Below are 57,671 nucleotides of genomic sequence, written 5' to 3' on the forward strand. Positions count from 1 at the left end.
GAAAAGTAAGTGCGTAGTTTTCCTGTCGCGTCATAGTCAAAAATCTGACGTCGGTATTTGGTGACAAAGACCAAGTGAACATGCATGGGAAAAACACAGTGCCTTCCGCGTCGGATATCGGTTTCTTTTTTCATAGACCAAAATATAATTTGACCGGTGAAACGACTACAGGCATTTAAATTCCAGTGAAGACCCGGTGGTCAACAGGAGCGTGAAATGAGGCGCTTCGCAGGCGCATGTCGTTTCGTTTTCAATCGTGCTCTGGCACGTCAGAATGAGAATCATGAGGCCGGTAATAAATACATCCCTTACGGGAAAATGGCTTCCTGGCTGGTTGAGTGGAAAAATGCCACTGAAACACAATGGATTAAAGATGCCCCATCACAGCCATTGCAACAGTCACTGAAAGACCTTGAGCGGGCTTACAAAAACTTCTTCCAGAATCGGGCTGCTTTTCCCCGATTCAAAAAGCGGGGACAGAATGATGCATTCCGCTACCCGCAGGGCGTTAAGCTCGATCAGGAAAACAGCCGTATTTTTCTGCCGAAACTTGGCTGGATGCGCTACCGGAACAGTCGTCAGGTCACGGGGGTTGTAAAAAATGTCACAGTCAGCCAGTCCTGCGGTAAGTGGTACATCAGTATTCAGACTGAAAGTGAAGTATCCACTCCTGTTCACCCTTCAGTATCAATGGTCGGACTGGATGCTGGCGTGGCTAAACTTGCCACGCTGTCAGATGGCACAGTCTTTGAGCCTGTAAACAGTTTCCAGAAAAACCAGAAGAAGCTGGCGAGACTTCAGCGACAGTTAAGCCGCTAGGTCAAACTCAGCAACAACTGGCAGAAGCAGAAACGCAAAATACAGTGTCTGCATTCCCGTATCACAAATATCCGCAGGGACTACCTTCACAAAGTCACAACGACAATCAGCAAAAACCACGCAATGATAGTCATTGAGGATTTGAAGGTCAGCAACATGTCAAAGTCAGCCGCGGGTACGGTCAGCCAGCCGGGGCGCAATGTCCGGGCAAAATCAGGTTTAAACCGTTCGATACTGGACCAGGGCTGGTATGAAATGCGCCGCCAGCTTGAGTACAAAGAGCTCTGGCGTGGCGGTCAGGTGCTTGCGGTTCCGCCAGCGTACACAAGCCAGCGTTGCGCGTGCTGTGGTCATACAGCGAAAGAAAATCGCCTGTCACAAAGTAAATTCAGATGCCAGGTATGTGGATATACAGCGAACGCCGATGTAAACGGCGCTCGTAACATTTTAGCGGCGGGGCACGCCGTTCTTGCCTGTGGAGGGATGGTGCAGTCAGGCCGCCCGTTGAAGCAGGAACCCACCGAAATGATTCAGGCGACAGGCTGAACGTAGCAGGGATCCTCGTCATTCAGGGCGTGGAGGATGTCAAGGCGAGGAATTATTGATCAGTGCACTGACCGGGCTGTCGAAGTGTGATTTCATGGCTTGAGTCGCCGTTTCGACATCTCTGGCACACACCGCGTCGCAGATTTTCTGGTGTAGTGTGATGATGTGATTGCCATACTCTTTTTGATCGCTTTGGGCGTTTAACCCCTCCTGGATGGATTGCCGCAACTGCTGATGTAATGCCTGCAATAACATCATAAAAAGCGGATTTTTTGAGGCAACGGCGAGTAACTGATGGAAGCGGATATCATGGGTGATAAAGCTTTCGACATCATCGAACTGTTCGCGGATTTTTGCCATTTCAGCCCGTAGGTTAGCAAAATCTTCCTCTTCGCCATTACGGGCAGCCGCTTCCACAACGCCCAACTCCAGCCAGCGGCGTACTTGAAGAATTTGCTCTGTTGTCACTTGTTCGGTCGCCAGGGCAAATCCAAACACCACGCGCAGCACTTCATCATCAAATTTTTTGATTCGTGGCACTTTACCGCTGTGCGTTTCCAGAATCCCCAGGGCGGCAAGTGAACGATAGGCCTCACGCACAATACCCCGACTGACGCCCAATTTCTGAATCAACTGAACTTCACTGGGAACTGGCATCCCCGGTGTCAATTTTTGTTCGGCGATCAGATTAAGAATATGATTTTTGACCTGTGACGATAACGTTACGCTGGTCAATAACGCACTCTCACTCATTTTTACTCCTGTTGTACTTTTTCCTGGTCGGTAAAATCCAGAATACCGGGACTGTATCCTTCATATTTTCCTCCAGAACCCTTGATTATCAATAGACTACTGCGCCTGTGCGCCCGCCATGCAGTGCGAATCAAAGACATATTGCGTCAAAGCGTGGCGAAGAAATAGTAAATCCCCAATTTTTTCGTGACGCCCATCGCAGTATTGTGCGCTTTTTCTCCTTACCCTGTAAACCTGTTAAACAGGCTTATAGGTAAACATGATGTGGAAGAGTGATAACGAACTTTTTGCGTTGATGAAAACCCGGCTATTTACCGCCGTGGTTGGCGATATTCTCGACACGCTGGGCTATATGCACCAGTTTGTTTCTCCGGCAATCAAGCCGCTGGAGGTGAATATGGTGGTGGCAGGCCGGGCAATGCCGGTGCTGGAGTCCGACGTTTACGAAACCAAATCGACGTCGGGTAAGACGGCGATCGGCGAAAAACCGTTTGGCATCATGTTTGAAGCGCTGGATGCCCTCAAAGAGAACGATGTTTACATCACTACGGGCAGCTCTCTGCGCTATGCGTTGTGGGGCGGGTTGATGTCGACCCGTGCCATGCATCTGAAAGCAGCAGGTGCGGTACTTGATGGTTACGCCCGTGACTCTGCTGAAATTCTTGAACTTAAATTTCCCACCTTTTGTCATGGCACTTACGCACAGGATCAAGGTCCGCGCGGCAAAGTTATCGATTTCGGCGTACCCATCGAATTTCACGGTGTGCGGGTGAATCCGGGCGATATCGTGTTTGGCGATCGTGACGGATTACTGATTATTCCTCAGACCGTTGAGAAAGAAGTTATTAGCCAGGCCCTGGAAAAAGTGGCAACTGAAAGTGAAGTGCGCAAAGCCATCAGTGATGGCATGAGCACGGTACAGGCCTTTGAAACCTTCGGCGTAATGTAAGGAGAGCAACGAATGAAGGCATTAACCATTGAGCAGGGAAGTCAGGCGCGATTTGTTGATATCCCCGAACCGGTCTGCGGGAAAGGAGAAGTGCTTATCAATGTTGAGCGTGTTGGGCTGTGTGGCTCTGACCTCAATACCTGGCGGGGGCTGAATCCGCTGGTTAATTATCCCTGTATTCCGGGGCATGAAATTGGCGGCACGGTGCTGGCAACTGGCGATATGGCGGGGGCGATCAAGCCTGGTGACCGGGTGGTCGTACTGCCGTGCACTGAGTGTGGCGTGTGCAGCTCCTGTCTGAGCGGTCGTCCTAACGCCTGTAAGAACAACCAGACTCTCGGTGTACAGCGTCAGGGTGGGATGGCGCAACAACTGACGATGCCTGCACATAAAGTCATTGTCTGTAATGCCTTAAGTGTTGATGAGTTAGCGCTGGTAGAACCGCTGGCGGTGGGACTACATGCAGCCAGACGTGCGCAAATTAATGTCGGTGAATGGGTCGCAGTTATCGGTTGTGGGGTAATTGGCCTTGGCGCTATCGCTGCGGCATCCGCGATGGGCGCGCGCGTAATTGCTATCGATATTGATGATCGCAAGCAGAACATTGCCCAGGAGTGCGGCGCGCAACGTTTTCTTAATTCGCAGCAATGTGACGTGGCGGCAGAACTAGCGCTGTTAAATGACGGTCGCGGCCCGGAAGTGGTGATTGAAGCGGTGGGTAATCAACAAACCATTGAACAGGCTACGGGGCTGGTGGCGTTTAGCGGTCGTGTGGTTTATGTCGGTTACGCCAAACAGCCTGTGAGTTATCAGAGTGCGCAGTTCCTGATGAAAGAACTGGATATCCGTGGTTCGCGCAATGCCACCGTGGCGGATTTTCGTGCCGTGCTGGCGTTGATGGAGTCCGGGCGTTATCCGGTCAGCAATCTGGTGAGTGCTCACTATCCGCTGGAACAGGCTGATCACGCTTTTAGCGACTGGGCAAGTGATCCCGGCGCGTATACCAAAATCCTCATTGACCTTTAAGGAGCGACACCATGAATGCTTTTTCTTTACATAACAAAACAGCGCTGATTACAGGGGCGGCCAGTGGACTGGGGCTGGCAATGGCCAAATGCATGATAGTCAGCGGGGCGAAGGTCATTATTGCTGACCTGAACAGCGAGCTGGCACAAGCTACCGCTGGAACATTAGGTTCGCAGGCCAGTTGGATACAAATGGATGTCGGCGATACCGCAGCCGCGCAGGAAAAAGTTGATGCGCTTATTAGCGAACACGGGGCTATCGATATCCTGGTCAATAACGCAGGCAATCACTGTAAAAAACCGATTGAAGAGATGAGCGTCAGTGATTTTGAGTCAGTGCTCGACGTTCACGTGGTCGGTGCATTTGCGTTAACCAAAGCCCTTGTGCCGCATATGAAACAACGCGGTCAAGGTTGTGTTCTGTTTACCGCCTCTATGACCTCATTTCTTGGGCAGCCTCTGGTTACTGGCTACAGCGCTGCGAAGTCAGCCTATCTCGGCATGATTCGCGGTATGACCACGGAGCTTGCCGGACACGGGATTCGCGTCAATGGCATTGCGCCTGGTTGGATCGATACACCAATGTTGCGTAAGGCCATTGAAGGCGATGACGAACGCCGTAACAAAATCCTTGGTCGTACACCGATGAAAAAATTCGGTAAGCCGGAAGATATCGGTTGGGCAGCGGTTTACCTGGCTTCAGACGCAGCGGCATTTGTCAGTGGTCAGGTGCTGGTGGTCGATGGCGGCGCATTGATCGGCTTCTGATGTACGGAGGAATTATGCGCAAACGTGCGTTAAAGCTACATGCCAAAGATAACTGTGTAGTCGCGCTGAATGACATCGCCAGTGGCGATATTGTCTGGTGGGATGAGGGGGAAATGGTGGCCTGTAGTTCCGTTACCCTGGGTCACAAACTGGCCTGCGAAGCGCTGAACAATGGTGATTCGATTCTGAAATATGGCGCCATTATCGGACATGCCACTCGTGATATTGCCATGGGTGAACATGTGCATTCCCATAATCTTGCCAGCAATGCCATCGCCATTTTTCATCATGATGATGCCGGCTATCAGCCAGAGGAAAAAGCATAATGGAAGGTTATGTACGGCAAAATGGCCGACCGGGTATTCGTAATACTGTGCAGGTAATCTTTATGGTGGAGTGTGCCAGCCACGTCGCTAAAAAGATTGCCGAGGGATTTCCTTGTCACGATGTGCAGTATTTTGGTTTTTCAGGTTGTTATCCCAGCGATTACGGCTATCGGCTGGTGAAAAATCTGGCGACGCATAGCAACGTTGGCGGCGTACTGATTATTTCGCTGGGATGCGAGAATTTCGATCGCCGTCGGCTGGAGCAAGAAGTTCGCGAAAGCGGGCGACCGTGTCATACGCTGGTGATTCAGGAAAATAAAGGTACGACCAACACCATTACTCAGGGTAAGCAGTTGGTCGCTGAAATGCTGGAACAGCTTGCGGATACACCGCGTTGTACTCTGAACTGGAGCGACCTGGTGGTTGGCACTATCTGCGGTGGTTCCGATGGCACCAGTGGTATCACGGGCAATCCGGCAGTAGGGCGTGCCTTTGACCAGTTGCTGGAGAAAGGGGCTACCTGCATTTTTGAAGAAAGCGGTGAGTTGCTTGGTTGTGAGCAACATATGATGTCGCGAGCGGGCAGTCCGCAGGCACGTGATGCCATCGAAGCGGCAATGACAAAAGCAGAGCGTTATTACAGTTTGATGGGGCTGGGGAGTTTTTCCAATGGTAATGCCGAAGGTGGCTTAACCACGCAGGAAGAAAAATCCCTCGGGGCATATACCAAATCGGGTGATGCGCATATTGCTGGCGTTATTTTACCGACACAACAAACACCTTTTCCCGGACTTTGGTTGATGGACGTTGTGCCTGATGGTGAGCCACGTTTTGGTTATCCGAATATTAATGACTCATCAGAAGCGCTGGAACTTATCGCCTCTGGCTGTCATATGGTGTTATTTACCACGGGGCGCGGTTCGGTTATTGGTTCTGTGATCGCACCGATTATTAAAGTGTGTAATAACCCGCAGACGTGGGAGCATTTATCTGACGATATGGACGTAAATGCCGGACGAGTTATTAGCGAAGGCGCAACGCTCGACGACATTGCGGACGATATTATGCAGGTGATTGAAAATGTCGCCAACGGTCAACATTGTGCCGCAGAACGACTGGAACATCAGGAGTTTGTTTTAACGTATAAAGCATTTGATTACAACAAAAACGCAGTCTGTCGGGCAGATCCCCGTTAATCAATAAAGCTCTCACAGGTAATAATAATGAAGAAATTTCTGACGTCATTTTTATTTCTTTTCGCTATATTAAGTCCGATGCTGAATGCCGCACCGGTAACTATCAAAATCGCCTATGAAAGTAACCCTGGCGAACCCGCGGATACAGTAGTGAAGTACTGGGCAGATCTTGTGAAGAAAAAAAGCAATGGAGATATTGTTTTCGAGTTTTACCCAAGTTCACAGTTAGGTTCTAAACAAGATATTACAGAGCAAGCGTTGATGGGGATGAATATTATCACCATCAGTGATGTTGGTTTTTTAACTGACTATGATGCAGACCTGGGAATATTATTTGGGCCTTATTTAACCGACGATCCGCAGAAACTGTTTGCGATTTATGCCAGTGACTGGTTTAAACAGAAAGAACAAAAGCTGCGGGAAAAAGGTGTGCATATTGTCATGAGCAACTATCTGTACGGTACCCGGCAGATCATTGCTAAAAAACCAATTCGTACACCAGAAGACCTGAAAGGGATGAAGATCCGCGTACCGAATAACGTCATGCAGATTAAGGCCATTGAAGCGATGGGCGCAACGCCAACACCGATGCCGCTGGGAGACGTTTATCCGGCGCTGACTCAGGGAATGATCGACGGCGTGGAAAACCCGGTTTCTGTTCTGTATGGGCAAAAACTGCATGAGCAGGCGAAATATCTGTCAATGGTGAACTATCTGACCAATACATCATTATGGTTGGGTGGAGAAGCGTTTTTCAGTACCCTGACACCTGCGCAGTTAGATATTATTCACCAGACAGCGTATGAAGCTGGTTTATATAGCCAGAAAATTACCACTGAGCAGGATGCAGCAATGTTGAAAACCATGCAGGAGCAGGGCGTAGAAATTATCTATCCTGACGTGGCTCCTTTCAAAGAAAAAGCCTTAAAAGTGTACCAACAATTCCCGGAATGGACCCCGGGGTTATATGACACTATTCAGCAACAGCTGAAATAACTTCATGGCACAAGAACAGGTCGGTGTTTCGGCACCGACCGTTAAGAGCAGAGGTGTGTATGCGTCTTTTAGGGAAAGTAATTGAAGTTGCCGCAGTATTAACGCTCTTTTTATTAGTGATAATAACCATTGGCGCGGTAATCATGCGCTACGTATTTAATATGCCATTACAATGGACAGAAGAAATCTCCGGGTTATTAATGGTTTGGGTGGTGATGTTCGGTGCCGTTGTTGCTGAAAGAGATAATACTCATTTGTCTATTCCATTTTTAGCTGATGCACTTACACCTCGCTGGCAACGCGTATTAACCTTATTTGTCTCTCTGATATCTATTATTTTGCTGGTTGTTATGGCCTGGTCTGCATGGAAATTAGCTGCCGGGACAGCGTTTAAAACAACACAAATATTAAAAATATCCTGGTTCTGGATCGATATTGCCGTCACGGTTGGCGCTATCGGCATTGCCTGTTTTACCGCCTTACACCTGATAAAGAAAACACCCAACAAGGAAGGTGAATAATGACCGCATTGAGTGAATTACTGGCGGGAAGTTGGCTGGATAACTGGCTGATGATCATTCCGCTGATGTTCATCTGTTTATTTATTAATATGCCGGTATGGCTGGCGATGTTTTGCGGCATTCTGACCTACTTCCTTTGCTATTCAAACGTACCGTTAATGGTGGCAATTCAGCGTTTGATTGCCACGACGCAAACTCCTTCGCTGTTAGCTATTCCGTTTTTTATCTTATTAGGTACGCTAATGAGCTATACCGGTATTGCCGCGCGTATTTTGCAAATTGCCAACGTGTTGGTTGGTAGAATGCGCGGTGGCCTGGGCGGGGCTAACATTCTGGTGAGTACCATGATGGGCGGCGTCAGTGCTTCTAACCTGGCGGATGCTGCGATGTTGTCGCGCATGATGGTGCCGGAAATGGAACAGAAAGGTTATTCCCGTGGCTTTGCCGCTGCGATAACTGCCAGCGGCTCGCTGATCACGCCTATTATCCCACCGGGTATTGCACTGATCCTTTACGGACTGGTGGCGGATGTCTCCATCGGTTCCATGTTTATGGCCGGGATCCTTCCGGGACTGCTGTGCGCCGCGATGTTGATTGTCACCGTCTGGCTGGTGGCTATTCGTCGCGATTTAAAGCCTTCCAGCGAACACTGGCCAAAACCGAAAGAAGTGTCGGTGGCTCTGGTGCAGGCCTGGCCAGCACTGTTTTTAATCGTTGCGGTTATCGGCGGCATTCGGGCAAATATCTTCACGCCAACGGAAGCCGGAGCCGTAGCAGTATTATTGGTGATGTTTATTGGTTTTGTCATTTATCGCGAACTGAAAATCAGCCATGTATTTACTGCGCTCTCTGAGACGGCGCGTTCCACGGCGTCAGTCATGTTAATCATTATGGCGAGTGCCGCGCTGGGCTGGATATTTTCCCTTGAGCGGGCCGGTATTACGGTTGCGGAGTTTGTGACCTCTCTGACCGATAATAAATACGTCTTTTTATTGATTATTAATCTATTGCTGCTGGTGCTTGGCATGTTCCTTGAAGGCAGCGCCATCCTGCTGATATTAGTGCCGTTGCTCAAACCTGTGGTGGCGCATTTTGGCATTGATCCGGTGCATTTTGGCATCATCATGATCCTCAACTTATCGTTAGGAACGTTATCACCGCCTGTCGGAACGGTGATGCTGCTGGTGTGTAATACCGTACAGGTTTCAGTCGGACAATTTATGCGAGAAGCGGTGCCACTACTGATAAGTCTGATTTTACTTCTGTTGGTCATTACCTATATTCCGATAATATCTTTGCTGCTGGTTTAAACAATAAATGTAATACCCTTTGATTGAGTATGACCCCCGTGATTTTTTCGGGGGTATTTTACCAGGAGGCTTTTGCATTATTTTTTCTATGGTCAACCGATGGGGTGTTTTTTAAAATAATTTAGAGTATATGCTGGTTAGAAAACGTTCTGACCAGAAGGTCAGAACGTTGATAACAATATAACGACAGTGATACACACAACGTTCTATCCGCGTGAATAGAATTTAGTTGTAGTTAATTTTGAACAGCACCACGGTATCAAAGGGGCCGGGCTCAATGGGGGTGCCGCTTATAGATGACAGTTCTGCCGTATAGGTTTTTTCATAGACCAGCATGTCGCTGGTAAAGTCGGCGTATTCAGAATATTTATTGAATGTATAGGGTGAAGAATTTTCATCCAGCACACGTAGCCGCAATCCATTCCCCACGAGCAGCGCCTGATCGCCTTCCACCAATGTTTCTTCGGTATAAAACGAAGAACTGACTTTGAAGCCATCGGTGCATTCACCATTTTGGGTTTTGGTCGTTTTGATGGAAAACGTTTTTGTTATATTGTGACGGCGAATATCCAGCACGTTAAATTTGCCAAAATCGATGACCTGATTATCAGGGGTAATGGCGAAGTCGACACTGCAGTCAAGAACGCGAATATTTTCCAGCCCATAGATGTGATATTTCAGGTTTTTGGCCGAGGGATCTTCGTTGACGCCGCCAGCGCCATCAAATTGTACGATAGTGTAATCGCTAAGGGTGCTTTGGTAATCGTGCGGCGGCATTTCGCGTAGTTTGACGTACAGTCGCATACGTGCCATAAATGTTCGCGATTTACGGATATTTGCAGGATCACCAGAGCAAATTTTATTTTGCCATCCCATAGCGATAATTTGCTCTGGCGTATACATGTCAATTTTTTTACTGTCGATGCATTGGTTAGTATCGATACGGCTTTTTCCGAGGCTGGCGTCATAATCAGCGCCGTTATAGGTTACACCGAGTTGATAGTAGCGATCCTGCATACCGGGGTAGGGGTTTACCCATGCATAAACGTGCTCACTTTCGAAATCACCGTTAGTATTGTTATCACAATAGACGGGGATTTTAATATCATCGGATTCCCAGATTTTATCTCCCGTTTTGGCGTTAGCCGGGACGGCGAATGGCATAATCGTTTCTGCTTTTTCCACCGAGCCGCCTGAGGCGCCAAAATAACAGTCCAGCGCCAACGCGTTTTTTAAGGGCAGAAATAACAAACAGGCAATGAGTAACAGTCCTTTGCTTATACTCATTGTTTATCCTCCACCACGCGCTGCATTTTGCATGGCCCCTGACAGTTGAGCGTCGTCATACGCAACGCGCCATAGTCATCCATATAACCAAGATAAAACTGGTTGCCGTTATAGTTACCCGTACTGGCGATTGCCGAAGTAAAAGGCGCTATGAGCGTACTTTTAAAGCCGGGCAGAATGCCTTTTTTATCGCGGCCAAGATAGGCGATGGTCAGGTAATAAGGGGTCGGGTTTTTCAGGGTAAGTTGATTATTCTGCTGACTGACCTGTAACTGTAATTCCACATGCTCGCCCGATTTTTTGCGTAATCCGGCGGGCCGCCAGAACAACTTTATACGGCTCTGGATAGCAACTTGAAGAATGGCATGACCGGTTGCTTTTTCCGGAGCGGGGGGGATCTCGCGCAGATTATAGTAAAACAGCGACTCACGATCGGTCGGCAATTGGCTGGTTGAAGATTGCTTGACGATACGCGCCTGCGAGGTCGCTTTCGCTTCCAGACGTTGGATTGGCGGCAAGGCTACGAGGAAATCATCGCTTTTATCCCCTTTGTCATTTTCTATCCATGAGTATGCGAGATAGGGAAGTTTATCGCTGCGATTTTCTATCCGCAGGCTGGTCGCTTTATCTTTGGCGTTAAACACGATGCGAGTGCGATCGGGCTGTAACGCAGCATGGCTGCATAAGCTCACGATCAGCAGAATAAGGGGCATTCCTTTAAAAATTGTCATTGTCTTTTCCTTAATTAATGACAGGGGAGAATCAGACGTTTACTCATATCTTCCAGGTGCTGGGGAAGCTGAATTAAACAACGCTGTTTATCACCCCAAAGTATTGTGAATCGCTGACTTTCACCCACACCACTTAACCAGGCGTGGCCATCTTCCCCCACCATTCCGACGCTGATTCCGCTTCCTTCTTGCCGGATATCGACGCCGAGTGGTGGGAAATGACCGCTGGAGTCGCGGATGATGACGTTGACATCTTTTCCAGAACGTGAAGCCAGCGCTTTATAGCCGATCGCACCTTCCGTCCAGGTTTCTTTGACCACGTTTTCGGATACCGTGACGCCGTCGGGCAAGTCGTTCATATTGACCGCGACAGTCGAGGGTTGGTAACTGGAGACAAACGGTACGACCGCAATGCCAAAACGGTTGGTGTAGTCGAGATTACCCTGAATCGGAATGTCGGCTACACCGTCTGTACTAACCATAAGACGAGGTTCGTTGGTGGAGCTACGGCGATGAAACGCAGCGCCATAGCGTGTAGCAGTAAAGGAGCCACTCCAGCTGGTGCTGGCAGAGCTGTAATCATTAGCGGCGTACGTGCCAGACAGATCCCACTCGCCCGCAGAACTAAGATGCTGATAATTGCCGCTAACCTGCGCGCCATTGTCAGGGCGGTCAGATTGCAGGCCGGTCGATATTCCCCAACTGTTACGGTCATCCAGGGTATCGTTCCACGACATGCGGTGCGAGGTACTATTTTTACTGTCCTGCATGTCATAACCAATGCGGCCACCGTCACCAATAGGCAATGAAATGGACAGGTAAATCTGGTTATCACGAGCTTTGTCTTCGTAATGTGTGGTGTTAAATGAGGTTGAGACGGAAATATCTTTCCAGTCACCGATATCAACGTTAAAGCCAGCGGTAATATTGGCGGTTGTGGAGGACTCCGCATTCCACCAGGTTTGACGCAACACGTTGACGTACAGGTTGAGATTCAGCGGCGTAATGGGTTGCCCGGCGGAAAGGCTGATTGTCCTTTTTTCATCCTGAGCATCAGCGTCATTGTATTTATGATCGATATAATTGGCGTAGCTATGGAAATGGCGGTCGGAGAAACGATATGCCGCTATCGAAAGAAGACTGTCGGTGGCATCTATCCGTTTACTGTAGTTGAAGCGATAACTGTAACCTTTCTCGTCCGGTTGATTATCAAAACGACTTTTAGCCCAGGTGACGTCGAAGGAGAGCGCCCCCAGCCACAGCATATTTTGCCCTATACCCAGCGCGCCAGAATGATAATCGTCCCCGGCGAGAATCAACCCGCCATACAGTGAAGTATTGGAGAGCACCCCCCAGGAAGCTTCATTACTTAAAAACGTTTCGTTTTCAGTATGATGAGACAACGAAGGACGCGGACGACCCGCTGCAAGTTTATAACGCACCTGCCCCTGGCGGGTCAGAAAAGGCGTTGATGCTGCGGATACCTGGAAATTATTAACCCGACCATCTTCCTCCGTCACTTTGACATCCAGTGTGCCTTGAACTGACTGATTCAGGTCATCAATGATAAACGGGCCAGGCGGGACTTTTTTCTGATAAATGACGCGTCCGGTATGGCTTATGGTGACGGTAGCGTTAGTTTGCGCCACACCGCTAATTTGCGGTGCGTATCCGCGTAATTCCCAGGGAAGCATTCGGTCATCGCTGGTCAGGGAGGCACCGGTATACGAAAAACCGTCAAAAATATTGGAGCTGAGATCGGTTTCGCCAAGCGTTAATCTGGAGCCTTGTTGTGGTAGCGGGCGAAACAGATAGGTTCGGGAAATGGCCCCGGATTGATTATGCACATCACCATTGTCGGACTGGTTGAGCTGGTAATCGCTACGCAAACGCCATGCTCCGGCGTTAATACCCGTTGTACCGTAAGCATTCAGATTGGTATTACTGCTCCCTTCCTGCGGACGATAAGTGCTGGCAAACAGGTTGTAGTCCAGCAAGATACCCGAAACTCCGGCATCCCATGTTTCAGGCGGCGCCCAGTTGTCTGAATGCCATGCCAGCCAGGCTTGTGGAATCGTGATATTAAGTTGTTGGTTGGTCTGATCAAACGTAAAGACGATTTCCGGCAGGCCGCTAAAATCAAAACACTGATTAACCTGCGGCAATGTCTGGCGGATTTTTTCTTTAAGGCCAAATTTACTCAACAGGGAATCATTGATACAGGGAATTGTTTTGTCGTTGGCTTTTTGCCAGTGAATAGATTGCCCACTGCTGATTTGAATATTATTAACAACGACGCTAACAAAATAATCACCGGGGACGATAGCGCCTTTTTCATTGAGCAGAGAAATATCAACGCTATCGCGCATCGATTTATCAAGGACGTTAAGGTTAAACTCCACTGCCAATGCAGAGGGGATAGCCATTGTCAGGCAGGATAAAACAGAAACTCGGTAAATATTCACGGCATCCATACCTGATAAATATTTGAAGAAAGGCGGCTAACTTGCCGCCGTAATACGTCGCTGTCATATGTATAGATTAATCAATGACGACGCGGTGATTATTTATAATCCAGCACATAGGTCGCGTTGGCAGTGACTTCACCCGCCGTCACGGGAGTGCCGTTATCAATCTGCTCCATCCAGGCGAAGAAGTTTAGTGTTTGTTCTGTGGCTGTTGGTTCCAGCCCAATATCTGGACTTTCTGAACCCAGAGTGATGTTGGACTGGTCTTTGTTCATTAAGCGCACGCCAACACCAGTGGCTTCACCAGCACTGGTGTTACTGAGCATTGGTGAGGCTCCCGTGGTTTTCGCCGAACTGTCAAAGGTTACCGAGACTTTTGATACTACGGAACCAGAACCGTTATCGGAATTTGGCAGGTCACAGTTAACTAAATGAATATCGACAGGCGTTAATGCACTGTGATGATCCTGGTTGATGCGGGTCTTGGTCACCTCACCAAGATTTACTTGTTTATCAATGTCTTCTTGCTTAATTTCACAAGGCGCTTCAATAACTTCACCTTTAAAGTGAATTTCACCAGAGCCTTCATTTGCAGCATAAACAGGGGCTGAAATTAACAGAGATACGGCCAGCGCCGCCAGTGTTTTTTGTCCTTTAAACATAACGGAGTCCTTTAAGGAAATAGAAAAAGTATAGCGGTACCAGAATAACTTACTTGAATATCAAATGTTTTTAGTTTTACTTAAAAACATTGTTAACTGTATTAAACATAAGGCCAATTAATTGATGCGGTGAATTAATTGCTTAATGAAAAGGATGCAGGTTTATTAGAGATTCCCCTCATTTTCATGAGGTTAAAAATGTTGCTATCTGGAGGGTGTAATAAAAAATCATCAGGCTGATCACAAAATGAGCAGTGTTATTTTTTTACAATATCTATGTTGGTCCGATAATGGATTTTATCTTTACAATTTTTTGTGTTTAGGCAAATAAAAATAACCCGCCATAGAAAAGACGGGTTAGAAGGATTTACTGTCATGCAATCAATGGTTAACGCTTGATGTCGCTTTTAAAGTCGCGTTTTTCGTAACCAGTGTAAAGCTGACGCGGACGGGCAATCTTCATGCCGTCACTATGCATTTCGCTCCAGTGAGCGATCCAGCCAACGGTACGGGCCATGGCGAAGATGACGGTGAACATGGAAGACGGAATGCCCATCGCTTTCAGGATGATACCAGAGTAGAAATCGACGTTCGGGTACAGTTTCTTCTCGATAAAGTACGGGTCGTTCAGCGCGATGTTTTCCAGCTCCATGGCCACTTCCAGCAGGTCATCTTTGGTACCCAGCTCTTTCAGCACTTCATGGCAGGTTTCACGCATTACAGTCGCGCGCGGGTCGTAGTTTTTGTACACACGGTGACCGAAGCCCATCAGACGGAAAGAGTCATTTTTGTCTTTCGCACGACGAACAAATTCCGGAATGTGTTTAACCGAGCTGATTTCTTCCAGCATTTTCAGTGCAGCTTCGTTGGCGCCGCCGTGTGCTGGTCCCCACAGAGAAGCAATACCTGCCGCGATACAGGCAAACGGGTTTGCGCCCGAAGAACCTGCGGTACGTACGGTAGAAGTAGAGGCGTTCTGTTCGTGGTCAGCGTGCAGGATCAGAATGCGGTCCATAGCACGTTCCAGAATCGGATTGACTTCATACGGTTCGCACGGCGTGGAGAACATCATGTGCAGGAAGTTTCCAGCGTAGGAGAGGTCATTACGCGGGTAAACAAACGGCTGCCCGATGGAATATTTGTAGCACATTGCTGCCATGGTCGGCATTTTCGACAACAGGCGGAACGCGGCGATTTCACGATGGCGCGGGTTATTGACGTCCAGAGAGTCATGATAAAACGCCGCCAGCGCACCAGTAATACCGCACATTACCGCCATCGGATGCGAGTCGCGACGGAAAGCGTGGAAGAGACGGGTGATCTGTTCGTGGATCATGGTATGACGAGTCACTGTAGTTTTGAATTCGTCATACTGTTCCTGGGTTGGTTTTTCACCATTCAACAGGATGTAGCAAACTTCCAGGTAGTTAGAATCGGTTGCCAGCTGATCGATCGGGAAGCCACGATGCAGCAAAATACCTTCATCACCATCAATAAAAGTAATTTTAGATTCGCAGGATGCTGTTGAAGTGAAACCAGGGTCAAAGGTGAATACGCCTTTTGAACCAAGCGTACGGATATCGATAACATCTTGACCTAGCGTGCCTTTCAGCACATCCAGTTCAACAGCTGTGTTCCCATTGAGGGTGAGTTTTGCTTTTGTATCAGCCATTTAAGGTCTCCTTAGCGCCTTATTGCATAAGACTGCCGGAACTTAAATTTGCCTTCGCACATCAACCTGGCTTTACCCGTTTGTTATTTGGCTCGCCGCTCTGTGGAAGAGAGGAAACCTGGGTACAGAGCTCTGGGCGCTTGCAGGTAAAGAATTCATTGATGACGAATAAACGGCGAATCAAGCACTTAGCAATCCGAATTATTAAACCTGTCTATCACTAATAACTGTCTCGAATGGATTGGTCAATACTTCTACACTGTTACATAAGTTAATCTTCGGTGAAATAGTGACCCCATAACTTTTACGCATTATATGCTTTTCCTGGTAATGTTTGTAACAACTTTGTTGAATGATTGTCAAATGTGATGGTTAAAAATTAAATAAATGTTGTTATCGTGACCCAGATCACTGTTCCGGATAAAACCAGACAAACTATATGTAGGTTAATTGTAATGATTTTGTGAACAGCCTATACTGCCGCCAGGTCTCCGGAACACCCTGCAATCCCGAGCCACCCAGCGTTGTAACGTGTCGTTTTCGCATCTGGAAGCAGTGTTTTGCATGACGCGCAGTTATAGAAAGGACGCTGTCTGACCCGCAAGCAGACCGGAGGAAGGAAATCCCGACGTCTCCAGGTAACAGAAAGTTATCCTCTGTACCCGTAGTCCCCAGGGAATAATAAGAACAGCATGTGGGCGTTATTCATGATAAGAAATGTGAAAAAACAAAGACCTGTTAATCTGGACCTACAGACCATCCGGTTCCCCATCACGGCGATAGCGTCCATTCTTCATCGCGTTTCCGGTGTGATTACGTTTGTTGCAGTGGGCATCCTGCTGTGGCTTCTGGGTACCAGCCTCTCTTCCCCTGAAGGTTTCGAGCAAGCTTCCGCCATTATGGGCAGCTTCTTCGTGAAATTTATCATGTGGGGCATCCTTACCGCTCTGGCATATCACGTCGTCGTAGGTATTCGCCACATGATGATGGATTTTGGCTATCTGGAAGAAACATTCGAAGCGGGTAAACGCTCTGCCAAAATCTCCTTTGTCATTACTGTCGTGCTTTCAATTCTTGCAGGAGTCCTCGTATGGTAAGCAACGCCTCCGCATTAGGACGCAATGGCGTACATGATTTCATCCTCGTTCGCGCTACTGCTATCGTCCTGACGCTTTACATCATTTATATGGTCGGTTTTTTTGCTATCAGTGGCGAACTGACATATGACGTCTGGATTGGTTTCTTTGCCTCTGCGTTCACTAAAGTCTTCACTCTGCTGGCACTGTTTTCCATTTTGATCCATGCCTGGATCGGCATGTGGCAGGTGTTGACCGACTACGTTAAACCGCTGGCCTTGCGCCTGATTCTGCAACTGGTGATTGTCGTTGCACTGGTGGTTTACGTGATTTATGGATTCGTTGTGGTGTGGGGTGTGTGATGAAATTGCCAGTCAGAGAATTTGATGCAGTTGTGATTGGTGCCGGAGGCGCAGGTATGCGCGCGGCGCTACAAATTTCCCAGAGCGGCCAGACCTGTGCGCTGCTCTCTAAAGTTTTCCCGACCCGTTCCCATACCGTGTCTGCGCAGGGCGGCATTACCGTTGCGCTGGGTAATACCCATGAAGATAACTGGGAATGGCATATGTACGACACCGTAAAAGGGTCGGACTATATCGGTGACCAGGACGCGATTGAATATATGTGTAAAACTGGGCCGGAAGCGATTCTGGAACTGGAACATATGGGCCTACCGTTCTCGCGCCTTGATGATGGTCGTATCTATCAACGTCCGTTTGGCGGTCAGTCGAAAAACTTCGGCGGCGAGCAGGCGGCACGTACTGCGGCGGCTGCCGACCGTACTGGTCACGCATTGCTGCACACGCTTTATCAGCAGAACCTGAAAAACCACACCACTATTTTCTCCGAATGGTATGCGCTGGATCTGGTGAAAAACGCCGATGGCGCGGTGGTTGGTTGTACCGCACTGTGTATCGAAACTGGTGAAGTGGTTTACTTTAAAGCTCGCGCTACCGTGCTGGCGACTGGCGGGGCAGGGCGTATTTATCAGTCCACCACTAACGCCCACATTAACACTGGCGACGGTGTCGGCATGGCTATCCGTGCAGGCGTACCGGTGCAGGATATGGAAATGTGGCAGTTCCACCCGACAGGTATTGCAGGTGCGGGCGTACTGGTAACCGAAGGTTGCCGTGGTGAAGGCGGTTATCTGCTGAACAAACATGGCGAACGCTTTATGGAGCGTTATGCGCCGAACGCCAAAGACCTGGCGGGCCGTGACGTGGTGGCGCGTTCCATCATGATCGAAATTCGTGAAGGTCGCGGCTGTGATGGTCCGTGGGGACCACACGCAAAACTGAAGCTTGACCATCTGGGTAAAGAAGTTCTTGAATCCCGTCTGCCGGGTATCCTGGAACTCTCCCGTACCTTCGCTCACGTCGATCCGGTGAAAGAGCCGATTCCGGTAATCCCAACCTGTCACTACATGATGGGCGGTATTCCGACTAAAGTGACCGGTCAGGCGCTGACCGTGAACGAGAAAGGCGAAGATGTGGTGATCCCTGGGCTGTTCGCGGTAGGTGAAATTGCCTGCGTATCCGTACACGGCGCCAACCGTCTGGGCGGCAACTCGCTGCTGGACCTGGTGGTATTTGGTCGTGCGGCAGGTCTGCATCTGCAAGAGTCTATTGCCGAGCAGGGCGTACTGCGCGATGCCAGGGAGTCTGATGTTGAAGCGTCTCTCAATCGCCTGAACCGCTGGAACAACAATCGTAACGGTGAAGATCCGGTGGCGATTCGTAAAGCGCTGCAAGAATGTATGCAGCATAACTTCTCGGTCTTCCGTGAAGGTGATGCGATGGCGAAAGGTCTTGAGCAGTTGAAAGTGATCCGCGAGCGTTTGAAAAATGCCCGCCTGGATGACACTTCCAGCGAGTTCAACACCCAGCGCGTTGAGTGCCTGGAACTGGATAACCTGATGGAAACGGCGTATGCAACGGCTGTTTCTGCCAACTTCCGTACCGAAAGCCGTGGCGCGCATAGCCGCTTCGACTTCCCGGATCGCGATGATGAAAACTGGCTGTGCCACTCCCTGTATCTGCCAGAGTCGGAATCCATGACGCGCCGAAGCGTCAACATGGAACCGAAACTGCGCCCGGCATTCCCGCCGAAGATTCGTACTTACTAATGCGGAGACAGGAAAATGAGACTCGAGTTTTCAATTTATCGCTATAACCCGGATGTTGATGATGCTCCGCGTATGCAGGATTACATCCTGGAAGCGGATGAAGGTCGCGACATGATGCTGCTGGATGCGCTTATCCAGTTGAAAGAGAAAGATCCCAGTCTGTCGTTCCGCCGCTCCTGCCGTGAAGGGGTATGTGGTTCCGACGGTCTGAACATGAACGGTAAGAATGGTCTGGCCTGTATTACCCCAATTTCGGCACTCAACCAGCCGGGTAAGAAAATTGTAATTCGCCCGTTACCTGGTTTACCGGTTGTCCGCGATTTGGTGGTAGACATGGGACAATTCTATGCGCAATATGAGAAAATCAAACCTTACCTGTTGAATAATGGGCAAAATCCGCCAGCTCGCGAGCATTTACAGATGCCAGAGCAGCGCGAAAAACTCGACGGGCTGTATGAATGTATTCTCTGCGCATGTTGTTCAACCTCTTGTCCGTCTTTCTGGTGGAATCCCGATAAGTTTATCGGCCCGGCAGGCTTGTTAGCGGCATATCGTTTCCTGATCGATAGCCGTGATACCGAGACTGACGAGCGCCTCGACGGTTTGAGTGATGCATTCAGTGTATTCCGCTGTCACAGCATCATGAACTGCGTCAGTGTATGTCCGAAAGGGCTGAACCCGACGCGCGCCATCGGCCATATCAAGTCGATGTTATTGCAGCGTAATGCATAAACCGTAGGCCTGATAAGACGCGTAAGCGTCGCATCAGGCAACCAGAGCCGGATGCGGCGTGAACGCCTTATCCGGCCTACAAGTCATTACTCGTAGGCCTGATAAGCGCAGCGCATCAGGCGTAACAAAGAAATGCAGGAAATCTTTAAAAACTGCCCCTGACACTAAGACAGTTTTTAAAGGTTCCTTAGCGGACGCAGAAAACACGACAAGTCCGCAACAAGTGAACCCCGGCACGCACATCTGATGTGAAATGTGCGTGGTAGTATCCACGGCGAAGTAAGCATAAAAAAGATGCTTAAGGGATCACGATGCAGAACAGCGCTTTGAAAGCCTGGTTGGACTCTTCTTACCTCTCTGGCGCAAACCAGAGCTGGATAGAACAGCTCTATGAAGACTTCTTAACCGATCCTGACTCGGTTGACGCTAACTGGCGTTCGACGTTCCAGCAGTTACCTGGTACGGGAGTCAAACCGGATCAATTCCACTCTCAAACGCGTGAATATTTCCGCCGCCTGGCGAAAGACGCTTCACGTTACTCTTCAACGATCTCCGACCCTGACACCAATGTGAAGCAGGTTAAAGTCCTGCAGCTCATTAACGCATACCGCTTCCGTGGTCACCAGCATGCGAATCTCGATCCGCTGGGACTGTGGCAGCAAGATAAAGTGGCCGATCTGGATCCTTCTTTCCACGATCTGACCGAAGCAGACTTCCAGGAGACCTTCAACGTCGGTTCATTTGCCAGCGGCAAAGAAACCATGAAACTTGGCGAACTACTGGAAGCCCTCAAGCAAACCTACTGCGGCCCGATTGGCGCCGAGTATATGCACATTACCAGCACCGAAGAAAAACGCTGGATCCAACAGCGTATCGAGTCTGGTCGCGCGACTTTCAATAGCGAAGAGAAAAAACGCTTCTTAAGTGAACTGACCGCCGCTGAAGGTCTTGAACGTTACCTCGGCGCAAAATTCCCTGGCGCAAAACGCTTCTCGCTGGAAGGCGGTGACGCGTTAATCCCGATGCTTAAAGAGATGATCCGCCACGCTGGCAACAGCGGCACCCGCGAAGTGGTTCTCGGGATGGCGCACCGTGGTCGTCTGAACGTGCTGGTGAACGTGCTGGGTAAAAAACCGCAAGACTTGTTCGACGAGTTTGCCGGTAAACATAAAGAACACCTTGGCACGGGTGACGTGAAATACCACATGGGCTTCTCGTCTGACTTCCAGACCGATGGCGGCCTGGTGCACCTGGCGCTGGCGTTTAACCCGTCTCACCTTGAGATTGTAAGCCCGGTCGTTATCGGTTCTGTTCGTGCCCGTCTGGACAGGTTGGATGAGCCGAGCAGCAACAAAGTCCTGCCAATTACCATCCACGGTGACGCCGCAGTGACCGGACAGGGCGTGGTTCAGGAAACCCTGAACATGTCGAAAGCGCGTGGTTATGAAGTTGGCGGTACGGTACGTATCGTTATCAACAACCAGGTTGGTTTCACCACCTCTAATCCGCTGGATGCCCGTTCTACGCCGTACTGTACTGATATCGGCAAGATGGTTCAGGCACCGATTTTCCACGTTAACGCGGACGATCCGGAAGCCGTTGCCTTTGTGACCCGTCTGGCGCTCGATTTCCGTAACACCTTTAAACGTGATGTCTTCATCGACCTGGTGTGCTACCGCCGTCACGGCCACAACGAAGCCGACGAGCCGAGCGCAACCCAGCCGCTGATGTATCAGAAAATCAAAAAACATCCGACACCGCGCAAAATCTACGCTGACAAGCTGGAGCAGGAAAAAGTCGCGACGCTGGAAGATGCCACCGAGATGGTTAACCTGTACCGCGATGCGCTGGATGCTGGCGATTGCGTGGTAGCAGAGTGGCGTCCGATGAACATGCACTCTTTCACCTGGTCGCCGTACCTCAACCACGAATGGGACGAAGAGTACCCGAACAAAGTTGAGATGAAGCGCCTGCAGGAACTGGCTAAACGCATCAGCACGGTGCCGGAAGCGGTTGAAATGCAGTCTCGCGTTGCCAAGATTTATGGCGATCGCCAGGCGATGGCAGCCGGTGAGAAACTGTTCGACTGGGGCGGCGCGGAAAACCTCGCTTACGCCACGCTGGTTGACGAAGGCATTCCGGTTCGCCTGTCGGGTGAAGACTCCGGTCGCGGTACCTTCTTCCACCGCCACGCGGTGATCCACAATCAGTCTAATGGTTCCACTTACACGCCGCTGCAACATATCCATAACGGCCAGGGCGCATTTCGTGTCTGGGACTCCGTACTGTCTGAAGAAGCCGTGCTGGCGTTTGAATACGGTTATGCCACCGCAGAACCACGCACCCTGACCATCTGGGAAGCGCAGTTCGGTGACTTCGCCAACGGCGCACAGGTGGTTATCGACCAGTTCATCTCCTCTGGCGAACAGAAATGGGGCCGGATGTGTGGCCTGGTGATGTTGCTGCCGCACGGTTACGAAGGGCAGGGGCCGGAGCACTCCTCCGCGCGTCTGGAACGTTATCTGCAACTTTGCGCTGAGCAAAACATGCAGGTGTGCGTACCGTCTACCCCAGCACAGGTTTACCACATGCTGCGTCGTCAGGCGCTACGCGGGATGCGTCGTCCGCTGGTCGTGATGTCGCCGAAATCCCTGCTGCGTCATCCGCTGGCGGTTTCCAGCCTCGAAGAACTGGCGAACGGCACCTTCCTGCCAGCCATCGGTGAAATCGACGAGCTTGATCCGAAGGGCGTGAAGCGCGTAGTGATGTGTTCTGGTAAGGTTTATTACGACCTGCTGGAACAACGTCGTAAGAACAATCAACACGATGTCGCCATTGTGCGTATCGAGCAACTCTACCCGTTCCCGCATAAAGCGATGCAGGAAGTGTTGCAGCAGTTTGCTCACGTCAAGGATTTTGTCTGGTGCCAGGAAGAGCCGCTCAACCAGGGCGCATGGTACTGCAGCCAGCATCATTTCCGTGAAGTGATTCCGTTTGGGGCTTCTCTGCGTTATGCAGGCCGCCCGGCCTCCGCCTCTCCGGCGGTAGGGTATATGTCCGTTCACCAGAAACAGCAACAAGATCTGGTTAATGACGCGCTGAACGTCGAATAAATAAAGGATACACAATGAGTAGCGTAGATATTCTGGTCCCTGACCTGCCTGAATCCGTAGCCGATGCCACCGTCGCAACCTGGCATAAAAAACCCGGCGACGCAGTCGTACGTGATGAAGTGCTGGTAGAAATCGAAACTGACAAAGTGGTACTGGAAGTACCGGCATCAGCAGACGGCATTCTGGATGCGGTTCTGGAAGATGAAGGTACAACCGTAACGTCTCGTCAGATCCTTGGTCGCCTGCGTGAAGGCAACAGTGCTGGTAAAGAAACCAGCGCCAAATCTGAAGAGAAAGCGTCCACTCCGGCACAACGCCAACAGGCGTCTCTGGAAGAGCAAAACAACGATGCGTTAAGCCCGGCGATCCGTCGCCTGCTGGCTGAACACAATCTTGACGCCAGCGCCATTAAAGGCACCGGTGTGGGTGGTCGTCTGACCCGTGAAGATGTGGAAAAACATCTGGCGAAAGCCCCAGCGAAAGAGTCTGCTCCGGCAGCGGCTGCTCCGGCGGCGCAACCGGCCCTGGCTGCACGTAGCGAAAAACGTGTGCCGATGACTCGCCTGCGTAAGCGTGTGGCAGAGCGTCTGCTGGAAGCGAAAAACTCCACCGCCATGCTGACCACGTTCAACGAAGTCAACATGAAGCCGATTATGGATCTGCGTAAGCAGTACGGTGAAGCGTTTGAAAAACGCCACGGCATCCGTCTGGGCTTTATGTCCTTCTACGTGAAAGCGGTGGTTGAAGCCCTAAAACGTTATCCGGAAGTGAACGCGTCTATCGACGGCGATGATGTGGTTTACCACAACTATTTCGACGTCAGCATGGCGGTTTCTACGCCGCGCGGCCTGGTGACGCCGGTACTGCGTGATGTCGATACCCTCGGCATGGCAGACATCGAGAAGAAAATCAAAGAACTGGCCATTAAAGGCCGTGACGGCAAGCTGACGGTTGAAGATCTGACTGGTGGTAACTTCACCATCACCAACGGTGGTGTGTTCGGTTCCCTGATGTCTACGCCGATCATCAACCCGCCGCAGAGCGCAATTCTGGGTATGCACGCTATCAAAGATCGTCCGATGGCGGTGAATGGTCAGGTTGAGATCCTGCCGATGATGTACCTAGCGCTGTCCTACGATCACCGTCTGATCGATGGTCGCGAATCCGTGGGCTTCCTGGTAACGATCAAAGAGTTGCTGGAAGATCCGACGCGTCTGCTGCTGGACGTGTAGTAGTTTAAGTTTCACCTGCACTGTAGACCGGATAAGACATTATCGCCTTCTCCGGCAATTGAAGCCTGATGCGACGCTGACGCGTCTTATCAGGCCTACGGGACCACCAATGTAGGTCGGATAAGGCGCAAGCGCCGCATCCGACAATGCCCGGAAGCGATACGAAATATTCGGTCTACGGTTTAAAAGATAACGATTACTGAAGGATGGACAGAACACATGAACTTACATGAATATCAGGCAAAACAACTGTTTGCCCGCTATGGCTTACCAGCACCGGTGGGTTATGCCTGTACTACTCCGCGCGAAGCAGAAGAAGCCGCTTCAAAAATCGGTGCCGGTCCGTGGGTAGTGAAATGTCAGGTTCACGCTGGTGGCCGCGGTAAAGCGGGCGGTGTGAAAGTTGTAAACAGCAAAGAAGACATCCGTGCTTTTGCAGAAAACTGGCTGGGCAAGCGTCTGGTAACGTATCAAACAGATGCCAATGGCCAACCGGTTAACCAGATTCTGGTTGAAGCGGCGACCGATATCGCTAAAGAGCTGTATCTTGGTGCTGTTGTAGACCGTAGTTCCCGTCGCGTGGTCTTTATGGCCTCTACCGAAGGCGGCGTGGAAATCGAAAAAGTGGCGGAAGAAACTCCGCACCTGATCCACAAAGTTGCGCTTGATCCGCTGACTGGCCCGATGCCGTATCAGGGACGCGAGCTGGCGTTCAAACTGGGTCTGGAAGGTAAACTGGTTCAGCAGTTCACCAAAATCTTCATGGGTCTGGCGACCATTTTCCTGGAGCGCGATCTGGCGCTGATCGAAATCAACCCGCTGGTCATCACTAAACAGGGCGATCTGATTTGCCTCGACGGCAAACTGGGCGCTGACGGTAACGCACTGTTCCGCCAACCTGATCTGCGCGAAATGTGTGACCAGTCGCAGGAAGATCCGCGTGAAGCACAAGCTGCACAGTGGGAACTGAACTACGTTGCGCTGGACGGCAACATCGGTTGTATGGTTAACGGCGCAGGTCTGGCGATGGGCACCATGGACATCGTTAAACTGCACGGCGGCGAACCAGCTAACTTCCTGGACGTTGGCGGCGGCGCAACCAAAGAACGTGTAACCGAAGCATTCAAAATCATCCTCTCTGACGACAAAGTGAAAGCCGTTCTGGTTAACATCTTCGGCGGTATCGTTCGTTGCGACCTGATCGCTGACGGTATCATCGGCGCGGTAGCGGAAGTGGGTGTTAACGTACCGGTCGTGGTACGTCTGGAAGGTAACAACGCCGAACTCGGCGCGAAGAAACTGGCTGACAGCGGCCTGAATATTATTGCAGCAAAAGGTCTGACGGATGCAGCTCAGCAGGTTGTTGCCGCAGTGGAGGGGAAATAATGTCCATTTTAATTGATAAAAACACCAAGGTTATCTGCCAGGGCTTTACTGGTAGCCAGGGGACTTTCCACTCTGAACAAGCCATTGCATACGGTACCAAAATGGTTGGCGGCGTAACTCCAGGTAAAGGCGGCACAACCCACCTTGGCCTGCCTGTGTTCAACACCGTGCGTGAAGCTGTTGCTGCTACTGGCGCTACCGCTTCTGTTATCTACGTACCGGCTCCGTTCTGCAAAGACTCCATTCTGGAAGCTATTGATGCAGGCATCAAACTGATTATCACCATCACTGAAGGCATCCCGACGCTGGATATGCTGACCGTGAAAGTGAAGCTGGATGAAGCAGGCGTACGCATGATCGGCCCGAACTGCCCGGGCGTAATCACTCCGGGTGAATGCAAAATCGGTATCCAGCCGGGCCACATTCACAAACCAGGTAAAGTGGGTATCGTTTCCCGTTCCGGTACGCTGACCTATGAAGCGGTTAAACAGACCACGGATTACGGTTTCGGTCAGTCGACCTGTGTCGGTATCGGCGGCGACCCGATCCCTGGCTCTAACTTTATCGACATCCTCGAAATGTTCGAAAAAGATCCGCAGACCGAAGCGATCGTGATGATCGGTGAGATTGGCGGTAGCGCTGAAGAAGAAGCGGCTGCGTACATCAAAGAGCACGTCACCAAGCCCGTTGTGGGTTACATTGCTGGTGTGACTGCGCCGAAAGGCAAACGTATGGGTCACGCAGGCGCCATCATCGCTGGTGGTAAAGGGACTGCGGATGAGAAATTCGCCGCTCTGGAAGCCGCAGGCGTGAAAACCGTTCGCAGCCTGGCGGATATCGGTGAAGCACTGAAAACTGTTCTGAAATAAATACCTGTAATAAGAAATAGCCCTCGCCGCGTCCCTCTACAGGAATGGCGAAGGGCTGTCGGTTTCGACATGGTTGGCCATCGTATGATGGCCTTTTTTATGCCTTAAACGTTAACCACGGTCGAAATCTGACCGCTGGCTGAATTAATCCGGCTTCTTGTTGGGCTTCGATAACCGGACCAATATCTTTATAAGCAGCAGGCGCTTCTTCAAGACGTCGTTCTTCGCGCAATGTGACGCATTGCCACGGCAACGTTGACTCTTCAGTCGCGCGCGAGCGCATGGCCTGCCGACGCTGGCTGCGTCCAGCTCCGTGACTGCAAGACCACAGCCACTCCGGGTTGCCACAACCTACCGCAAGCCACGAATAATCGCCCATTGAACCGGGGATTAACGCCAGATCGCCCGTGCGTGCCGGTGTTGCACCTTTGCGATGAATATTCATTTCATGCTCGCGAAGGATGATGTTATGCGGCACATCCACCACCAGATGTGAATCATCCTGATGGAATAAATCGGCAAAACATACGCGAACCATTTCCGCAATGGTCACGCGATTTAACCACGCGTAACGCGCCGCCATTCCCATAGCCTGCAGGTATTCCTCCGCCAGCTCACCGCCCAGAGCATATAATCCGCTTTGTGGATGTTTATGCCCGGCGGGCCAGGCTGCACGGGCGCGATCCATCCAGCGTCGTCCGACGTAAAATCCGACATCTCGCGATCCGCTATGGATCATCACCACGATATCGCCCATTTTCAGCCCTTGTTGCCAGGCCACATGGCGATCGACCACGCTATCAACCACCTGAAGTTCAATAAAATGATTACCTGAACCCGGCGTACCAAGACAAGGATCGCGGAGTAATGCGCGGTCCGTTGCCAGCAGGGCGGGTGGGGCATAACGCGAATGACTGTCATGCTCGTTCAGCCCAATGCAGCGGTCAATTTCTTGCGCCATCCGGGGGATATTCGTGCGTGTCCAGAGACCCGCTGATGGCAAGGCCGACACACAATTTGCCGGTCCGCCATCAAAAAGCGCGGTGAACGCTCGTGCAGATAACGGAACATCGCGCTCATTTTGCAGTAACACTTGCGTTAACCGCTGAGTGATGACGTCTTTATGCGCTTCGGCTTGCGCAAGTGTTAATCCAGTCGTCAGCAGTCGCATGCCACAAGAAATATCGGTGCCGATGGCGGCGGGAATGATTAAATCCGGCGTTGAGGCCACCACTGCGCCAACGGGGACGCCATTGCCGGGGTGAAAATCTGGCGTCGCGCACGTCTGGCGTACATAACCTGGATGATCTGGTAGCTTCACTTCTGCAAAATCAAGCAGTTGTGTCACTGCTTTTTCTTCTAGCGGCAGTTCGTCCGGCAGCAGTACGCGGGCACTGGCACCTGATTGACGAGATAATGAAACAATATTGTTGGCGCGGGAAAGTTGGATCCCTTTGCGCAGAAAGGCTTTATCAAGCCTCGAAAGATGATGCATAACGCTGTCCTGAAATATAGACGTTAATCAACCCCCTGTATTGCGAGGGTAATTTTGTCTTTCCGGTCAGCAGCCAGCAAAAAGGAAAGAAAACGCGCGTAGTGTATTCAGCAATGACGATGAATACAAGATAAAAATGCCGAGTGCCAAAGAGGGTTGTTGTTATAAAGGAGGTGAATTATCGACACCGGATTGTAAAATATGAAAAATGATAATTCCCAGAATATATATTTTAAGAGTTATTTTTACGCCTGTTCTTACGGCGGTAACTATCCATTGCTTGCCGTTTTTTAATTATCAAAGTGGGAGTAAAATAAATGAATTATTGATGATAATACAACATGTTTTTATGACAAATAATGAAGATCTTATTTTAAATATCATCGAGTTATGCGCACTGCGTGGTGTCGGGTTACCTGGTGTTATGTTAATGTCTGGTTGTTATTAACGCATTTCTCAGATAATTAAATTATAGACATCTTGCAATCTCATCATATTCATATGTTCAAATGAGAAAATATTTTGCCAACAATATCACTTTTTCCAAAAGTTAAATTAAGCATATTGAAATCGCATACAAAGCGTTGGCAGTTTTTTTGAATTTACATTCAGGGTGAATATTCCAGAACAAATGAAATTCACCAAATGAATTGATAATACGAAATTATAAACGGAGATTATATAAACCGTTTCTGTATTCCTTCGCTCATTTTTTTCTGGGCGATGACAGCATTTAATTTTATCCAGTAACAGGAGAAGATTCATGAGTAAGCCTTCAGACCCTCGTATTGACACCAGCCGCGTTATCCATGCGCCACAAGGAACTCAACTGCATTGTAAAAACTGGCAGATCGAAGCTGCCTATCGGATGTTGCAGAACAACCTTGATCCCGACGTAGCCGAAAATCCACAGCATCTGGTGGTATACGGTGGCATTGGCCGCGCGGCGCGTAACTGGGAATGTTTCGACCAGATCCTCGAATCACTAAAAAATCTCGAGCCTGATGAGTCGCTGTTGGTACAGTCCGGTAAACCCGTGGGCGTGTTTAAAACTCATACTGACGCGCCACGCGTGCTGATTGCCAACTCTAACCTGGTGCCGCAATGGGCCAACTGGGATCACTTCAATGAACTGGATCGCAAAGGTCTGTTCATGTACGGCCAGATGACCGCTGGCTCGTGGATCTACATTGGTAGTCAGGGCATTGTGCAGGGGACGTTCGAAACTTTTGTCGAAGCAGGTCGCCAGCACTACAACAATTCGCTAAGTGGAAAATGGATCCTGACCGCGGGGCTCGGTGGTATGGGCGGTGCACAACCGCTGGCGGCGACTCTGGCGGGGGCTTGTTCATTAAATATCGAGTGCCAACAAAGTAGCATCGACTTCCGTCTGCGTACCCGTTATGTCGATAAACAAGCGAAAGATCTTGATGATGCACTGGCGCTGATTAAATACCACACCGAACGCAAAGAAGCCGTTTCTATCGCGCTGCTGGGCAATGCGGCGGAAATTGTTCCTGAGTTGGTGAAACGTGCGTATCAGGGAGCGATCAAACCGGATCTGGTGACCGACCAGACCTCCGCTCACGATCTGGTCTATGGTTACCTGCCAATGGGCTGGAGCGTAGAACAATGGCGTGCTGCACAGCAGGATCCACAACAGCACGCCAGACTGCAAAAAGAAGCGGCACAGAGTTGCGTGGCGCATGTTCAGGGGATGCTGGACTTCCAGGCGATGGGGATCCCGGTTGTCGATTATGGTAACAACATCCGCCAGGTGGCTTTCAACGAAGGTCTGCAAAATGCCTTCGATTTCCCGGGCTTCGTTCCTGCTTACATTCGTCCCATGTTTTGTGAAGGCAAAGGCCCGTTCCGTTGGGTGGCGCTGTCTGGTGACCCGGAAGATATCTATAAAACCGATGCCAAAATTAAAGAACTATTCCCCAATAACGTACTGACCCATCGCTGGCTGGATATGGCGCGTGAGCGTATCGCCTTCCAGGGGCTTCCATCACGTATTTGCTGGCTGGGGCTTGGTGAGCGTCACCTGGCGGGGCTGGCATTCAACGAAATGGTGCGCAACGGTGAACTAAAAGCACCGATTGTGATTGGTCGCGATCATCTTGATACCGGTTCTGTCGCCAGCCCGAACCGCGAAACTGAAAGCATGCTCGATGGCAGTGACGCGGTTTCTGACTGGCCGTTGCTCAATGGTCTGCTCAATACCGCAGGTGGCGCAACGTGGGTGTCTCTGCATCATGGCGGCGGCGTCGGGATGGGGTATTCACAACACGCCGGGATGGTTATTGTTGCCGACGGTAGCGAAGAAGCCGAAAAACGTCTGGCGCGTGTGCTGGTGAATGACTGCGCTTCCGGGGTTATGCGTCATGCGGATGCGGGTTATGAGGCGGCAATTGAATGTGCCAAAAATTATGGTCTGAAATTGCCGATGATTCGCTAAATATTAACGCTGTTATTTAATATTTGCGCTAATACAGGCGGGAAGTTATCCGCCTGTATAACAATAATTATCAAAAATATTTATTACATCGTCGAGAGAAATATCTCTCGACCCTCTATTGCTGTTTCAAAAAATGACCTCTCATTTTGCAGGAGACTTTTTCATGGAATCAAGCAGCCCTATCCGCAGTAAAAAACCAGTATTAGAATCAAATACGATTAACGCCGTTCCTGAGTCCGCTCGCCACGGCGCGCCCTCCAGCCAGTTTACTTTATGGCTAAGTGCTAACTTACAAATTACCGCCGTGGTGGACGGCGCGTTAGCGATTATTTTTGGCTCTGAAGCCATGTCAGCAATTATTGGTTTATTAATCGGTAATATTATCGGCGGCGCGGTTATGGCATTGCACTCGTCACAGGGGGCAAAGCTGGGATTACCACAGATGATCTCCAGTCGTATCCGCTTTGGCGTCAAAGGAGCGGCGCTACCGTTACTGATGGTGATTATTATGTATCTCGGATTTGCCGCGACGGGTACGGTATTATCCGGTCAGGCGATTAACCGGATATTTGGTTTTGAGTCAGCATCGACCGGAATTATTATTTTCGGCATGCTTACCGCGATGATCGCATTGGTCGGTTATAAACTTATTCACGTCGTTGGCCGTGTTGCAGGGATATTAAGTATTCTGGGGTTTATTTACCTGGCCACTCAACTTAGCGGTCACTACGACGTGGCTGCGGCATTTGGTCAAAAGCCATTTAGCTTATCGGTGTTCTTATTAACGATTGCACTCTCAGCCGGATGGCAATTAACGTTTGCACCATACGCCTCTGATTATTCCCGCTATTTACCCTCTGATACACCAGCAAAATCAATCTTCTTTGCCACCTTTCTGGGAACCACGCTTGGTGCGCAATGTGCCATGACTTTTGGCGTTCTTGTTGCTGCTTGCGGTGCTAACTTCCTGAAAGATCAGGTTGGTTTTATGGGCGATTTAGCCGGGCCAACGTTTGCCATTCTGATTTATACGGTGATTGTTTGCGGCAAACTGACGGTTAACTGTTTGAATGCCTACGGCGGCTTTATGTCGATTCTGGCGACCGTCAGCGCCTTTAACAATCGCAGCCAGGTTTCACAGCGTGTTCGTGCTGCCTACGTTGTGGGCTTCGTGCTGTTGTCGATGGTCGTCGCGCTGGCGGCAAGCGCAGACTTTTTGAATAATTTCAAAAACTTCGTTCTGCTGCTGTTGACGGTATTTGTGCCGTGGAGCGCTATCAATCTCATCGACTACTACTTCATCTCACAAGGTAAAACCGATATTCCAGCACTTTATACCCCGGAGGGACGCTATGGCGCGTATAACAAAACCGCGTTGGTTTGCTACGGAATTGGTGTGCTGGTGCAGATCCCCTTCCTGAATCAAAAACTGTATCAGGGACCCATTTCTGTACTGATGGGCGGGGCGGATATTTCCTGGATTATCGGCTTGTTAATTACTGCCGTTATTTATTACCCGTGGGCAAAACGTACTACCAGCGTTCCTGCCCAGACTATTTATCCCGAGTCGTAATATGGAACCAATGCTGATATCTGCAATGGATAAGCCCTTGCAACCGTGGCGCAACGGCGGGGGTTTTACGCGACAACTGCATGCCTGGCCTGATGATGAAAACTGGCTGTTACGCATCAGTATGGCCAATGTCAGCCAGGACGGTCCTTTTTCGGCGTGGCCTGGTGTGGTACGTGGCCTCGCCATTCTCGATGGGGAAGGGGTGAGGCTGACGTTTGCCGATTCGATAATCAACCTGCAACGTCACGATCCCGCCTTAATTTTTCCCGGAGAAGCCAGGCCAGATTGCCAGCTGATGGGCGGTGCAGTTCGCGATCTCAATGTCATGGCGCGGGAAGGCGATACGGGGATGTTGCGGGTGCAAAGTGCCGTTGACTGGCTTCCGCCATCACTTGCGCAAGCGGGCCTGTTCACGCTGTGTGAAGGGGAGTGGGTAAGCGGCGAGAAAAGGGTGTTTGTTGCGGCAAATATGTTGTTATGGCTGGTTGCGACTGATGGCAAGCCCTGGCGTTTCGTACCACGGAAAAAAGTCTCCGTCGGTGAGCTGGCGGGCTGGTGGCTTTATTATCTACGAGGGGAAAAATCCTTATGAGTGCATTAACGCTCTGGCGAAATACCACGCTGGCGACGCTTTCCGCTAACGATTGGGGAGTGATTGAAAATGGTGCATTAATCAGCCGTGGCGACACTATTGTCTGGCTTGGCAAGGCCACGCAGATCCCTCGCGAACTGATGGCTGACATTACAGAGGAACACGACCTGCAGGGTAAGTTGCTGACCCCCGGTCTGGTGGATTGCCATACGCATCTGGTGTATGGCGGCCAGCGGGCGAATGAGTTTGAGATGCGGCTGCAAGGCGTGGCTTATGAAGATATCGCCAGAGCGGGCGGCGGGATCTTATCTACCGTCAATGCCACGCGGGCGGCCAGCGAAACACAACTGTTTGAACTGGCGGCGCAGCGACTACAAAACTGGTTGCGTGAAGGCGTCAGTACGCTGGAAATAAAATCTGGTTATGGCTTGACGCTGGAAGATGAAGCGCGCTGTTTGCGCGTTATCCGCCGCTTGCAGGAATCTACAGGATTACGTATTCAGTCTACGTTTCTTGGGGCGCACAGCTTGCCGTCAGAGTTTGCCGGGCGCAGTGATGATTACATTACGGCGCTTTGCGATTGGATGGGCGTGTTGCATGAACAGGGGCTGATTGATGCAGTTGACGCTTTTTGTGAAAACATCGCCTTTAGCCCAGACCAGGTACGGCGCGTCTTCAGTAAAGCGCAACACTATGGATTGCCTGTAAAACTGCATGCCGAACAGCTTTCTGACCAGCAAGGCGCTGCGCTGGCGGCGGCGTTTTCTGCACTCTCCTGCGATCATCTGGAATACCTTAGCGAGTCGGGGATCGCCGCCATGAAAATGGCTGGAACGGTGGCGGTACTGCTCCCCGGTGCTTATTACTTCCTGCGCGAAACCCATCTGCCGCCGATTGCTGCTTTGCGGGCAGCGGGCGTGCCGATTGCTATCTCCACGGACCATAACCCCGGAACGTCTCCCAATATGTCATTGCCATTGATGATCAATATGGCCTGTACGCTGTTTCGCATGACGCCGCTGGAAGCCGTTCAGGGCGTTACGCGTCATGCGGCAAAGGCACTTGGACTTATTGACCGGGGTGAACTTGCACCGGGATTACGGGCGGATATGGCGGTCTGGGATCTTAACCATCCACGTGAACTGGCTTACTGGTTTGGGCATCAGCCTTGCCAGGGGCTTATTGTCGGCGGAAAAAGGAGTTGGTAATGAAGCAAACATTATTGCCGTGGAGTGGGCGTGTTGACTCGCAGGAAATCGGCATCAGCACTCGCTGGCATCAGCATGTGCAACCGTTTAGTGAACAAAGCCACGGCGGTTGTACGCTGATTGGTTTTGCCGTTGATGACGGGGTGCAACGTAATGGTGGGCGAGCGGGTGCAGCAGGCGGACCGGGCGCGTTGCGCAGCATGTTGGGCAATATGCCGGTGCTCTGTGAAGGCGCTATTTTCGATATGGGCGATGTACAAAGCGAGGACCACGCGCTGGAGTCCGCACAAAATCTTCTGGCGGCCAACGTATCTACAGCCATTGCGCGCGGCAGTTTACCGGTGGTTCTGGGCGGTGGTCATGAAGTGGCGTGGGGAACGTTTCAGGGGATTATGCAGTCGCGTCCTGATATTCAGCGGTTACTGATTGTGAACCTTGACGCGCATTTTGATTTACGGATGGCGGAAAAAGCCAATTCAGGTACGCCGTTTCGTCAGATGCAAGAGTGGAATGCGCAGCATGGCAAACCGTTTAATTATCGCGTTCTGGGAATAAGTCGTTTTGCAAATACCCAGGCGTTATTTGATCGGGCTGATGAATTTGGTGTGCGTTATTGGCTGGATGAATCTCTGCAATTTGAACGTGGTTTGCATGAGGTCGCTAATGCGCTCTCGGCAGATATTCAGGCGTGTGACGCCATTTATTTAACGATTTGTCTCGATGTTTTACCTGGTTTTCAGGCGCCCGGCGTTTCTGCGCCATCACCGTTAGGCGTGCCGTTAAATATTACTGAAGCCATTGTGAATTTAATCGGCGGTAGCGAGAAGTTGATTGCGGCGGATATTGCCGAACTTAACCCGGACCTGGATCGCGATAATTTAACCGCGAAAGTTGCCGCTCGCCTGGTGACCAGTATTGTCCGGCGGGGGAAAACAGATAGAACAAATTAAAACGTTGTCGCAGTAACCCGTTGTTAAACTCATCATGATAAGGAAACACAATGAAAGGATTGATACGAAGAGTCACTGTCACCGTTGTGCTCTGGAGCGTTTGCTCCATCGCGATGGCGAAATCAACCATTACTCTGGATGGCGAACATCTTTCAATTGACCAGGCCTGGTCAATTGCGTTAGGTGATAACGACGTCAAAATCGCGCCGAAAGCTCTGGACAGAATGGAAAAAAGTTATGATCTGGTGATGACCGCCGCGCATTCTGGAACACCCGTTTATGGTTTAACCGTAGGCGTGGGGCTAAATAAAGACCAGCCGATATTTGATGCCAAAGGAAATTTAACGCCTGAGGTGATTGATGCGTCGAAAAAATTTAATGCTGCCGCGCTGCGCGCCCATTCTGCGGGCGTTGGTCCGATGTTACCGGATTATCTGGCACGCCTTTCAATGGTATTACGTTTAAATACCATGCTGCATGGGCAAACCGGCGCGCAGCCTTATATTGCCGAGTTGTATGCTGAATTTATTAATCGCGGCGTTACACCGTTAATTCCGGCGCGGGGAAGCATCGGCGCAGCGGATATTATGCTCGCTTCGCACGTTGGTCTGGTGATGATGGGGGAATGGAAAGCCCGAGTCAATGGCGTGCAAATGAGCGGTGGTGACGCGCTGGCGAAAGTGGGACTTAAGCCACTGGTGCCGCAGGGTAAAGATATGCTGGCGATTTTGTCGAACAACAGCGTCGGGACAGCCTACGCTATCGAAGCAGTTCGTTCGGCACGTCAGTTGCTGAATGTCAGCCCGGTGGTTTTCGCTATGAGTCTGGAAGCGTTGAATGGTAACGTCGCTCCGGTACTGCCGCAGTCAATTGCCGTGCGTCCTTTCCCGCAGTTGGCTGACTCGGCAAAAGAGATTCGCGATGCGTTAAACGGTTCATATTTATGGCATAAAGATGACAAACGGGCATTGCAAGATCCGTTATCGTTCAGAACAACGGTATACACCATTGCTGAATCAGTACGCGCTTTGCATGATGCTGAAGAGGTCATAACCGTACAAATCAACAGTTCCGATGACAACCCGGCAACGGTGCTGAATGCTGACAAGGCATATCAGGACTCCAGCCAGGTCGCGCAATATTTTGTTAAAGATGGCGCAATCAGCGGCGGGATCTTCCCGACGGCGAACTTCGAATCGTTACCTGTAGCGCTTGCTACTCAACGTCTGACCGTGGCGTTGGTACATGTTTCGCATAACAGTATGCGTCGCTCGCTGCACCTGGAAGATGAGCACTTTACCGGTTTAACGCGCTTCCTGTCGGCACCCGGTAATAAAGGTCACGGCTTCGGTTCGCTGCATATTCCGTTTGTCGCGCTGCATGCAGAAAACGTCGATCTCGCCAATCCTGTTTCTTTCGATATTCAACCGGTTGCCGGAGGTATAGAAGATACCGGCGCCAATAATGACCACGCGGCCAGAAGATTGAAACAGGTTGTCGATAATCTGAACGTGATTTATGGCATTGAACTGATGCATTCCGCACAGGCTCTCGATTTACGGTTGCAGGCCGCTCCACAACTGGCATTAGGAAAATCCACCAAAGCAATGTTTACCGAATACAGAAAAGTCGTGCCGTTTGTCGATCAGGATCGGGTCTTTACCCCAGATATTGCTGCTTCGCAAAAATTCTTAGAAGGATATGCTATAAATCAAAAATAAAATTTTTGTTGATTGTTTATCATAATATCCATAGATATGATGATTGCTATCAATTTAATAATCTTCACTTAACTTGAATCATAATAATCCGAAGGGCGTTTTGCTTTTCGGATTATTATTATCTGATTGAGACAATTGTCACGCCGGGCTTGCTGGGTTATAAATATCGATCATGATTTTTATAAAATATCTATTGCTGCTTTGGTTGCCATTACTTAGTAATAAGTAATGGTTTTTTGATAGTTTAAACTATTTTTAAGGGACGGCATTATGAGAGGAAAAATACCCAAAACGGAACTGTTGGTAACTTTTGAGGTGGTCGCACGCCATGAAAGTTATACCAGAGCGGCAGAGGAGTTAGCGTTAACCCAAAGCGCAGTATTCAGGCAAGTTAGCGCACTGGAAGATTTTTTACATATATCATTATTTGCGCATTCTAAAAAAAGAATATTTCTTAATGATGCCGGAAAGCATTATCTGGGCATTGTTAAAGAAACATTGAATAAGCTTGAACGTGACACAAATACTATCATGACCTGGCAGCCTACGGTTCAGGTTATTGAGCTTGCTGTCAATCCTACTTTCAGCACGCACTGGTTGATCCCCAATTTACGTGAGTTCAATAAATTGTATCCCGATATTATTGTCAATATTCACTCATTAGCTAATAACGGGGATTTCCTTAATCGGGAATACGATGCCGTCATTATGCGCGAAAATTTTTGTGCGCCCTGGTCGGAGGTAGAATATCTCTTTGAGGAAGAGATCCTGCCGGTATGCAGCGGCAGTTTACTTTCACTTCCTGACCAAAAACTGTCTGTTGCAGAGCTATTAAGTGAGCTACCACTGCTGCATCAAAGCACCCGTATTACTGGTTGGGAAGAGTGGTTTGCATTGTCTGGCGTTAGTAGTCCGTTGGTGAATAACGGGCCACGTTTTGATTTACTTTCAATGCTGATTGCCGCCGTGCGATCTAATCTCGGTGTGGCGCTGTTGCCCCGGTTTGCAATTCAACACGATTTAGATAGCGGTGACATGGTGATTCCGTGTGATGTGCCTATTCGTACCGGCAATCGCTTTATTATGACGTGGCGGGAAGAGAAGGCTGATTATCCGCACTTGCAACTCTTTCGTGAGTGGTTGCTGGCAAAATCGGTCGTACCGGAGGAGATGTAAAACCTGCGCCTGGCGAGATGCCAGGCGCAGTCATTACCAGTCGATACCAGGCTGTGCCTGAATACCGTTATCAAAAGCATGCTTGACGGGGCGGATTTCGCTTACCGTATCCGCCATTTTTACTATCTCATTATGGCAGCCGCGTCCGGTGACAATGACGTTTTGCTGCGTCGGGCGATTTTGTAGCGAAGCGATCACTTCTTCGGTATCCAGATAATGGTAAGCCAGCATGTAGGTCAGCTCATCGAGCACCACTAAATCGTAACGCTCATCAGCCAGCATCCGCTTGCATTCAGACCAGACCTCTTTCGCCGCGTCGATATCCGCTTGCCGATTCTGTGTCTCCCAGGTAAAACCTGTTCCCATAATATGAAATTCAACGCCCAGTGGATGGAGAAGGTTATATTCGCCGTTGTCCCACAGTCCCTTGATGAACTGCGCAACGCCAACCGTTTTGCCATGACCTACGGCGCGCGTCACGGTACCAAAAGCGGCGGTGGATTTTCCTTTTCCGTTACCAGTGAAAACAATCAATATTCCTTTTTTCTCCGTCGCCTCCGCGATGCGTGTGTCGACCTGTTGTTTCAGTTTCTGCTGGCGCTGAATATGCCGTTCAGTTGAGATCCGCGCTTCCATTCACTTTCCTTAATGCCCAGTGGGGCAATTGGCGCAGTGGTGTTGCTGCTCAAACTGGCTGAAGAAATTATTGCCTTTATCATCCACCAGAATGAACGCGGGCAAGTTTTCAACCTCCATCATCCACACTGCTTCCATGCCCAACTCCGGATATTCCAGGCAATGCAGGCTTTTGACATATTCTTGCGCCAGTAACGCCGCTGCACCGCCGATACTTCCCAGATTAAAGCCGCCATGTTTGTGACAGGCATCAGTAACCTGCTGGCTGCGGTTGCCTTTCGATAACATTACCAGACTGCCGCCAGCCGCCTGGAAGGCGTCGACATAACCGTCCATTCGACCGCCCGTGGTAGGTCCAAGAGAACCACAAGCCATATTTTCCGGTGTTTTCGCGGGGCCAGCGTAATAGACGATATGATGTTTCAGGTAATCCGGCATCGGTTCGCCGTTATCCAGTCGTTCTTTTATTTTGGCGTGGGCGATATCACGCGCCACTACGATGGGGCCGCTTAACGACACACGGGTGCCGATCGGTAATGTGGCGAGATCCTGCATTACCTCACGCAATGGACGATTTAGATCAATCTGTACGTTATGCGTGTGATTGTCTTCCCGCATTGATGCTGGAATATATTGCCCCGGATTATGTTCGAGTTTTTCCAGCCAGATGCCGTGCTTGTTAATTTTGGCTTTAATATTACGATCGGCGGAACAGGAGAGTGCCATAGCGATTGGGCAGGAGCCGCCGTGGCGCGGTAGACGAATAACACGAATATCATGAGCGAAATATTTGCCACCAAACTGAGCACCAATGCCAAATTGTTGGCTGGCGTCGAGCAAGGTTTTTTCCAGCTCAACATCGCGGAAGGCTTGTCCCTGCTCGTTTCCGCTGGTGGGCAGATTATCGTAGTATTTTGTCGACGCTAGTTTGGCGACTTTTAACGCCTGATCGGCAGAAAGTCCCCCGACGACAAAGGCGATGTGGTAGGGCGGACAGGCGGCAGTTCCCAGCGATTTCATTTTTTCGATTAAAAACGCAGTCAGTTTTTCTGGTTGCAGGAGAGATTTAGTTTCCTGGTAAAGCGCAGCTTTATTGGCGGAGCCACCCCCTTTATTGACACACAGAAAATGGTACTCGTCGCCGGGGACGGCGCTGATATCAATCTGCGCCGGAAGATTGGTTTGTGTATTGACTTCGGTATACATATCCAGTGGCGCATTTTGTGAAAAGCGCAGATTATTTTCCTGGAAAGTGATGTAAATACCTTTGCTTAAGGCTTCGGCGTCATTGCCCCCGGTCCAGATGTGTTGCCCTTTACTGGCGACAATGGTGGCGGTGCCGGTGTCCTGGCAGTTGGGTAATATCCCTTTTGCTGAGACTTCGGCATTGCGCAGTAGCTGCAAGGCCACATATCTGTCATTACTGCTGGCCTGCGGATCGTTCAGAATGCTGGCGACTTGTTGCAGGTGAACGGGACGTAAGAAAAAAGAGGCTTCATAAAATGCCTCCCGGGCAAGCAACGTTAATGCTTCCGGAGCGACTTTTATCACTTCTTCGCCGTCTATTTCCGTTACTGTAATATATTGATCGCTGATTAATTTATATTCCGTTGCGTCTTTATATAGTAAAAACGGTTCTTGCCAGATAAATGGTTTGGACATGATGTGTTCTCACATTGTGGTTATTTTTACCGAATGATAAGGCAGTCTTTTTTCCAGCAGAGATTCGGTATTGACTTAAGTATTTTTTGTTTAATTACGTGTGATGGTTGTATGGTTTTTGGGAGAACGTAGACCACCAGTTATTCCAGCTGTGAAAATCCTGGTAGCATCGTAATCAATTTTATTGATACGTTTAGATAAATGTACCTGACATAATGGAATCTGTGCAGGTACATTTATGGGGTTGATAATCTAAACAGTATTAAATATCAAAATGAATGCTTAATAAAGGTGCGTGCTGCTGCGCACCATAAACATCATTATCGCCTACATTCCCGGAGATAATATCTCGTGGCATGACGATTTTTACTGCATTAGAAGGATCAAACCAGACAATACGATGAATAAAGTTAGGTTCAACATGATATAAGCGCGCAATCAGCTCTGGAGTTAATTGCCCTGATGATTTAACTCGCTCATAGTTTTCTTTCGTTTTAAATAAAATATCTAAAACCAGTTCGTAGGGTCCGGCATTTTTTGAACGAATGACTTGCGCCAGTGAGACAATTGACTGTTTCATGCCTGAACTCCTTCTGGCGTCACCTGTTCAATATGGAAATCAAACCGCAGTGCGTCGTTGGCTTCAATCAGGTGATAGATAGAAAACTCGTATACGGGTCCGCTCTGGATATCAGAAGGGGAGAACGGGAACGCCAGGTTGCCCGCAGTGGCGATGCGATTTTCATAACCGTAGTGCAGCATAGTGGAGCGCACCAGTGAACAAACACTGTTGGCGATTTCTTGCGTCGGCGCGACCACATCCAGGACGATCCCCAGTTCATGTCCGGCAGTTTCCATGGGCTCGTGGTCGCCCATGACACCATTTTTACCGTACAGGTGGAATGTCATTCGAATGCTGTTATCGGTCAGCGACAGGTTGCGCGTTACGCTGGCTTTGACATCTTCAATGATTTTGTCGATCCCGGCGATCATTATTGGGTCGCGAGTGCCTGCGATGGTCAGGCAGCGGAAGCCCACCTGCCGCGCACCTTCCAGTTTCAGGGCATATGGCGTTTCTTCATGCTTAGAACCGCTGACATAAACTTCACCGTCGTTCACGGCTTTGAAGGTGCAGCCTTTCAGATTCAGAACACCACCTGGTCCCGGCAGGAAGTACGGGTCCGATTTCTCATACAGCGTATGCGCGGCTGCGGATGTTTCGGTGAATTTACGCTGCGGATTGAACGTCTTCAGCGAGAAGCCATTATCGTCGATGATGCCCATCGCACAGTCAGAGCCGGAGCCTGGCGTCGCGGCAATTGCTGCACATTCGAGAATTTTCCCACAGTGCAGCGCCAGCCCTTCGTCAAAGCCTTGCATGATGGGTAGCGCGGCAAAGCAGGCCGGATCATAAGCCCGGCCGCCGAGCACCACCTGTGCGCCTTCTTTCAGCGCCCGCTGGAAGGGCTCGATGCCCATTTGCGCGACGATATAGGTACTTTCGTCAATCGCGTCGTGCGTTAACGGCGGGACAAAATCCAGCGCCGTGATTTTGCCGTTATCCAGTGCCTGGTGGACGATGGCTTTGTCAACGTCCGCCGGGATCAGCGCCATCGAAAACGAAAGTTTTTCCTCTTGCGCAATTTCGTGAATAATTTGACGACACCACTCCAAATGCGGGGCTGCGCCAGAACCACCTGCCGTCCCGATCACCACTGGAATATTATTTTGCACGCCAGCGGTGATCATATAGCGCAGGTCGCGTTTAACTCCCGCGCGGTCGGTAAAGGGCTTACCCGCCCCCAGATAGTGCGGGCCAGGATCGGAAGAACCGGCATCAACGGCGATCAGGTCGGGAGATTCCGCCATCGCTTTGCGGAAGCTCTCTTCAGGGAAGCCGTAACCGAGGATCGCAGTAGGTGATAAGACTTTAAAAGAACGAGCCATCTGTTAATCCTTAGCCAGCATCAGCGCGATAGTACGATTCATTTCGTTGAACACGATGTCGAGGCCCTCGTCAAACCCCATCCCCGGTTTTACCAGCATCCGCATGGGACGCGCGGCAAGAGCTACGTGGACACAAGTTCGGGCGCTGACATCGGTTTCGTTACAGGTGCCACCCTGATAGGCTTCCATTCCGTGGCTGTTGCAGTACAGAACCGCATCGACGATGTTGTGAATACTGCCCAGATCAGGCGTTTTGATTTGCACCATGTGGCAACTGGCTGCATCAGTGAAATCAACGATATCCTGGTAGGTGTTACACCATTCGTCGGCGACAATTTTCACGCCGGAACCGAGGCGCGTCAGCTCTTTGGTGATGGCAGTCAACAGGCGAATTTGGTCAGGTTTGTTACCGGCATCGACCGGGCCTTCAATGTACAGCGGCAGACCTTGTGTTTCTTCTTCCAGGCTGGCGATGTATTGCGCGCAGCGAACGGGATCCATGTCGAAGATCAGACCGATGGTGCCGTATACATCGATGTGCAGCGTAGGGTGGTAGCGAGCGCTGGTACGTTTGCTCAGAATGCGATCTGACAGCCAGCGGATATATTCGCGCAGTTTTTCGCCCTTAAAGCCCAGCTTCTCTTCGACGTTATTAATCAGCGCATGGGGCAGTACGTCGATCCCTTTAAGGATCATCTTATCGACGGCGATATACCGATCGTCGCCGCTCTGACCAAATAAAGGAATGGATTTCGCCACGCGCGGTAACTGCCATTCATCGCAAACTACTTCAGTTTTCAGACGGCCCGTTGCCAGCGCGGTAGCGTCAAGTAGCGCCTGCGATAATCCATAGCGCACGGCGGTATGCAGCAAGTTGCCGTCAATACGCAGCTTGTCGAAAAAACGGGCGTTCGGCACAAACGCATCCACATCGCGGCCTTCCAGTAACGGTTTGATATGGTCATTAAGGAACGGAATAAAATGCTCGGCGAGGAACAGCGGATCGCGACCGCCTGCCCCGGAGTACTGTACCGCAGCACAGTCACCAACCGCGACCGCGCCATTTTCCAGAATCAACTGAACTGAGACGCATTCCCCAGCCTGACGTACTGCGCTAAAACCAGACGTAACCGGCTCCCCGGTATAAAAAAATCCGTCGTGGCCCGCTCCGTTTTTTATCGCCTGCTGGTCATCGAAATAGAATGAGGAGTAGCCAGCGGTGAACAGGGCCTGTTTTATTTTCATTATGGTCTTCCTATTAATTTACTGTGGGATACAGCATTGATGTCATCAACAACCATCTGGAATGTCGGTTGGCGTCCTTCAAAGCGTGCGCGTTCAGCAACGTAATCGTGGTGAAGGTCGAGAATGTCTTTTGGCAACGGAACGGCGCCGGCTTCCAGCACGCGTATCGCGCCAGTGTTGTCGCGAACCGGAAGAATTTTGCCCGCGTTGCAGGCGGCAGGCGCAAACGGCACATCCAGTACGCCCGCTTCAAATGCCAGCACCGTACCGCGCGCGATATCCCCATTCCCCAGTTCGAACACTTTATTCAGCACGGCGCGAACTTCACTCTTAATCAGCTCAACTTCCAGTTCCACCGCAGGACACGGTGGGAATTTCTGATCGCTAACCATATTGAGCATTTGGCGGGAGGCTTTCAGTCCCTGCACATTGGCGGCAGCGGTAGGGATGCCCCAGGCTTCATGCGGACTCTTGGTGATTACTTTGGTCGCGCCCGACATTCCAGCAACCGCCGCGCCCCAGGAGATAATCGCGAACGCTTTTGACTCGTCTTCCGGAAAACCGCCCATCCACTGGTGGAACACCGTACTTAATTCGTACTCTGCATAGCCATGATTCTGGAAGTATTCGTGAGCGAGTTCCCGCAGAGACTGGATCGCCGCAATATCTTGCGTCAGGCTTCCGACCTGACCATAACCGACGGTGATAGATTTCACGCCCTGTTCCAGTGCCAGCAAGCCTTCGATTATCGCAATAGAGTGCGAGATAAACGGTGGAATCAAAGTACCTGTAAGCGGGCCAAACGGTTCACGGTTGATGCGAATTCCGTGCTCTTCATACAGCCCCATTAAACGGTCGCAGTACTGCCAGTCGCGGATCGATTTTTCCAGCGTTACGCGTTTGGCATACGGAATATTGTAGGAAATGCCGCCGCCTTCATAGCTGGTGAAGCCGCTGGCCATTGAGATTTCAGCCAGCAGCCGCGCATCTGGTGTGCCATGGCGGATCTGTAGCGGTTTTTGCAAGGTTTCGGTCAGACGACGGCATGCTGCGACGCCGTGGTTAACCACCGGTAAACCGTTCAGTTTAGAGGTTCCGGCTTCGATAGATTTTTTAATCCCTACCGCGGCTTCTTCGTAACGATTCAGACGGGTATAGGCATCGATGGTGCTCGGTAGCAAATCGCACTCATCTTGCAGTGTTTTCAGTAGTTCGATGTGCTCGTCCATCAACGCCACGCCTGCGCGCGGTTGGCTAAGCGTTTTACCTTCCAGGTCTGCTTTCAGTAGGGCAAGGGAGAAGCGTTTGTGATCAGGAATAGTTTGTTGATATTTAACGCCATCTTCGAAGTTTTCAACATCCTTGCCAGTTTCCCAGGTTTTCAGTACCTGTTGCCGCTCGGTCATGAATTCGTCATGGGTTAATTTCTTATTTCGAAGTTCCATTGATTGCTACCTTAATTGTTATAGGGTTAAGCATTGAATACTGGTACGCGCGGCGGCCTGCGGATCGACTCTGGCGACGTTTGCCAGCAGTGGAAATAGCCCCCGTGAATCGCGGTAATATTCAAATTCGGTCGGTAAGAGAATGCGTTTGCCGTCGTCGTTTAACTCGCGGTATTTCAACCAACGATGAATATCAAACTGGCTGGAGCGCGACAGCCATCCACCGGAACCAACGACTTTGCGCACGGTGGTCAGGTCGCGTCCCATCTGTAAATCGACATTGCCGACGCAGGTGCAGACCTCTTTTTTGGTGCCGGCATGACGTTCAGTGGCGTAACCTACGCACAGTCCGGCCAGCACAGTATCGAAATATTTTTCTTCTGCGTTAGTGGGTAAATGGTCGGGATGTGCAACCAAATGACGGAGATAATGATAAAAAGCGTCCTGCTGCGTGGGGTGCTGAGAAAAGATCACATTAACTAAGTCTTTTGCGCTTTCACCAACCACCATTGCTGAGACGCGCATTCCCAGATCGCCTTCAACGGTCCGTTTTACGAAGGGTTCCGGTACGCCGTGTAAAACGGTGTCGGGTGAGAGATTATTGGCACAGGCAGAATACATATCGGTGGTTGCGCCGCCCATGTCGATCAGCATGAACTCTTTCCAACGGCTATCGACATTACTGATTGCCTTAACCAGTTCAAAAACTGTCCACGGCGTTGGCATTGGCTCTTCGCCCGTTTCATCAACAATGACATCCAGTCCTTTTCCTTTAACAATGCGTTTGAGGAAAATGTCGCAGATGGCCTGTCGCGCGGCGAAAGGGGAGGGATTTTCAAGGTCAGGCAGGACGTTATCGACGATGGTCAGATCTTTATGCCCGAGGATGTCCTGTATATTGTCCTGAATGTCCCTGTTTCCGGCATATATAATGGCGCAATCGAGTTTTGATTCCGCCAGCACACGGGCGTTATTTAGCCCGTAACTCTCTTCTCCGCCGTCGGTGCCGCCAGTGAATAAGAGGATATCGGGTGGTGACTCTTCCAGTGCCTGAATATCACGGCGGTTCAGCTTATAGGAGTAATGCTGCGCTATTTTAGCGCCAGCAGAGTGAGCGGTTACTTTCGCGGATTCCAGGGTAATAGAAGGCACTAATCCCATTGCGGCAACCGCCAGTCCACCTTTGGCTGAAGAGGAGTACTTCAATGCGACTTCGCCGTTTTTTAACAGGGGGAGGGCGTTATTGATGTTTAACACCTGATTCAGGCTTGAGAAAAAACCATCGGCCAGATGATGCGTGGTGGTTGGGGTCAGAACGTGGTTAACCAGCGTTAACGCGTCCCCCTCCCGGGTAAAGAGGGCAGCTTTGGTCCACGTCGATCCAATATCGACAGAGACGATTTGCATCAGATGGCCTCTTCGAAAATACGTGTTTCAACACCATGACGCTGGTTGATATCGTTGGACATCAGCTGGCAGACATCTTCTAAGTCATGGCTGGGGGCGAAGACGCGGTCAAAACCCATCTCTTTGAATTTGATTTGCACGTTAGCGAAGTCATGTTTACCCACCACCAGGTTACCGCCTACATAGAGCAGAATGTCGCCCAGCCCACGTTCGATGCAGCGTTCACGCATACCCAGACAGTCGATATCACCATGCCCATAGATAGAGGAAACTACTATCGCGTCAGCGCCAGTTTCAATGGCAGCATCAATATATTCATCCTGGCTGACCATTACGCCCAGGTTTATGACTCTGAAGTCATGAGAAGTAAAAACGCGATCCAGAACTTTATTGCCAACTGCATGGCAGTCGGCACCAATAACGCCAAGCACTAGTGTTGCTTTCTTCATGGGTAATCCTTTGTAAGACAGAGAGTAAAATAAGTTACACACGTCGTATTTATGGCCGTTTCTGTGGCACATGATTAATAACACTGGAGTGTCTGTGTCCTGTCGTCTGGTTGCAATTGATCTATTTTCAAAATATCTTTCGAAAAATGCTTGTTTATGTGATTGCTTTAAATATGACGGTTATTTCAATGGGTTACGTATATGGTTGTTATTGATTTTAATTTTTCAAATTATATTGATTTAATGTATTGATATATTTGTGATCAACATCTGATTTGCATTTTTTAAGAGGGGACTGGTTATAAAAGTAGTTCATAAAGTTTGGTGCGCATTATTAATGCAATTTACTGCCGTCTTAACATGGAATTGTAACGGTAATGTTTAAAGTAACAAATGGTTAATAACTCATTTGGGGTTGTGCTATTCATTGGACCTAATTAATCACTTCTACTCAAATGATTATTCTTGAGCAGTGGAACGTATTACTTCGAGTGGGCTGGTGTTCAATAACGTCCAGATATAATACCGTTTCATTGTCTCGTCTTGCTGCTGGGTTAATAAAAATAATTTACATATACCAACACAGGATAAACTTAGTTATTGAATCTCATGTTGTTTGATGTTGGGGCACTGAGCCGTTCATTGAATATAAAAAGGGGAAAAATACTTATATCAGATGTAATTTAGCTTAAAAGCTCTCTTTCCCTTCTTCCTGAATTCTACAAATCCATCCTTCAATGTGATTATTAGCAAAGCAACAATAACATTCCGGGGTAAAGGTTGGTGCTCATAAAGACAACAATCAATTAACTTTGATAAAAATATGTTATGTAAAATGACAACAAATTGGCTAATCTAACCAATTAGTCTTATAAAAAGTGGGTAAGGCGGTTCTGTTAAATAAAATACTGGTTTTTTATCTATGCATTTCCATAGTGGTAATTTTACTGTGCTATTTGGTTACAATAAATTAACAATAAAATTACCAATGATCTATAGATTATACATGGTTAACATATCTGGTTGATTTTGATATAAATCAATTTTTAATTCTTGAAAAAAATCTGCAAAACGCGATAAATTGTCGTAGATCAAATTGGTGGGATGGTGACAATTTCACTATAAATTGATCACTGTCGAAAAATGCAAATTTGCTCAATAAAAACCTGTTTATTGTAAGGATTTTGCGGCGTAATATAATTACGGGATCAATTTGGTTTATTCATTAACATATTTGTAACTTTTTTATCATTGTCTTTCCTCTTTTGATGAAATGGCAACGATAGGGGCGAGCAAATAATTTTGTATTGGGGCATGCGTGTGACCCTTTCTAACGGGGTTCACTCTCGGAGTCTTCATGCGATGAGCAAGGAGTCATGATGTTAGATATAGTCGAACTGTCGCGCTTACAGTTTGCCTTGACCGCGATGTACCACTTCCTTTTTGTGCCGCTGACGCTCGGTATGGCGTTCCTGCTGGCCATTATGGAAACGGTCTACGTCCTTTCCGGCAAACAGATTTATAAAGATATGACCAAGTTCTGGGGCAAGTTGTTTGGTATCAACTTTGCTCTGGGTGTGGCAACCGGTCTGACCATGGAGTTCCAGTTCGGGACTAACTGGTCCTACTATTCCCACTATGTAGGGGATATCTTCGGTGCGCCGCTGGCAATCGAAGGTCTGATGGCCTTCTTCCTCGAATCCACCTTTGTAGGTCTGTTCTTCTTCGGTTGGGATCGTCTGGGTAAAGTTCAGCATATGTGTGTCACCTGGCTGGTGGCGCTCGGTTCAAACCTGTCCGCACTGTGGATTCTGGTTGCGAACGGCTGGATGCAAAACCCAATCGCGTCCGATTTCAATTTCGAAACCATGCGTATGGAGATGGTGAGCTTCTCCGAACTGGTGCTTAACCCGGTTGCTCAGGTGAAATTCGTTCACACTGTAGCCTCTGGTTATGTGACTGGCGCGATGTTCATCCTCGGTATCAGCGCATGGTATATGCTGAAAGGCCGTGACTTCGCCTTCGCTAAACGCTCCTTTGCTATCGCTGCAAGCTTCGGTATGGCTGCCGTTCTGTCTGTTATTGTTCTGGGTGATGAATCCGGTTACGAAATGGGCGACGTGCAGAAAACCAAACTGGCTGCAATTGAAGCCGAGTGGGAAACTCAACCTGCGCCTGCTGCCTTTACTCTGTTCGGTATTCCTGATCAGGATGAGCAGACGAACAAATTTGCGATCCAGATCCCTTACGCGCTGGGCATCATTGCAACGCGTTCCGTGGATACGCCAGTGATCGGCCTGAAAGAGCTGATGGTTCAGCATGAAGAACGCATTCGTAACGGGATGAAAGCGTACTCTCTGCTCGAACAACTGCGTTCTGGTTCTACCGACCAGGCGGTTCGTGACCAGTTCAATAGCATGAAGAAAGACCTCGGTTACGGTCTGCTGCTGAAACGCTATACGCCGAACGTGGCTGATGCGACTGAAGCTCAGATTCAACAGGCAACCAAAGACTCCATTCCGCGTGTAGCGCCGCTGTACTTCGCGTTCCGTATCATGGTGGCGTGTGGCTTCCTGCTGCTGGCAATCATTGCGCTCTCCTTCTGGAGTGTCATCCGCAACCGCATTGGCGAGAAAAAATGGCTGCTGCGCGCCGCGCTGTACGGTATTCCGCTGCCGTGGATTGCTGTAGAAGCGGGCTGGTTCGTGGCTGAATATGGCCGCCAACCGTGGGCTATCGGTGAAGTGCTGCCGACAGCTGTGGCGAACTCGTCACTGACCGCAGGCGATCTCATCTTCTCGATGGTGCTGATTTGCGGCCTGTATACCCTGTTCCTGGTGGCAGAATTGTTCTTAATGTTCAAGTTTGCACGCCTCGGCCCAAGCAGCCTGAAAACCGGTCGCTATCACTTTGAGCAGTCCTCCACGACTACTCAGCCGGCACGCTAAGACAGGAGTCGTCAAATGATCGATTATGAAGTATTGCGTTTTATCTGGTGGCTGCTGGTTGGCATTCTGCTGATTGGTTTTGCAGTCACTGACGGTTTCGACATGGGGGTGGGCATGCTCACCCGTTTCCTCGGTCGTAACGACACCGAGCGTCGAATTATGATTAACTCCATCGCACCACACTGGGACGGTAACCAGGTTTGGCTTATCACCGCAGGCGGCGCACTGTTTGCTGCCTGGCCGATGGTCTATGCCGCTGCGTTCTCCGGCTTCTATGTGGCGATGATCCTTGTGCTGGCATCTCTGTTCTTCCGTCCGGTCGGTTTTGATTACCGCTCCAAGATTGAAGAAACCCGCTGGCGTAACATGTGGGACTGGGGCATCTTCATTGGTAGCTTCGTTCCGCCGCTAGTGATTGGTGTGGCGTTCGGTAACCTGTTGCAGGGCGTACCGTTTAACGTTGATGAATATCTGCGTCTGTACTACACCGGTAACTTCTTCCAGCTGCTTAACCCATTCGGCCTGCTGGCAGGTGTGGTAAGCGTAGGGATGATCATTACCCAGGGCGCAACCTATCTGCAGATGCGTACCGTGGGCGAACTGCACCTGCGTACCCGTGCAACGGCACAGGTGGCGGCACTGGTGACACTGGTCTGCTTCGCACTGGCGGGTGTATGGGTGATGTACGGTATCGATGGTTATGTCGTGAAATCGACAATGGACCATTACGCTGCCTCTAACCCGCTGAATAAAGAAGTGGTTCGTGAAGCTGGCGCATGGTTGGTGAACTTCAACAACACGCCGATTCTGTGGGCTATTCCGGCGCTGGGTGTGGTTCTGCCGCTGCTGACCATCCTGACTGCACGTATGGATAAAGCCGCGTGGGCGTTTGTGTTCTCCTCCCTGACGCTGGCCTGCATCATCCTGACTGCCGGTATTGCAATGTTCCCGTTTGTAATGCCGTCCAGCACCATGATGAATGCAAGTCTGACAATGTGGGATGCAACTTCCAGCCAGCTGACGCTTAACGTCATGACCTGGGTTGCGGTGGTTCTGGTTCCGATCATTCTGCTCTACACCGCCTGGTGTTACTGGAAAATGTTCGGACGTATCACCAAAGAAGATATTGAACGTAACACCCACTCTCTGTACTAAGTAAGGAGCTAAAAATGTGGTATTTCGCATGGATTCTGGGAACGCTTCTTGCCTGTTCGTTTGGGGTAATCACCGCGCTGGCGCTTGAGCACGTCGAATCAGGTAAAGCCGGTCAAGAAGACAGCTGATGAGTAAGGTTATCGCAACTTTGTATGCGGTAATGGACAAGCGCCCCCTGCGGGCGCTTTCCTTCGTGATGGCGCTTCTGTTAGCAGGATGTATGTTTTGGGACCCATCACGTTTTGCCGCGAAGACCAGTGAACTGGAAATCTGGCATGGTTTATTGCTGATGTGGGCCGTCTGTGCTGGCGTAATTCACGGCGTGGGTTTTCGTCCGCAGAAGGTTCTCTGGCAAGGGATTTTTTGCCCACTGCTTGCCGATATCGTTCTCATTGTCGGGCTGATTTTCTTCTTCTTTTAAATCAGAATTCTCTTTAAAAATTTATGGACCTTCAACAGTCCATAAATTTTTACGCTCCCTTAACTTGCCCTCATTCCCAAACCTCAATCGCGCGCGTATAGTAGCAGCGTTTAAAAGTTCTAATTTTTGTTGCATTACTGGGATGTAAAGTGAATACAACGCTGTTTCGATGGCCGGTTCGCGTCTACTATGAAGATACCGATGCCGGTGGTGTGGTGTACCACGCCAGTTACATCGCTTTTTATGAAAGAGCACGCACAGAGATGCTGCGTCATCATCACTTCAGTCAACAGGCTCTGATGGCTGAACGCGTTGCCTTCGTGGTGCGTAAGATGACGGTGGAATATTACGCGCCTGCGCGGCTCGACGATATGCTCGAAATACAGACTGAAATAACATCAATGCGTGGCACCTCTTTGGTTTTCACGCAACGTATTGTCAACGCTGAGAATACTCTGCTGAATGAAGCTGAGGTTCTGATTGTTTGCGTTGACCCACTCAAAATGAAGCCTCGTGCGCTTCCCAAGTCTATTGTCGCGGAGTTTAAGCAGTGACTGACATGAATATCCTTGATTTGTTCCTGAAGGCGAGCCTTCTGGTTAAACTTATCATGTTGATTTTGATTGGTTTTTCAATCGCATCCTGGGCCATTATTATCCAGCGGACCCGTATTCTTAACGCCGCGGCTCGCGAAGCCGAAGCGTTTGAGGATAAATTCTGGTCTGGAATCGAACTTTCTCGCCTCTATCAGGAGAGCCAGGGAAAACGAGATAATCTCTCGGGGTCGGAACAAATCTTTTACAGTGGGTTCAAAGAGTTTGTGCGCCTGCATCGTGCTAACAGCCATGCACCGGAAGCCGTAGTGGAAGGCGCGTCGCGCGCGATGCGTATTTCCATGAACCGTGAGCTGGAAAATCTGGAAACGCACATTCCGTTTCTCGGTACGGTAGGTTCCATCAGCCCATATATCGGTCTGTTCGGTACAGTCTGGGGGATCATGCACGCCTTTATCGCGCTCGGCGCGGTGAAACAGGCGACGCTGCAAATGGTTGCACCGGGTATCGCAGAAGCGTTGATCGCCACGGCTATCGGTCTGTTTGCCGCAATCCCTGCGGTTATGGCTTACAACCGTCTGAACCAGCGCGTCAACAAACTGGAGCTGAACTACGACAACTTTATGGAAGAGTTCACCGCCATTCTGCACCGCCAGGCGTTTACCGTTAGCGAGAGCAACAAGGGGTAAGCCATGGCCAGAGCGCGTGGACGAGGTCGTCGCGATCTCAAGTCCGAAATCAACATTGTACCGTTGCTGGACGTACTGCTGGTGCTGTTGCTGATCTTTATGGCGACAGCGCCCATCATCACCCAGAGCGTGGAGGTCGATCTGCCAGACGCTACTGAATCACAGGCGGTGAGCAGTAACGATAATCCGCCTGTGATTGTTGAAGTGTCTGGTATTGGTCAGTACACCGTGGTGGTTGAGAAAGATCGTCTGGAGCGTTTACCACCAGAGCAGGTGGTGGCGGAAGTATCCAGCCGTTTCAAGGCCAACCCGAAAACGGTCTTTCTGATCGGTGGCGCAAAAGATGTGCCTTACGATGAAATAATTAAAGCGCTGAACTTGTTACACAGTGCGGGTGTGAAATCGGTTGGTTTAATGACGCAGCCTATTTAAGCATCTGCGTTTCCCTTGCTTTAAGAGAGCGGGTAACAGGCGAACAGTTTTTGGGAACCGAGAGTGTCAAAGGCAACCGAACAAAACGACAAGCTCAAACGGGCGATAATTATTTCAGCAGTGCTGCATGTCATCTTATTTGCAGCGCTGATCTGGAGTTCGTTCGATGAGAATATAGAAGCTTCAGCCGGAGGCGGCGGTGGTTCGTCCATCGATGCTGTAATGGTTGATTCAGGTGCGGTAGTTGAGCAGTACAAACGTATGCAAAGCCAGGAATCAAGCGCGAAGCGTTCTGAAGAGCAGCGCAAGATGAAGGAACAGCAGGCTGCTGAAGAACTGCGTGAGAAACAAGCGGCTGAACAGGAACGCCTGAAGCAGCTTGAGAAAGAACGGTTAGCTGCTCAGGAACAGAAGAAACAGGCTGAAGAAGCCGCTAAACAGGCCGAGTTAAAGCAGAAGCAAGCGGAAGAGGCAGCAGCGAAAGCGGCGGCAGATGCTAAAGCGAAGGCTGAAGCGGAAGCCAAAGCTGCCGAAGAAGCAGCGAAGAAAGCGGCTGCGGACGCGAAGAAAAAAGCAGAAGCAGAAGCAGCCAAAGCCGCAGCCGAAGCGCAGAAAAAAGCCGAGGCCGAAGCCGCCAAAGCTGCAGCGGCGCTGAAGAAAAAAGCGGAAGCGGCAGAAGCTGCTGCAGCTGAAGCAAGAAAGAAAGCGGCAACTGAAGCTGCTGAAAAAGCGAAGGCCGAAGCTGAGCAGAAAGCGGCTGCTGAAAAGGCGGCTGCAGATAAGAAAGCCGCCGCTGAAAAAGCTGCAGCCGACAAAAAAGCAGCAGAAAAAGCGGCTGCTGAAAAGGCAGCAGCTGATAAGAAAGCAGCGGCAGAAAAAGCCGCCGCAGACAAAAAAGCCGCAGCGGCAAAAGCAGCAGCTGAAAAAGCGGCTGCAGCAAAAGCTGCCGCGGAGGCAGATGATATTTTCGGTGAGCTAAGCTCTGGTAAGAATGCACCGAAAACGGGGGGAGGGGCGAAAGGGAACAATGCTTCGCCTGCCGGGAGTGGTAATACTAAAAACAATGGCGCATCAGGCGCAGATATCAATAACTATGCCGGGCAGATTAAATCTGCTATCGAAAGTAAGTTCTATGATGCATCGTCCTATACAGGTAAAACCTGTACGCTGCGCATAAAACTGGCACCGGATGGCATGTTACTGGATATCAAACCTGAAGGTGGCGATCCCGCTCTTTGTCAGGCTGCGTTGGCAGCAGCTAAACTTGCGAAGATCCCGAAACCACCAAGCCAGGCAGTATATGAAGTGTTCAAGAACGCACCATTGGACTTCAAACCGTAATCGCGATGTTGGTCGTCACGGCGGTCAACATCAGACATCGGTTGTCGCAGGGTTCTGGTAGTTTTGTGTATTTGAGTTTGTTAACATTCTGCTAAATTATCGTGGGCTATCTGTCCAGATAAGGGAGATATGATGAAGCAGGCATTACGAGTAGCATTTGGTTTTCTCATACTGTGGGCGTCAGTTCTGCATGCTGAAGTTCGCATTGTGATCGACAGTGGTGTAGATTCCGGTCGTCCTATTGGTGTCGTTCCATTCCAGTGGGCGGGTCCAGGTGCGGCACCTGAAGATATTGGCGGCATCGTTGCTGCTGACTTGCGTAACAGCGGTAAATTTAATCCGTTAGATCGCGCTCGTCTGCCTCAACAGCCAGGTAGCGCGCAGGAAGTTCAACCTGCTGCATGGTCTGCGCTGGGCATTGACGCTGTCGTTGTAGGTCAAGTCACTCCGAATCCGGACGGTTCTTACAATGTTGCTTATCAGCTGGTTGATACCGGCGGTGCACCGGGTACTGTGCTTGCTCAGAACTCATACAAAGTAAACAAACAATGGCTGCGTTACGCTGGCCATACCGCCAGTGATGAAGTGTTTGAAAAACTGACCGGCATTAAAGGTGCGTTCCGTACCCGTATTGCCTATGTTGTTCAGACCAATGGTGGCCAGTTCCCGTATGAGTTGCGCGTGTCTGACTATGATGGCTACAACCAGTTTGTGGTTCACCGTTCTCCGCAGCCGCTGATGTCTCCGGCGTGGTCACCGGACGGTTCTAAACTGGCATATGTTACCTTCGAAAGCGGTCGTTCTGCGCTGGTAATCCAGACGCTGGCTAACGGTGCAGTGCGTCAGGTTGCTTCCTTCCCGCGTCACAACGGTGCGCCTGCATTCTCGCCGGACGGCAGCAAACTGGCTTTTGCTCTGTCGAAAACTGGTAGCCTGAATCTGTACGTAATGGATTTAGCCTCTGGTCAAATCCGTCAGGTAACAGATGGTCGCAGCAACAACACCGAACCGACCTGGTTCCCGGACAGTCAAAACCTGGCCTTCACCTCTGACCAGGCCGGTCGTCCGCAGGTTTATAAAGTGAATATCAACGGCGGTGCGCCGCAACGTATTACCTGGGAAGGTTCGCAGAACCAGGATGCGGATGTCAGCAGCGACGGTAAATTTATGGTAATGGTTAGCTCCAATGGTGGGCAGCAGCACATTGCCAAACAAGATCTGGTAACGGGAGGCGTACAAGTTCTGTCCTCAACGTTCCTGGATGAAACGCCAAGTCTGGCACCTAACGGCACTATGGTAATCTACAGCTCTTCTCAGGGGATGGGATCCGTGCTGAATTTGGTTTCTACAGATGGGCGTTTCAAAGCGCGTCTTCCGGCAACTGATGGACAGGTCAAATTTCCTGCCTGGTCGCCGTATCTGTGATAATAATTAATTGAATAGTAAAGGAATCATTGAAATGCAACTGAACAAAGTGCTGAAAGGGCTGATGATTGCTCTGCCTGTTATGGCAATTGCGGCATGTTCTTCCAACAAGAACGCCAGCAATGACGGCAGCGAAGGCATGCTGGGTGCCGGCACTGGCATGGATGCGAACGGCGGAAATGGCAACATGTCTTCCGAAGAGCAGGCTCGTCTGCAAATGCAACAGCTGCAGCAGAACAACATCGTTTACTTCGATCTGGACAAATACGATATCCGTTCTGACTTCGCTCAAATGCTGGATGCGCACGCAAACTTCCTGCGTAGCAACCCGTCTTACAAAGTCACCGTAGAAGGTCACGCGGACGAACGTGGTACTCCGGAATACAACATCTCCCTGGGTGAACGTCGTGCGAACGCCGTTAAGATGTACCTGCAGGGTAAAGGCGTTTCTGCAGACCAGATCTCCATCGTTTCTTACGGTAAAGAAAAACCTGCAGTACTGGGTCATGACGAAGCGGCATACTCCAAAAACCGTCGTGCGGTACTGGTTTACTAAGAGAATTGCATGAGCAGTAACTTCAGACATCAACTATTGAGTCTGTCGTTACTGGTTGGTATAGCGGCCCCCTGGGCCGCTTTTGCTCAGGCACCAATCAGTAGTGTCGGCTCAGGCTCGGTCGAAGACCGCGTCACTCAACTTGAGCGTATTTCTAATGCTCACAGCCAGCTTTTGACCCAACTCCAGCAGCAACTCTCTGATAATCAGTCCGATATTGATTCCCTGCGTGGTCAAATTCAGGAAAATCAGTATCAACTGAATCAGGTCGTGGAGCGGCAGAAGCAGATCTTGTTGCAGATCGATAGCCTTAGCAGCGGTGGTGCAGCGGCACAATCAGCCGGCGGCGATCAAAGCGGGGCGGCGGCAACGACGCCAACAGCTGATGCAGGTACTGCGAATGCTGGTGCGCCGGTGAAAAGCGGCGATGCAAACACTGATTACAATGCAGCTATTGCGCTGGTACAGGATAAATCCCGCCAGGATGACGCGATGGTGGCATTTCAGAATTTCATCAAAAATTATCCTGATTCAACTTACCTGCCCAACGCCAATTATTGGCTGGGTCAGTTAAACTACAACAAGGGTAAGAAAGATGATGCGGCGTACTATTTTGCTTCGGTAGTGAAAAACTATCCGAAGTCACCGAAGGCTGCAGATGCGATGTTTAAAGTTGGCGTCATCATGCAGGACAAAGGTGACACCGCGAAAGCAAAAGCCGTGTACCAGCAGGTTATCAGTAAATACCCTGGTACTGATGGTGCTAAACAGGCGCAAAAACGTCTGAACGCCATGTAATGCATAACACACGACCAGAAGTCGCATTATTTCTGGTCGTGTCGTGCGATTCATAAGCAGTTGAGTGATCTACATCGAAATTTTTGTTGCGCTCAAGTCTGAAATCAGTAATATATGCCGCCGTTGCCACGGGATATCAAACAAACCGAAAGCAACGAAAAAGTGGGTCGTTAGCTCAGTTGGTAGAGCAGTTGACTTTTAATCAATTGGTCGCAGGTTCGAATCCTGCACGACCCACCAATCGCTAAGGTGGAAGCGGTAGTAAAACGTGAAGGATAACGTTGCGTCAGCAACGGCCCGAAGGGCGAGACGAAGTCGAGTCATCCTGCACGACCCACCATTTTAAGTAGTATCCAGCGTAGTATCGGGTGATTAGCTCAGCTGGGAGAGCACCTCCCTTACAAGGAGGGGGTCGGCGGTTCGATCCCGTCATCACCCACCACCGGGTCGTTAGCTCAGTTGGTAGAGCAGTTGACTTTTAATCAATTGGTCGCAGGTTCGAATCCTGCACGACCCACCACTAATTGCGGTGGGTTTGGTGGAAGTAGTTTGTAGTATCCAGCGTAGTATCGGGTGATTAGCTCAGCTGGGAGAGCACCTCCCTTACAAGGAGGGGGTCGGCGGTTCGATCCCGTCATCACCCACCACTCGGGTCGTTAGCTCAGTTGGTAGAGCAGTTGACTTTTAATCAATTGGTCGCAGGTTCGAATCCTGCACGACCCACCAATCTTAAAGATTGGATTCGAGTAAAAATCTTTCAGGTAACACCCATATGGGTCGTTAGCTCAGTTGGTAGAGCAGTTGACTTTTAATCAATTGG

51 protein-coding genes, 6 tRNA genes and 1 pseudogene (1 of these 58 running past the window's edge) are annotated in these 57,671 nt (G+C 50.1%); 41 read left to right on the top strand and 17 right to left on the bottom strand.

What is annotated here, in order from left to right:
- The coding region (locus tag D9734_RS23380) for a transposase (RefSeq protein WP_205712824.1) at positions 1-149 on the bottom strand (149 nt) is incomplete at its 3' end.
- 7 nt (positions 150-156) lie between these two features.
- Here D9734_RS23380 and D9734_RS19545 point away from each other — a divergent pair.
- Positions 157-1,365 (top strand): annotated as a pseudogene (locus tag D9734_RS19545) (transposase).
- 39 nt (positions 1,366-1,404) lie between these two features.
- Here the strand turns inward: D9734_RS19545 and D9734_RS19550 are convergent.
- Positions 1,405-2,118, bottom strand: a complete 714-nt coding sequence (locus tag D9734_RS19550; RefSeq protein ID WP_130209844.1) for a FadR/GntR family transcriptional regulator — start codon at positions 2,116-2,118, stop codon at positions 1,405-1,407.
- Positions 2,119-2,377: 259 nt separating this feature from the next.
- Here D9734_RS19550 and D9734_RS19555 point away from each other — a divergent pair, with 259 nt between their 5' ends.
- From D9734_RS19555 to D9734_RS19590, 8 genes are read left to right on the top strand one after another with little or no spacing between them, the layout of a single operon-like run.
- Positions 2,378-3,067: an RraA family protein gene (locus D9734_RS19555; RefSeq protein WP_240780257.1), complete on the top strand. Its 690-nt coding sequence runs from the start codon at positions 2,378-2,380 to the stop codon at positions 3,065-3,067.
- A 12-nt stretch (positions 3,068-3,079) separates the two neighbouring features.
- Positions 3,080-4,093 carry a zinc-binding alcohol dehydrogenase family protein gene (locus D9734_RS19560; protein WP_000646084.1) on the top strand — a complete coding sequence of 338 codons (1,014 nt, stop codon included), beginning with the start codon at positions 3,080-3,082 and terminating at the stop codon, positions 4,091-4,093.
- A gap of 11 nt (positions 4,094-4,104) precedes the next feature.
- Positions 4,105-4,860, top strand: a complete 756-nt coding sequence (locus D9734_RS19565; RefSeq protein ID WP_130209846.1) for an SDR family NAD(P)-dependent oxidoreductase — start codon at positions 4,105-4,107, stop codon at positions 4,858-4,860.
- Between the two features lie 14 nt (positions 4,861-4,874).
- Positions 4,875-5,186, top strand: a complete 312-nt coding sequence (locus D9734_RS19570; RefSeq protein ID WP_001361279.1) for a UxaA family hydrolase — start codon at positions 4,875-4,877, stop codon at positions 5,184-5,186.
- The gene (locus D9734_RS19575; protein ID WP_130209848.1) at positions 5,186-6,382 is read left to right on the top strand and encodes a UxaA family hydrolase; all 1,197 of its coding nucleotides are present in this window, start codon (positions 5,186-5,188) and stop codon (positions 6,380-6,382) included. Before D9734_RS19570 ends, D9734_RS19575 begins: the two co-directional genes overlap by 1 nt.
- Positions 6,383-6,409: 27 nt before the next feature.
- Complete coding sequence (locus tag D9734_RS19580; protein WP_130209850.1) at positions 6,410-7,378, top strand: C4-dicarboxylate TRAP transporter substrate-binding protein; 969 nt, start codon at positions 6,410-6,412, stop codon at positions 7,376-7,378.
- A 59-nt stretch (positions 7,379-7,437) separates the two neighbouring features.
- Positions 7,438-7,899, top strand: a complete 462-nt coding sequence (locus tag D9734_RS19585; protein WP_130209852.1) for a TRAP transporter small permease — start codon at positions 7,438-7,440, stop codon at positions 7,897-7,899.
- Positions 7,899-9,209, top strand: a complete 1,311-nt coding sequence (locus D9734_RS19590) for a TRAP transporter large permease (RefSeq protein ID WP_130209854.1) — start codon at positions 7,899-7,901, stop codon at positions 9,207-9,209. The genes D9734_RS19585 and D9734_RS19590 overlap by 1 nt, the downstream gene beginning before the upstream one ends.
- A 225-nt stretch (positions 9,210-9,434) precedes the next feature.
- Here D9734_RS19590 and D9734_RS19595 read toward each other — a convergent pair whose 3' ends face one another.
- The 6 genes from D9734_RS19595 to D9734_RS19620 all read right to left on the bottom strand — a co-directional run bounded on the left by D9734_RS19595 (position 9,435) and on the right by D9734_RS19620 (position 16,341).
- Positions 9,435-10,496 (bottom strand): fimbrial protein, encoded by a 1,062-nt coding sequence (locus tag D9734_RS19595; RefSeq protein ID WP_130209856.1) that lies wholly within the window; start codon positions 10,494-10,496, stop codon positions 9,435-9,437.
- Complete coding sequence (locus D9734_RS19600; protein WP_130209858.1) at positions 10,493-11,227, bottom strand: molecular chaperone; 735 nt, start codon at positions 11,225-11,227, stop codon at positions 10,493-10,495. Before D9734_RS19600 ends, D9734_RS19595 begins: the two co-directional genes overlap by 4 nt.
- Positions 11,228-11,241: 14 nt before the next feature.
- Entirely contained in the window at positions 11,242-13,701 is a 2,460-nt protein-coding gene (locus tag D9734_RS19605; protein ID WP_165383297.1) for a fimbria/pilus outer membrane usher protein, read from the bottom strand.
- A gap of 89 nt (positions 13,702-13,790) precedes the next feature.
- Complete coding sequence (locus D9734_RS19610) at positions 13,791-14,357, bottom strand: fimbrial protein (protein WP_130209862.1); 567 nt, start codon at positions 14,355-14,357, stop codon at positions 13,791-13,793.
- A 388-nt stretch (positions 14,358-14,745) separates the two neighbouring features.
- A complete protein-coding gene (gltA, locus tag D9734_RS19615) occupies positions 14,746-16,029 on the bottom strand; it encodes a citrate synthase (protein WP_064528891.1) in 1,284 nt (427 codons plus the stop codon).
- Positions 16,030-16,233: 204 nt separating this feature from the next.
- A complete protein-coding gene (locus D9734_RS19620) occupies positions 16,234-16,341 on the bottom strand; it encodes a hypothetical protein (protein ID WP_130209864.1) in 108 nt (35 codons plus the stop codon).
- Positions 16,342-16,721: 380 nt separating this feature from the next.
- Here D9734_RS19620 and sdhC point away from each other — a divergent pair, with 380 nt between their 5' ends.
- The 8 genes from sdhC to sucD all read left to right on the top strand — a co-directional run bounded on the left by sdhC (position 16,722) and on the right by sucD (position 26,565).
- On the top strand, positions 16,722-17,126 hold the full coding sequence (sdhC, locus tag D9734_RS19625) for a succinate dehydrogenase cytochrome b556 subunit (protein WP_165383175.1): 405 nt from the start codon (positions 16,722-16,724) through the stop codon (positions 17,124-17,126).
- On the top strand, positions 17,120-17,467 hold the full coding sequence (gene sdhD / locus D9734_RS19630) for a succinate dehydrogenase membrane anchor subunit (protein ID WP_130209866.1): 348 nt from the start codon (positions 17,120-17,122) through the stop codon (positions 17,465-17,467). Before sdhC ends, sdhD begins: the two co-directional genes overlap by 7 nt.
- Positions 17,467-19,233, top strand: a complete 1,767-nt coding sequence (gene sdhA / locus D9734_RS19635; protein WP_130209868.1) for a succinate dehydrogenase flavoprotein subunit — start codon at positions 17,467-17,469, stop codon at positions 19,231-19,233. The genes sdhD and sdhA overlap by 1 nt, the downstream gene beginning before the upstream one ends.
- Before the next feature lie 15 nt (positions 19,234-19,248).
- The gene (gene sdhB / locus D9734_RS19640) at positions 19,249-19,965 is read left to right on the top strand and encodes a succinate dehydrogenase iron-sulfur subunit SdhB (RefSeq protein WP_130209870.1); all 717 of its coding nucleotides are present in this window, start codon (positions 19,249-19,251) and stop codon (positions 19,963-19,965) included.
- A gap of 311 nt (positions 19,966-20,276) precedes the next feature.
- Positions 20,277-23,078, top strand: coding sequence for a 2-oxoglutarate dehydrogenase E1 component (sucA, locus tag D9734_RS19645; protein ID WP_001181473.1), 2,802 nt, complete (start codon positions 20,277-20,279; stop codon positions 23,076-23,078).
- A gap of 14 nt (positions 23,079-23,092) precedes the next feature.
- Positions 23,093-24,310, top strand: a complete 1,218-nt coding sequence (odhB, locus tag D9734_RS19650) for a 2-oxoglutarate dehydrogenase complex dihydrolipoyllysine-residue succinyltransferase (RefSeq protein WP_000099822.1) — start codon at positions 23,093-23,095, stop codon at positions 24,308-24,310.
- Positions 24,311-24,529: 219 nt separating this feature from the next.
- Positions 24,530-25,696 (top strand): ADP-forming succinate--CoA ligase subunit beta, encoded by a 1,167-nt coding sequence (gene sucC, locus D9734_RS19655; protein WP_130209872.1) that lies wholly within the window; start codon positions 24,530-24,532, stop codon positions 25,694-25,696.
- Complete coding sequence (gene sucD / locus D9734_RS19660; protein WP_000025458.1) at positions 25,696-26,565, top strand: succinate--CoA ligase subunit alpha; 870 nt, start codon at positions 25,696-25,698, stop codon at positions 26,563-26,565. The genes sucC and sucD overlap by 1 nt, the downstream gene beginning before the upstream one ends.
- 97 nt (positions 26,566-26,662) lie before the next feature.
- Here sucD and D9734_RS19665 read toward each other — a convergent pair whose 3' ends face one another.
- Complete coding sequence (locus D9734_RS19665; RefSeq protein ID WP_130209874.1) at positions 26,663-28,060, bottom strand: RtcB family protein; 1,398 nt, start codon at positions 28,058-28,060, stop codon at positions 26,663-26,665.
- Between the two features lie 763 nt (positions 28,061-28,823).
- On the opposite strand from D9734_RS19665, the gene hutU reads away from it, so the two are divergent.
- From hutU to D9734_RS19700, 7 genes are all read left to right on the top strand, one after another.
- Positions 28,824-30,521, top strand: a complete 1,698-nt coding sequence (gene hutU / locus D9734_RS19670; RefSeq protein ID WP_130209876.1) for a urocanate hydratase — start codon at positions 28,824-28,826, stop codon at positions 30,519-30,521.
- 163 nt (positions 30,522-30,684) lie between these two features.
- Positions 30,685-32,094: a cytosine permease gene (locus D9734_RS19675; RefSeq protein WP_130209878.1), complete on the top strand. Its 1,410-nt coding sequence runs from the start codon at positions 30,685-30,687 to the stop codon at positions 32,092-32,094.
- A 25-nt stretch (positions 32,095-32,119) separates the two neighbouring features.
- Entirely contained in the window at positions 32,120-32,686 is a 567-nt protein-coding gene (locus D9734_RS19680) for a HutD family protein (protein ID WP_240780550.1), read from the top strand.
- Positions 32,683-33,894: an imidazolonepropionase gene (gene hutI / locus D9734_RS19685; RefSeq protein WP_130209882.1), complete on the top strand. Its 1,212-nt coding sequence runs from the start codon at positions 32,683-32,685 to the stop codon at positions 33,892-33,894. The genes D9734_RS19680 and hutI overlap by 4 nt, the downstream gene beginning before the upstream one ends.
- Entirely contained in the window at positions 33,894-34,844 is a 951-nt protein-coding gene (gene hutG / locus D9734_RS19690) for a formimidoylglutamase (protein ID WP_130209884.1), read from the top strand. The genes hutI and hutG overlap by 1 nt, the downstream gene beginning before the upstream one ends.
- A gap of 50 nt (positions 34,845-34,894) precedes the next feature.
- Positions 34,895-36,565, top strand: coding sequence for an aromatic amino acid ammonia-lyase (locus D9734_RS19695; protein WP_130209886.1), 1,671 nt, complete (start codon positions 34,895-34,897; stop codon positions 36,563-36,565).
- A 270-nt stretch (positions 36,566-36,835) separates the two neighbouring features.
- Positions 36,836-37,741 (top strand): LysR family transcriptional regulator, encoded by a 906-nt coding sequence (locus D9734_RS19700; RefSeq protein ID WP_130209888.1) that lies wholly within the window; start codon positions 36,836-36,838, stop codon positions 37,739-37,741.
- 33 nt (positions 37,742-37,774) lie between these two features.
- On the opposite strand, the gene cobO is transcribed toward D9734_RS19700, so the two are convergent.
- The 8 genes from cobO to glmS form a co-directional block, all read right to left on the bottom strand.
- Positions 37,775-38,377, bottom strand: a complete 603-nt coding sequence (cobO, locus tag D9734_RS19705; RefSeq protein ID WP_130209890.1) for a cob(I)yrinic acid a,c-diamide adenosyltransferase — start codon at positions 38,375-38,377, stop codon at positions 37,775-37,777.
- Positions 38,378-38,386: 9 nt separating this feature from the next.
- On the bottom strand, positions 38,387-40,039 hold the full coding sequence (locus D9734_RS19710) for a class I fumarate hydratase (protein WP_130209892.1): 1,653 nt from the start codon (positions 40,037-40,039) through the stop codon (positions 38,387-38,389).
- Between the two features lie 262 nt (positions 40,040-40,301).
- Positions 40,302-40,619, bottom strand: a complete 318-nt coding sequence (locus D9734_RS19715) for a DUF4387 domain-containing protein (protein WP_130209894.1) — start codon at positions 40,617-40,619, stop codon at positions 40,302-40,304.
- Positions 40,616-41,986 carry an acyclic terpene utilization AtuA family protein gene (locus D9734_RS19720; RefSeq protein WP_130209896.1) on the bottom strand — a complete coding sequence of 457 codons (1,371 nt, stop codon included), beginning with the start codon at positions 41,984-41,986 and terminating at the stop codon, positions 40,616-40,618. Before D9734_RS19720 ends, D9734_RS19715 begins: the two co-directional genes overlap by 4 nt.
- Positions 41,987-41,989: 3 nt before the next feature.
- Positions 41,990-43,231: a methylaspartate ammonia-lyase gene (locus tag D9734_RS19725; RefSeq protein ID WP_130209898.1), complete on the bottom strand. Its 1,242-nt coding sequence runs from the start codon at positions 43,229-43,231 to the stop codon at positions 41,990-41,992.
- Complete coding sequence (locus D9734_RS19730; RefSeq protein WP_130209900.1) at positions 43,231-44,676, bottom strand: methylaspartate mutase subunit E; 1,446 nt, start codon at positions 44,674-44,676, stop codon at positions 43,231-43,233. Before D9734_RS19730 ends, D9734_RS19725 begins: the two co-directional genes overlap by 1 nt.
- Before the next feature lie 18 nt (positions 44,677-44,694).
- On the bottom strand, positions 44,695-46,083 hold the full coding sequence (gene glmL / locus D9734_RS19735; RefSeq protein WP_130209902.1) for a methylaspartate mutase accessory protein GlmL: 1,389 nt from the start codon (positions 46,081-46,083) through the stop codon (positions 44,695-44,697).
- Positions 46,083-46,532, bottom strand: a complete 450-nt coding sequence (gene glmS, locus D9734_RS19740) for a methylaspartate mutase subunit S (protein ID WP_130209904.1) — start codon at positions 46,530-46,532, stop codon at positions 46,083-46,085. The genes glmL and glmS overlap by 1 nt, the downstream gene beginning before the upstream one ends.
- A 1,379-nt stretch (positions 46,533-47,911) precedes the next feature.
- On the opposite strand from glmS, the gene cydA reads away from it, so the two are divergent.
- The 17 genes from cydA to D9734_RS19825 form a co-directional block, all read left to right on the top strand.
- Positions 47,912-49,480, top strand: a complete 1,569-nt coding sequence (cydA, locus tag D9734_RS19745; protein ID WP_010331061.1) for a cytochrome ubiquinol oxidase subunit I — start codon at positions 47,912-47,914, stop codon at positions 49,478-49,480.
- 15 nt (positions 49,481-49,495) lie between these two features.
- Positions 49,496-50,635: a cytochrome d ubiquinol oxidase subunit II gene (gene cydB / locus D9734_RS19750; RefSeq protein ID WP_000568264.1), complete on the top strand. Its 1,140-nt coding sequence runs from the start codon at positions 49,496-49,498 to the stop codon at positions 50,633-50,635.
- Between the two features lie 14 nt (positions 50,636-50,649).
- Positions 50,650-50,763, top strand: a complete 114-nt coding sequence (gene cydX / locus D9734_RS19755; protein WP_000270283.1) for a cytochrome bd-I oxidase subunit CydX — start codon at positions 50,650-50,652, stop codon at positions 50,761-50,763.
- Positions 50,763-51,056, top strand: a complete 294-nt coding sequence (gene ybgE / locus D9734_RS19760; protein WP_063096546.1) for a cyd operon protein YbgE — start codon at positions 50,763-50,765, stop codon at positions 51,054-51,056. The genes cydX and ybgE overlap by 1 nt, the downstream gene beginning before the upstream one ends.
- Before the next feature lie 149 nt (positions 51,057-51,205).
- Positions 51,206-51,610: a tol-pal system-associated acyl-CoA thioesterase gene (gene ybgC / locus D9734_RS19765; RefSeq protein ID WP_001098372.1), complete on the top strand. Its 405-nt coding sequence runs from the start codon at positions 51,206-51,208 to the stop codon at positions 51,608-51,610.
- Positions 51,607-52,299, top strand: a complete 693-nt coding sequence (gene tolQ / locus D9734_RS19770) for a Tol-Pal system protein TolQ (RefSeq protein WP_000131310.1) — start codon at positions 51,607-51,609, stop codon at positions 52,297-52,299. The genes ybgC and tolQ overlap by 4 nt, the downstream gene beginning before the upstream one ends.
- Positions 52,300-52,302: 3 nt before the next feature.
- On the top strand, positions 52,303-52,731 hold the full coding sequence (gene tolR / locus D9734_RS19775; protein ID WP_000090097.1) for a colicin uptake protein TolR: 429 nt from the start codon (positions 52,303-52,305) through the stop codon (positions 52,729-52,731).
- A gap of 63 nt (positions 52,732-52,794) precedes the next feature.
- The gene (gene tolA / locus D9734_RS19780; RefSeq protein ID WP_130209906.1) at positions 52,795-54,072 is read left to right on the top strand and encodes a cell envelope integrity protein TolA; all 1,278 of its coding nucleotides are present in this window, start codon (positions 52,795-52,797) and stop codon (positions 54,070-54,072) included.
- A 132-nt stretch (positions 54,073-54,204) separates the two neighbouring features.
- Positions 54,205-55,497, top strand: a complete 1,293-nt coding sequence (gene tolB, locus D9734_RS19785) for a Tol-Pal system beta propeller repeat protein TolB (protein WP_010352214.1) — start codon at positions 54,205-54,207, stop codon at positions 55,495-55,497.
- A 34-nt stretch (positions 55,498-55,531) separates the two neighbouring features.
- The gene (pal, locus tag D9734_RS19790; protein WP_001295306.1) at positions 55,532-56,053 is read left to right on the top strand and encodes a peptidoglycan-associated lipoprotein Pal; all 522 of its coding nucleotides are present in this window, start codon (positions 55,532-55,534) and stop codon (positions 56,051-56,053) included.
- Between the two features lie 9 nt (positions 56,054-56,062).
- Entirely contained in the window at positions 56,063-56,851 is a 789-nt protein-coding gene (gene cpoB / locus D9734_RS19795) for a cell division protein CpoB (protein WP_130209908.1), read from the top strand.
- Positions 56,852-57,015: 164 nt separating this feature from the next.
- A tRNA-Lys gene (locus D9734_RS19800) sits at positions 57,016-57,091 on the top strand.
- 126 nt (positions 57,092-57,217) lie between these two features.
- Positions 57,218-57,293, top strand: a tRNA-Val gene (locus D9734_RS19805).
- A gap of 2 nt (positions 57,294-57,295) precedes the next feature.
- A tRNA-Lys gene (locus D9734_RS19810) sits at positions 57,296-57,371 on the top strand.
- Positions 57,372-57,422: 51 nt separating this feature from the next.
- Positions 57,423-57,498: transfer RNA gene (locus tag D9734_RS19815), tRNA-Val, on the top strand.
- Between the two features lie 3 nt (positions 57,499-57,501).
- Positions 57,502-57,577 (top strand) — tRNA-Lys (locus tag D9734_RS19820).
- Between the two features lie 48 nt (positions 57,578-57,625).
- Positions 57,626-57,671, top strand: a tRNA-Lys gene (locus D9734_RS19825) (it continues 30 nt past the right edge of the window).

Origin of the sequence: Escherichia sp. E14S1 (assembly GCF_004211995.1) — a bacterium.
Taxonomy (GTDB): Bacteria; Pseudomonadota; Gammaproteobacteria; order Enterobacterales; family Enterobacteriaceae; genus Escherichia.

What these genes read in the sequence shown, in the direction of transcription:
- D9734_RS19550 (WP_130209844.1), bottom strand. Translation starts at nt 2,118, where the DNA reads ATGAGTGAGAGTGCGTTATTGACCAGCGTAACGTTATCGTCACAGGTC.
- D9734_RS19555 (WP_240780257.1), top strand. Translation starts at nt 2,378, where the DNA reads ATGATGTGGAAGAGTGATAACGAACTTTTTGCGTTGATGAAAACCCGG.
- D9734_RS19560 (WP_000646084.1), top strand. Translation starts at nt 3,080, where the DNA reads ATGAAGGCATTAACCATTGAGCAGGGAAGTCAGGCGCGATTTGTTGAT.
- D9734_RS19565 (WP_130209846.1), top strand. Translation starts at nt 4,105, where the DNA reads ATGAATGCTTTTTCTTTACATAACAAAACAGCGCTGATTACAGGGGCG.
- D9734_RS19570 (WP_001361279.1), top strand. Translation starts at nt 4,875, where the DNA reads ATGCGCAAACGTGCGTTAAAGCTACATGCCAAAGATAACTGTGTAGTC.
- D9734_RS19575 (WP_130209848.1), top strand. Translation starts at nt 5,186, where the DNA reads ATGGAAGGTTATGTACGGCAAAATGGCCGACCGGGTATTCGTAATACT.
- D9734_RS19580 (WP_130209850.1), top strand. Translation starts at nt 6,410, where the DNA reads ATGAAGAAATTTCTGACGTCATTTTTATTTCTTTTCGCTATATTAAGT.
- D9734_RS19585 (WP_130209852.1), top strand. Translation starts at nt 7,438, where the DNA reads ATGCGTCTTTTAGGGAAAGTAATTGAAGTTGCCGCAGTATTAACGCTC.
- D9734_RS19590 (WP_130209854.1), top strand. Translation starts at nt 7,899, where the DNA reads ATGACCGCATTGAGTGAATTACTGGCGGGAAGTTGGCTGGATAACTGG.
- D9734_RS19595 (WP_130209856.1), bottom strand. Translation starts at nt 10,496, where the DNA reads ATGAGTATAAGCAAAGGACTGTTACTCATTGCCTGTTTGTTATTTCTG.
- D9734_RS19600 (WP_130209858.1), bottom strand. Translation starts at nt 11,227, where the DNA reads ATGACAATTTTTAAAGGAATGCCCCTTATTCTGCTGATCGTGAGCTTA.
- D9734_RS19605 (WP_165383297.1), bottom strand. Translation starts at nt 13,701, where the DNA reads ATGGATGCCGTGAATATTTACCGAGTTTCTGTTTTATCCTGCCTGACA.
- D9734_RS19610 (WP_130209862.1), bottom strand. Translation starts at nt 14,357, where the DNA reads ATGTTTAAAGGACAAAAAACACTGGCGGCGCTGGCCGTATCTCTGTTA.
- gltA (WP_064528891.1), bottom strand. Translation starts at nt 16,029, where the DNA reads ATGGCTGATACAAAAGCAAAACTCACCCTCAATGGGAACACAGCTGTT.
- D9734_RS19620 (WP_130209864.1), bottom strand. Translation starts at nt 16,341, where the DNA reads ATGCGTAAAAGTTATGGGGTCACTATTTCACCGAAGATTAACTTATGT.
- sdhC (WP_165383175.1), top strand. Translation starts at nt 16,722, where the DNA reads ATGTGGGCGTTATTCATGATAAGAAATGTGAAAAAACAAAGACCTGTT.
- sdhD (WP_130209866.1), top strand. Translation starts at nt 17,120, where the DNA reads ATGGTAAGCAACGCCTCCGCATTAGGACGCAATGGCGTACATGATTTC.
- sdhA (WP_130209868.1), top strand. Translation starts at nt 17,467, where the DNA reads ATGAAATTGCCAGTCAGAGAATTTGATGCAGTTGTGATTGGTGCCGGA.
- sdhB (WP_130209870.1), top strand. Translation starts at nt 19,249, where the DNA reads ATGAGACTCGAGTTTTCAATTTATCGCTATAACCCGGATGTTGATGAT.
- sucA (WP_001181473.1), top strand. Translation starts at nt 20,277, where the DNA reads ATGCAGAACAGCGCTTTGAAAGCCTGGTTGGACTCTTCTTACCTCTCT.
- odhB (WP_000099822.1), top strand. Translation starts at nt 23,093, where the DNA reads ATGAGTAGCGTAGATATTCTGGTCCCTGACCTGCCTGAATCCGTAGCC.
- sucC (WP_130209872.1), top strand. Translation starts at nt 24,530, where the DNA reads ATGAACTTACATGAATATCAGGCAAAACAACTGTTTGCCCGCTATGGC.
- sucD (WP_000025458.1), top strand. Translation starts at nt 25,696, where the DNA reads ATGTCCATTTTAATTGATAAAAACACCAAGGTTATCTGCCAGGGCTTT.
- D9734_RS19665 (WP_130209874.1), bottom strand. Translation starts at nt 28,060, where the DNA reads ATGCATCATCTTTCGAGGCTTGATAAAGCCTTTCTGCGCAAAGGGATC.
- hutU (WP_130209876.1), top strand. Translation starts at nt 28,824, where the DNA reads ATGAGTAAGCCTTCAGACCCTCGTATTGACACCAGCCGCGTTATCCAT.
- D9734_RS19675 (WP_130209878.1), top strand. Translation starts at nt 30,685, where the DNA reads ATGGAATCAAGCAGCCCTATCCGCAGTAAAAAACCAGTATTAGAATCA.
- D9734_RS19680 (WP_240780550.1), top strand. Translation starts at nt 32,120, where the DNA reads ATGGATAAGCCCTTGCAACCGTGGCGCAACGGCGGGGGTTTTACGCGA.
- hutI (WP_130209882.1), top strand. Translation starts at nt 32,683, where the DNA reads ATGAGTGCATTAACGCTCTGGCGAAATACCACGCTGGCGACGCTTTCC.
- hutG (WP_130209884.1), top strand. Translation starts at nt 33,894, where the DNA reads ATGAAGCAAACATTATTGCCGTGGAGTGGGCGTGTTGACTCGCAGGAA.
- D9734_RS19695 (WP_130209886.1), top strand. Translation starts at nt 34,895, where the DNA reads ATGAAAGGATTGATACGAAGAGTCACTGTCACCGTTGTGCTCTGGAGC.
- D9734_RS19700 (WP_130209888.1), top strand. Translation starts at nt 36,836, where the DNA reads ATGAGAGGAAAAATACCCAAAACGGAACTGTTGGTAACTTTTGAGGTG.
- cobO (WP_130209890.1), bottom strand. Translation starts at nt 38,377, where the DNA reads ATGGAAGCGCGGATCTCAACTGAACGGCATATTCAGCGCCAGCAGAAA.
- D9734_RS19710 (WP_130209892.1), bottom strand. Translation starts at nt 40,039, where the DNA reads ATGTCCAAACCATTTATCTGGCAAGAACCGTTTTTACTATATAAAGAC.
- D9734_RS19715 (WP_130209894.1), bottom strand. Translation starts at nt 40,619, where the DNA reads ATGAAACAGTCAATTGTCTCACTGGCGCAAGTCATTCGTTCAAAAAAT.
- D9734_RS19720 (WP_130209896.1), bottom strand. Translation starts at nt 41,986, where the DNA reads ATGGCTCGTTCTTTTAAAGTCTTATCACCTACTGCGATCCTCGGTTAC.
- D9734_RS19725 (WP_130209898.1), bottom strand. Translation starts at nt 43,231, where the DNA reads ATGAAAATAAAACAGGCCCTGTTCACCGCTGGCTACTCCTCATTCTAT.
- D9734_RS19730 (WP_130209900.1), bottom strand. Translation starts at nt 44,676, where the DNA reads ATGGAACTTCGAAATAAGAAATTAACCCATGACGAATTCATGACCGAG.
- glmL (WP_130209902.1), bottom strand. Translation starts at nt 46,083, where the DNA reads ATGCAAATCGTCTCTGTCGATATTGGATCGACGTGGACCAAAGCTGCC.
- glmS (WP_130209904.1), bottom strand. Translation starts at nt 46,532, where the DNA reads ATGAAGAAAGCAACACTAGTGCTTGGCGTTATTGGTGCCGACTGCCAT.
- cydA (WP_010331061.1), top strand. Translation starts at nt 47,912, where the DNA reads ATGTTAGATATAGTCGAACTGTCGCGCTTACAGTTTGCCTTGACCGCG.
- cydB (WP_000568264.1), top strand. Translation starts at nt 49,496, where the DNA reads ATGATCGATTATGAAGTATTGCGTTTTATCTGGTGGCTGCTGGTTGGC.
- cydX (WP_000270283.1), top strand. Translation starts at nt 50,650, where the DNA reads ATGTGGTATTTCGCATGGATTCTGGGAACGCTTCTTGCCTGTTCGTTT.
- ybgE (WP_063096546.1), top strand. Translation starts at nt 50,763, where the DNA reads ATGAGTAAGGTTATCGCAACTTTGTATGCGGTAATGGACAAGCGCCCC.
- tolR (WP_000090097.1), top strand. Translation starts at nt 52,303, where the DNA reads ATGGCCAGAGCGCGTGGACGAGGTCGTCGCGATCTCAAGTCCGAAATC.
- tolB (WP_010352214.1), top strand. Translation starts at nt 54,205, where the DNA reads ATGAAGCAGGCATTACGAGTAGCATTTGGTTTTCTCATACTGTGGGCG.
- pal (WP_001295306.1), top strand. Translation starts at nt 55,532, where the DNA reads ATGCAACTGAACAAAGTGCTGAAAGGGCTGATGATTGCTCTGCCTGTT.
- cpoB (WP_130209908.1), top strand. Translation starts at nt 56,063, where the DNA reads ATGAGCAGTAACTTCAGACATCAACTATTGAGTCTGTCGTTACTGGTT.